General features: G+C 67.8%; 55 protein-coding genes and 1 riboswitch (1 of these 56 cut by a window edge). Of the genes, 29 read left to right on the top strand and 26 right to left on the bottom strand.

Going from position 1 to position 55,954, the window contains the following annotated elements; genetic code table 11:
• Nucleotides 1-74: the 5' portion of a transcriptional activator NhaR gene (gene nhaR, locus DES47_RS27735; RefSeq protein WP_133704033.1), read on the bottom strand. It extends 826 nt beyond the left edge of the window; only the first 74 of its 900 coding nucleotides appear in the window; the start codon lies at nt 72-74; its stop codon lies off the left edge, out of view.
• 77 nt (nt 75-151) lie between these two features.
• On the opposite strand from nhaR, the gene DES47_RS27730 reads away from it, so the two are divergent.
• The 3 genes from DES47_RS27730 (at nt 152) to DES47_RS27720 (ending at nt 2,312) form a co-directional block, all read left to right on the top strand.
• Nucleotides 152-904, top strand: a complete 753-nt coding sequence (locus tag DES47_RS27730; protein ID WP_133704032.1) for a TerC family protein — start codon at nt 152-154, stop codon at nt 902-904.
• Between the two features lie 38 nt (nt 905-942).
• The gene (locus DES47_RS27725; protein WP_133704031.1) at nt 943-1,641 is read left to right on the top strand and encodes a Bax inhibitor-1/YccA family protein; all 699 of its coding nucleotides are present in this window, start codon (nt 943-945) and stop codon (nt 1,639-1,641) included.
• Nucleotides 1,642-1,709: 68 nt separating this feature from the next.
• The gene (locus DES47_RS27720; RefSeq protein WP_133704030.1) at nt 1,710-2,312 is read left to right on the top strand and encodes a DUF1003 domain-containing protein; all 603 of its coding nucleotides are present in this window, start codon (nt 1,710-1,712) and stop codon (nt 2,310-2,312) included.
• On the opposite strand, the gene DES47_RS27715 is transcribed toward DES47_RS27720, so the two are convergent.
• The 3 genes from DES47_RS27715 to DES47_RS27705 form a co-directional block, all read right to left on the bottom strand.
• Entirely contained in the window at nt 2,260-3,051 is a 792-nt protein-coding gene (locus tag DES47_RS27715; protein ID WP_425057492.1) for an EAL domain-containing protein, read from the bottom strand. The two genes, DES47_RS27720 and DES47_RS27715, sit on opposite strands and share 53 nt — an antisense overlap.
• Nucleotides 3,052-3,098: 47 nt before the next feature.
• Nucleotides 3,099-4,721 carry a tetratricopeptide repeat-containing diguanylate cyclase gene (locus DES47_RS27710; RefSeq protein WP_133704028.1) on the bottom strand — a complete coding sequence of 541 codons (1,623 nt, stop codon included), beginning with the start codon at nt 4,719-4,721 and terminating at the stop codon, nt 3,099-3,101.
• Between the two features lie 86 nt (nt 4,722-4,807).
• Nucleotides 4,808-5,473, bottom strand: a complete 666-nt coding sequence (locus tag DES47_RS27705) for a TetR/AcrR family transcriptional regulator (RefSeq protein ID WP_243748489.1) — start codon at nt 5,471-5,473, stop codon at nt 4,808-4,810.
• Between the two features lie 128 nt (nt 5,474-5,601).
• Here DES47_RS27705 and DES47_RS27700 point away from each other — a divergent pair, with 128 nt between their 5' ends.
• From DES47_RS27700 to DES47_RS27685, 4 genes are read left to right on the top strand one after another with little or no spacing between them, the layout of a single operon-like run.
• A complete protein-coding gene (locus tag DES47_RS27700) occupies nt 5,602-8,007 on the top strand; it encodes a TonB-dependent receptor (protein ID WP_166652222.1) in 2,406 nt (801 codons plus the stop codon).
• Between the two features lie 15 nt (nt 8,008-8,022).
• Nucleotides 8,023-8,361 carry a c-type cytochrome gene (locus tag DES47_RS27695; protein WP_133704025.1) on the top strand — a complete coding sequence of 113 codons (339 nt, stop codon included), beginning with the start codon at nt 8,023-8,025 and terminating at the stop codon, nt 8,359-8,361.
• On the top strand, nt 8,358-9,743 hold the full coding sequence (locus DES47_RS27690; protein ID WP_133704024.1) for a D-arabinono-1,4-lactone oxidase: 1,386 nt from the start codon (nt 8,358-8,360) through the stop codon (nt 9,741-9,743). The genes DES47_RS27695 and DES47_RS27690 overlap by 4 nt, the downstream gene beginning before the upstream one ends.
• Nucleotides 9,736-10,998 carry an alanine racemase gene (locus tag DES47_RS27685; RefSeq protein ID WP_133704023.1) on the top strand — a complete coding sequence of 421 codons (1,263 nt, stop codon included), beginning with the start codon at nt 9,736-9,738 and terminating at the stop codon, nt 10,996-10,998. Before DES47_RS27690 ends, DES47_RS27685 begins: the two co-directional genes overlap by 8 nt.
• A 1-nt stretch (nt 10,999) precedes the next feature.
• On the opposite strand, the gene DES47_RS27680 is transcribed toward DES47_RS27685, so the two are convergent.
• Entirely contained in the window at nt 11,000-11,440 is a 441-nt protein-coding gene (locus DES47_RS27680) for a universal stress protein (protein ID WP_133704022.1), read from the bottom strand.
• Between the two features lie 169 nt (nt 11,441-11,609).
• Here DES47_RS27680 and lepB point away from each other — a divergent pair, with 169 nt between their 5' ends.
• A complete protein-coding gene (gene lepB, locus DES47_RS27675; protein ID WP_133704021.1) occupies nt 11,610-12,278 on the top strand; it encodes a signal peptidase I in 669 nt (222 codons plus the stop codon).
• Here the strand turns inward: lepB and DES47_RS27670 are convergent.
• The 7 genes from DES47_RS27670 to kdpF form a co-directional block, all read right to left on the bottom strand.
• Nucleotides 12,275-13,375, bottom strand: a complete 1,101-nt coding sequence (locus DES47_RS27670; protein WP_133704020.1) for a GGDEF domain-containing protein — start codon at nt 13,373-13,375, stop codon at nt 12,275-12,277. The two genes, lepB and DES47_RS27670, sit on opposite strands and share 4 nt — an antisense overlap.
• Before the next feature lie 42 nt (nt 13,376-13,417).
• On the bottom strand, nt 13,418-14,119 hold the full coding sequence (kdpE, locus tag DES47_RS27665) for a two-component system response regulator KdpE (RefSeq protein WP_133704019.1): 702 nt from the start codon (nt 14,117-14,119) through the stop codon (nt 13,418-13,420).
• 120 nt (nt 14,120-14,239) lie between these two features.
• On the bottom strand, nt 14,240-16,951 hold the full coding sequence (locus tag DES47_RS27660; RefSeq protein ID WP_133704018.1) for a DUF4118 domain-containing protein: 2,712 nt from the start codon (nt 16,949-16,951) through the stop codon (nt 14,240-14,242).
• 3 nt (nt 16,952-16,954) lie between these two features.
• The gene (gene kdpC / locus DES47_RS27655) at nt 16,955-17,527 is read right to left on the bottom strand and encodes a potassium-transporting ATPase subunit KdpC (RefSeq protein ID WP_133704017.1); all 573 of its coding nucleotides are present in this window, start codon (nt 17,525-17,527) and stop codon (nt 16,955-16,957) included.
• 11 nt (nt 17,528-17,538) lie between these two features.
• Nucleotides 17,539-19,629, bottom strand: a complete 2,091-nt coding sequence (gene kdpB / locus DES47_RS27650) for a potassium-transporting ATPase subunit KdpB (protein ID WP_133704016.1) — start codon at nt 19,627-19,629, stop codon at nt 17,539-17,541.
• A gap of 3 nt (nt 19,630-19,632) precedes the next feature.
• On the bottom strand, nt 19,633-21,339 hold the full coding sequence (gene kdpA / locus DES47_RS27645) for a potassium-transporting ATPase subunit KdpA (protein ID WP_133704015.1): 1,707 nt from the start codon (nt 21,337-21,339) through the stop codon (nt 19,633-19,635).
• Entirely contained in the window at nt 21,340-21,429 is a 90-nt protein-coding gene (gene kdpF, locus DES47_RS27640) for a K(+)-transporting ATPase subunit F (protein WP_133704014.1), read from the bottom strand. It abuts the gene before it with no gap.
• Nucleotides 21,430-21,626: 197 nt separating this feature from the next.
• Here kdpF and DES47_RS27635 point away from each other — a divergent pair, with 197 nt between their 5' ends.
• The 4 genes from DES47_RS27635 to DES47_RS27620 all read left to right on the top strand — a co-directional run bounded on the left by DES47_RS27635 (nt 21,627) and on the right by DES47_RS27620 (nt 24,198).
• A complete protein-coding gene (locus DES47_RS27635; protein ID WP_133704013.1) occupies nt 21,627-21,932 on the top strand; it encodes a DUF1330 domain-containing protein in 306 nt (101 codons plus the stop codon).
• Nucleotides 21,933-21,942: 10 nt separating this feature from the next.
• The gene (locus DES47_RS27630) at nt 21,943-22,362 is read left to right on the top strand and encodes a GNAT family N-acetyltransferase (protein ID WP_133704012.1); all 420 of its coding nucleotides are present in this window, start codon (nt 21,943-21,945) and stop codon (nt 22,360-22,362) included.
• Nucleotides 22,363-22,389: 27 nt separating this feature from the next.
• Nucleotides 22,390-23,409: a YiiD C-terminal domain-containing protein gene (locus tag DES47_RS27625; protein WP_133704011.1), complete on the top strand. Its 1,020-nt coding sequence runs from the start codon at nt 22,390-22,392 to the stop codon at nt 23,407-23,409.
• A 28-nt stretch (nt 23,410-23,437) separates the two neighbouring features.
• Nucleotides 23,438-23,603: riboswitch (FMN riboswitch) on the top strand.
• A gap of 103 nt (nt 23,604-23,706) precedes the next feature.
• A complete protein-coding gene (locus DES47_RS27620; protein ID WP_133704010.1) occupies nt 23,707-24,198 on the top strand; it encodes a 6,7-dimethyl-8-ribityllumazine synthase in 492 nt (163 codons plus the stop codon).
• A gap of 5 nt (nt 24,199-24,203) precedes the next feature.
• On the opposite strand, the gene DES47_RS27615 is transcribed toward DES47_RS27620, so the two are convergent.
• Entirely contained in the window at nt 24,204-25,082 is an 879-nt protein-coding gene (locus DES47_RS27615) for a mechanosensitive ion channel family protein (RefSeq protein ID WP_166652221.1), read from the bottom strand.
• A gap of 832 nt (nt 25,083-25,914) precedes the next feature.
• On the opposite strand from DES47_RS27615, the gene DES47_RS27610 reads away from it, so the two are divergent.
• Nucleotides 25,915-26,904, top strand: coding sequence for a DNAJC11 domain-containing protein (locus DES47_RS27610; protein WP_133704008.1), 990 nt, complete (start codon nt 25,915-25,917; stop codon nt 26,902-26,904).
• 27 nt (nt 26,905-26,931) lie between these two features.
• Here DES47_RS27610 and DES47_RS27600 read toward each other — a convergent pair whose 3' ends face one another.
• Nucleotides 26,932-27,498, bottom strand: a complete 567-nt coding sequence (locus tag DES47_RS27600; RefSeq protein ID WP_133704007.1) for an Lcl C-terminal domain-containing protein — start codon at nt 27,496-27,498, stop codon at nt 26,932-26,934.
• 43 nt (nt 27,499-27,541) lie between these two features.
• On the bottom strand, nt 27,542-28,336 hold the full coding sequence (locus DES47_RS27595; protein ID WP_133704006.1) for an IclR family transcriptional regulator: 795 nt from the start codon (nt 28,334-28,336) through the stop codon (nt 27,542-27,544).
• A 67-nt stretch (nt 28,337-28,403) separates the two neighbouring features.
• Between DES47_RS27595 and DES47_RS27590 the strand changes: the two genes are divergently transcribed.
• Genes DES47_RS27590 through DES47_RS27560 form a run of 7 tightly spaced genes read left to right on the top strand, consistent with a single transcriptional unit; the run spans nt 28,404 to nt 34,223 of the window.
• Nucleotides 28,404-28,853, top strand: coding sequence for a type II 3-dehydroquinate dehydratase (locus tag DES47_RS27590; protein WP_133704005.1), 450 nt, complete (start codon nt 28,404-28,406; stop codon nt 28,851-28,853).
• Between the two features lie 43 nt (nt 28,854-28,896).
• Complete coding sequence (dctP, locus tag DES47_RS27585; protein WP_133704004.1) at nt 28,897-29,886, top strand: TRAP transporter substrate-binding protein DctP; 990 nt, start codon at nt 28,897-28,899, stop codon at nt 29,884-29,886.
• A 7-nt stretch (nt 29,887-29,893) separates the two neighbouring features.
• On the top strand, nt 29,894-30,394 hold the full coding sequence (locus DES47_RS27580) for a TRAP transporter small permease (protein ID WP_133704003.1): 501 nt from the start codon (nt 29,894-29,896) through the stop codon (nt 30,392-30,394).
• Entirely contained in the window at nt 30,391-31,692 is a 1,302-nt protein-coding gene (locus tag DES47_RS27575; protein WP_133704002.1) for a TRAP transporter large permease, read from the top strand. Before DES47_RS27580 ends, DES47_RS27575 begins: the two co-directional genes overlap by 4 nt.
• On the top strand, nt 31,689-32,558 hold the full coding sequence (locus DES47_RS27570) for a shikimate dehydrogenase (protein ID WP_208115139.1): 870 nt from the start codon (nt 31,689-31,691) through the stop codon (nt 32,556-32,558). The genes DES47_RS27575 and DES47_RS27570 overlap by 4 nt, the downstream gene beginning before the upstream one ends.
• Complete coding sequence (locus DES47_RS27565) at nt 32,558-33,265, top strand: DUF4286 family protein (protein WP_133704001.1); 708 nt, start codon at nt 32,558-32,560, stop codon at nt 33,263-33,265. The genes DES47_RS27570 and DES47_RS27565 overlap by 1 nt, the downstream gene beginning before the upstream one ends.
• A gap of 19 nt (nt 33,266-33,284) precedes the next feature.
• On the top strand, nt 33,285-34,223 hold the full coding sequence (locus tag DES47_RS27560; protein ID WP_243748488.1) for a M14 family metallopeptidase: 939 nt from the start codon (nt 33,285-33,287) through the stop codon (nt 34,221-34,223).
• 48 nt (nt 34,224-34,271) lie between these two features.
• Here DES47_RS27560 and DES47_RS27555 read toward each other — a convergent pair whose 3' ends face one another.
• On the bottom strand, nt 34,272-37,184 hold the full coding sequence (locus DES47_RS27555; RefSeq protein ID WP_133703999.1) for an adenosylcobalamin-dependent ribonucleoside-diphosphate reductase: 2,913 nt from the start codon (nt 37,182-37,184) through the stop codon (nt 34,272-34,274).
• Nucleotides 37,185-37,384: 200 nt separating this feature from the next.
• Between DES47_RS27555 and DES47_RS27550 the strand changes: the two genes are divergently transcribed.
• The 7 genes from DES47_RS27550 to DES47_RS27520 all read left to right on the top strand — a co-directional run bounded on the left by DES47_RS27550 (nt 37,385) and on the right by DES47_RS27520 (nt 48,003).
• On the top strand, nt 37,385-37,609 hold the full coding sequence (locus tag DES47_RS27550) for a hypothetical protein (RefSeq protein ID WP_133703998.1): 225 nt from the start codon (nt 37,385-37,387) through the stop codon (nt 37,607-37,609).
• 180 nt (nt 37,610-37,789) lie between these two features.
• Nucleotides 37,790-37,981: a hypothetical protein gene (locus DES47_RS27545; protein ID WP_133703997.1), complete on the top strand. Its 192-nt coding sequence runs from the start codon at nt 37,790-37,792 to the stop codon at nt 37,979-37,981.
• Nucleotides 37,982-38,085: 104 nt separating this feature from the next.
• Nucleotides 38,086-38,844, top strand: coding sequence for a response regulator (locus DES47_RS27540; protein WP_133703996.1), 759 nt, complete (start codon nt 38,086-38,088; stop codon nt 38,842-38,844).
• 13 nt (nt 38,845-38,857) lie between these two features.
• Nucleotides 38,858-41,707, top strand: a complete 2,850-nt coding sequence (locus tag DES47_RS27535) for a hybrid sensor histidine kinase/response regulator (RefSeq protein ID WP_133703995.1) — start codon at nt 38,858-38,860, stop codon at nt 41,705-41,707.
• Nucleotides 41,704-44,583, top strand: a complete 2,880-nt coding sequence (locus DES47_RS27530; protein ID WP_133703994.1) for an ATP-binding protein — start codon at nt 41,704-41,706, stop codon at nt 44,581-44,583. Before DES47_RS27535 ends, DES47_RS27530 begins: the two co-directional genes overlap by 4 nt.
• Nucleotides 44,580-47,057: a response regulator gene (locus tag DES47_RS27525; RefSeq protein ID WP_133703993.1), complete on the top strand. Its 2,478-nt coding sequence runs from the start codon at nt 44,580-44,582 to the stop codon at nt 47,055-47,057. The genes DES47_RS27530 and DES47_RS27525 overlap by 4 nt, the downstream gene beginning before the upstream one ends.
• 148 nt (nt 47,058-47,205) lie before the next feature.
• Entirely contained in the window at nt 47,206-48,003 is a 798-nt protein-coding gene (locus tag DES47_RS27520; protein WP_166652219.1) for a substrate-binding periplasmic protein, read from the top strand.
• Between the two features lie 12 nt (nt 48,004-48,015).
• Here the strand turns inward: DES47_RS27520 and DES47_RS27515 are convergent, their stop codons facing one another.
• A complete protein-coding gene (locus tag DES47_RS27515; RefSeq protein WP_133703991.1) occupies nt 48,016-48,444 on the bottom strand; it encodes a globin family protein in 429 nt (142 codons plus the stop codon).
• Nucleotides 48,445-48,667: 223 nt separating this feature from the next.
• Here DES47_RS27515 and DES47_RS27510 point away from each other — a divergent pair, with 223 nt between their 5' ends.
• Together DES47_RS27510 and DES47_RS27505 are read left to right on the top strand one after the other, a co-directional pair.
• Nucleotides 48,668-49,267: a PEP-CTERM sorting domain-containing protein gene (locus DES47_RS27510; RefSeq protein WP_133703990.1), complete on the top strand. Its 600-nt coding sequence runs from the start codon at nt 48,668-48,670 to the stop codon at nt 49,265-49,267.
• A gap of 51 nt (nt 49,268-49,318) precedes the next feature.
• Entirely contained in the window at nt 49,319-49,954 is a 636-nt protein-coding gene (locus DES47_RS27505; RefSeq protein ID WP_133703989.1) for a glutathione S-transferase family protein, read from the top strand.
• Between the two features lie 26 nt (nt 49,955-49,980).
• On the opposite strand, the gene DES47_RS27500 is transcribed toward DES47_RS27505, so the two are convergent.
• The 9 genes from DES47_RS27500 to DES47_RS27465 form a co-directional block, all read right to left on the bottom strand.
• Nucleotides 49,981-50,286 (bottom strand): YqjK family protein, encoded by a 306-nt coding sequence (locus tag DES47_RS27500; RefSeq protein WP_133703988.1) that lies wholly within the window; start codon nt 50,284-50,286, stop codon nt 49,981-49,983.
• Between the two features lie 6 nt (nt 50,287-50,292).
• Nucleotides 50,293-50,682, bottom strand: coding sequence for a phage holin family protein (locus DES47_RS27495; protein ID WP_133703987.1), 390 nt, complete (start codon nt 50,680-50,682; stop codon nt 50,293-50,295).
• Entirely contained in the window at nt 50,682-50,993 is a 312-nt protein-coding gene (locus tag DES47_RS27490; RefSeq protein ID WP_133703986.1) for an ElaB/YgaM/YqjD family protein, read from the bottom strand. Before DES47_RS27490 ends, DES47_RS27495 begins: the two co-directional genes overlap by 1 nt.
• A 159-nt stretch (nt 50,994-51,152) precedes the next feature.
• Nucleotides 51,153-51,317, bottom strand: a complete 165-nt coding sequence (locus tag DES47_RS28890) for a hypothetical protein (protein ID WP_166652218.1) — start codon at nt 51,315-51,317, stop codon at nt 51,153-51,155.
• 214 nt (nt 51,318-51,531) lie between these two features.
• Complete coding sequence (locus DES47_RS27485; RefSeq protein WP_133703985.1) at nt 51,532-53,217, bottom strand: MFS transporter; 1,686 nt, start codon at nt 53,215-53,217, stop codon at nt 51,532-51,534.
• Between the two features lie 238 nt (nt 53,218-53,455).
• Complete coding sequence (locus DES47_RS27480) at nt 53,456-54,088, bottom strand: 2-hydroxychromene-2-carboxylate isomerase (protein ID WP_133703984.1); 633 nt, start codon at nt 54,086-54,088, stop codon at nt 53,456-53,458.
• 11 nt (nt 54,089-54,099) lie between these two features.
• Nucleotides 54,100-54,348, bottom strand: coding sequence for a DUF1289 domain-containing protein (locus DES47_RS27475; RefSeq protein ID WP_133703983.1), 249 nt, complete (start codon nt 54,346-54,348; stop codon nt 54,100-54,102).
• A complete protein-coding gene (locus tag DES47_RS27470; protein WP_133703982.1) occupies nt 54,348-54,860 on the bottom strand; it encodes a YbaK/EbsC family protein in 513 nt (170 codons plus the stop codon). Before DES47_RS27470 ends, DES47_RS27475 begins: the two co-directional genes overlap by 1 nt.
• Nucleotides 54,861-54,898: 38 nt before the next feature.
• Nucleotides 54,899-55,705 (bottom strand): MipA/OmpV family protein, encoded by an 807-nt coding sequence (locus DES47_RS27465; protein ID WP_133703981.1) that lies wholly within the window; start codon nt 55,703-55,705, stop codon nt 54,899-54,901.
• Between the last annotated feature and the right edge of the window lie 249 nt (nt 55,706-55,954).

Here is a 55,954-nt window from a genome sequence, read left to right as displayed (position 1 = left end):
AGCTGCTCACCGGCGCGCATGATGCCTCCGGCCTTGGCCGTGGCCCAGAAGTAATAGAGGTGCTTGAAGTTCATTGCTTCTGCTTTCTCGAAGTCACGCTTCCGAAACTACGACTTTACGCTTAGTGTTGCGCGGCCTAGAGTGCGAGGCTATGGAATTCCTTCTTGACCCGAACCTCTGGATCGCATTTGCGATGCTCACCGCCCTCGAAATCGTCCTGGGCGTGGACAACATCATCTTCATCTCCATCCTGGTCGGTCGGTTGCCGCCGGAGCAGCGCGACTTTGCCCGCCGCCTGGGCCTGGGCTTTGCGATGGTCTCGCGCCTGCTGCTGCTGTTCTCGCTGAGCTGGGTGATGGGCTTGACCGAAGACCTGTTCACCGTCGCCGGCAATGGCTTCAGCGGCCGTGACCTGGTGCTGCTGTTCGGTGGCCTGTTCCTGCTCTACAAGGCCTCGCACGAAATCTTTGTCGAAGTCGAGGCCAAGGAACAGGACGGCCCCGGCGAGAGCGACCCGGTCGCCCTGAAGGCTGCCGGCCGCAAGGCGATGTGGGCCATCGTCGGCCAGATCGCCGTGATCGACATCGTGTTTTCGCTGGACTCGGTCATCACCGCCGTCGGCATGGTCGATCAGATCGGCGTGATGGTGGCCGCCGTCGTCACCTCGGTCGCGGTGATGCTGTTTGCCGCCAAGCCGATCGGCGACTTTGTCGATGCACACCCGTCGGTCAAGGTGCTGGCCCTGGCCTTCCTGGTGATGGTGGGCATGGCGCTGACCGGCGAGGCCTTCGACATGCACATCCCCAAGGGCTATATCTACGGCGCGATGGCCTTCTCGCTGGCCGTGGAAGCACTGAACCTGCGGGCCCGAGCCAAGCGCCACACCCTGATCCAGACCGCCTGAAGTTCCCTGTTCCTCACCGTCCCACGAAAGGATTTGCCATGAACAACCCTGTTCAGACCTACCAGACCGGCTTTGCCTACGGCGCCGAAACGGCGGCGCAGCGCAACCGCACCCTGCGCAACACCTACTGGCTGCTGGCCCTGTCGATGGTGCCCACGGTGCTCGGCGCCTGGGTGGGTATTGCCACCGGCATTGCCAGCATGATGTCCGGCGGCATGGGCCTTGTCGTCTTCATGGTGGGCGCCTTCGGCTTCATGTTCGCGATCGAGAAAACCAAGAACTCGGCCGCTGGCGTGCCGATGCTGTTGGCCTTCACCTTCTTCATGGGGCTGATGCTGGCACGACTGGTCGGCACCGTGCTGGGGCTGTCCAACGGCGCCAGCCTGGTGATGACGGCCTTTGCTGGCACCGGCGCGATCTTCCTGGGCATGGCCTCGCTGTCCTCGGTGATCAAGCGCGACCTGAGCTCCATGGGCAAGTGGCTGTTCATCGGCGCCATCATGTTGATGGTGGCCGGCATTGCCAACATCTTCCTGAAGTCCAGCGCGCTGATGATCACGCTGTCGGTGCTGGCCATCGGCATCTTCTCGGCCTTCATCCTGCATGACCTGAAGCGTGTCCAAGACGGCCATGAGACCAACTACATCACCGCCACCCTGGGCGTGTACCTGAGCATCTACAACGTGTTCCAGTCGCTGCTGATGCTGCTGGGCATCTTTGGTGGCCGCGACGAATAATCGCTGAGCGATGGGCGCATGATGGAACTCACCCGGCACGAGCCGGGTGAACCCATTGAGGACGCCCCATGTCAACAACTGACGCCAAGGCGCAGCCCGCCGGCCACACCCATGTGGACCATCTGCGCTTTCACCGCCCCCATGCCCACCTGGCCCCCACCTTTGGCAATGATGCCTTTGCGCTGAGGGCCGAGGCCTTCGCGCGCTTCTTCGGCACGCCGCTGTTCCTGGGGGCCCAGACGCTGATCGTGGTGGTCTGGATCGCACTCAATGTGTCGGGCCTGACCCACTTCGACATCTACCCCTTCATCCTCTTGAACCTGGCCTTCAGCCTGCAGGCGGCCTATGCCGCGCCGCTGATACTGCTGGCCCAGACCCGCCAGGCGGCGCGTGACAAGGTGCACTCAGAGGCCGACGCCCAGCATCGTGAGGCCCTGGCCGTAGCCAACGAGCAGCGCCTGCTGATTGCCTCCCAGCAGGCCGATCAGATGCTGGAGCTGCTGCGCCAGAACACCCAGCTGACCGAGCTGACCAGGCAACTTACCGAGCGCATCGAAGGCCTGACCGTGGAGATGCACCAGCACCTGTTGCAGCATCGCACCGCCGCAGGCGATGCGTCTACCAGGCCTGCGGCGCCACCTGCCCCGTCGACTGGAACGCCGGGCGGCTGAAGAAAAAGCCCTGCATCAGGTGCACGCCTGCATCGACAAAGAAGTCGCGCTCGGCCGCCGTTTCTATGCCCTCGGCAATCACCTCGATGCCCAGGTCCTGGCAGATATGCATCATGCCGCGCACGATGGCCTGGCGCGAACGGTTGCTGTCCACGCCGCGCACCAGCGCCATGTCGAGCTTGATCAGGTCGGGCGTGAAATCGGCCAGCAGGGTCAGGCCGGCGAAGCCGGCACCGAAGTCGTCGATGGCGGTCAGGAAGCCACAGCGCTTGTATTCCCTGAGGATGGAGGCCAGCCAGGGGCCGTCTTCGACGCGCTCGCCTTCCGTCACCTCGAAGATGATGCGCTCCAGCGGGAAGCCGTGGACTCTTGCTGCCTCCAGGGTCGTGCGTATGCAGACCTCGGGCTTGTAGACCGCGTTGGGCAGGAAGTTGATCGAGATCTTCTCCTGGATGCCCAGCTGGGCGGCGCCCTTGATCGCCTTGACCCGGCAGGCCTGGTCGAAGCGGTAGCGGTTGCTGTCGTTCACCTGGGACAGCACCGACATTGCCCCCTGCCCCTCGGGGCCGCGCACCAGCGCCTCATGGGCGTAGATTGTTCGCGACCGCAGATCGACGATGGGCTGATAGGCATAGTCGAAGCGGAACCCGACGCGCTCTGCCGAGCCGCAGTCCTCGCAATCCGGGACATCGCCCGCCTCGAGGGCGGCAAATTCGGACGGGACGGGTTGAATCTTGATCACGTTGGTTTCCTTCACTTCCTGCCGGGCCGTCTGGGCAGCCGGCCTCAGGCGGACGCCCGCTTGTCGGCATACATTTTCTCATCGCTGCGCAGCATCAACGCCTCCACCGTGTCACCGATGCTCGCCACGGCCAGACCAACGCTGATGCTGACCTGCAAGCCGGCCGCCAGGGCGGACCAGTCGTGCAGGCGCACCGCCTGCTGCAGGCGGGCGCAGACCTGGCGGCAGGCCAATTCATCGGCGCCGCGCAGCACGATCACGAACTCGTCACCGGCCAGGCGCGCAGGCAGATCCGGCTCGCGGGTGTGCTTGCGCAGCAGGCCGGCGATGCGGCGCAGCACCTCGTCACCGACATGGTGCGAGAAGCTGTCATTGATCTGCTTGAAGCGGTTCACATCAATCATCGCCAGGCACAGGCTGGCACCTGGCGTGGGCAGCATGTTCAGCCACTCGGCCAGACTGGACTCGAACTGCCGGCGGTTGGCCAGGCCGGTCAGACCGTCCTCCATGGCCAGGCGCTGGTAGAGACGCGTGTCGCTCTCCAGGCGCTGCAGCTGCTGCGTCTGGCGCCGCAGCTCCACCTGGCGGTCGATCAGGTCCACCCGGCCCTTCAGGCTGTGTGCCCGGGCCAGCTGTTCGCGCAGAGCCAGCTGGCGCAGCGCCGACAGCGCGCCCAGCGTATCGCCGGCCAGCTCGCAGGCATAGCTGAGCAGCTGATAGCCCACGGCCAGCAGGCCCTCATGCTCATGCTCGGCGGCCACCGCCACCGTCTGCCGCGCCCAGTGCTGGGCCTCGCCGAGCTGGCCCTTGACCATCGCCAGCTCGGCCTGGGCCCAGTGCACGGCCGCCTTCATCCAGGGCCGTTGCAGGCTCTCCTGCATCCGCTTGAAGTGCTGCAAGGCCTCGGCCGCCTCGCGAAAGCGCAGCCGCCAGGTCAGCAAATGGGTGTGGGCCAGGGCCAGTATCAGCAGATTGTTGGTGTGACTGGCGGTGGCGATCGGGTTGCCGCTGGACGCTGCTGCCAGCAGCTGGTGGCAGCGGTTGATCTGCACCTCAAGCATGTCCAGCGACAGCCGCGCCCCACCGCCATTGCGTTCCACCATATAGCGCACCGATTCGGTCGAGGCCAGATCGGTGTGCAGCTCGAAGGCATTCAGCGGCGGCTCGCAGCGCTCGGCCAGGTAGATGGCCTGCTGGTAGGCATTGCTGGCCTCGACAAAGCACTTGCCGGAGTACATCGCAATGCCCAGCGCGTGATAGGCCATCACCTGGTCGCGGCTGGGCTGCTCGGCGGCGGAAACCTTGACCGCCAGCAGCGCGCTGTCCACCGCAACCTCGTAATAGCCCAGGCGTGAGGCCGCGATCGCCTGCGTGGCCAGCGCACGGCCCTCGCCATTGACATGCTGGGCGCGCTGGAACAGCAGGGCCGCGCGTTGGGCCAGATCCACCGCCTTGGCGAACTTGCCCAGCAGGCGCAGCTCGCAGCAGGCCAGACACAGCATGGCCTCGGCACACATCGCCAGATCCTGAGCCTGCTCGGCGCGCGCCAGCAGCTCGCGAGCGCAACTCATCGCGGCCTGGGCATGGCCGGCGTCGGCGTGCTCGTTGGCCTGCTGCAACAGGACCTGATTTGCTTCCTTGTCGCTACTGTCCACTGCCGTGTTCACTGCATCTGCTTTCAAGGCTGAACCGCTATTCTGAGCCGCCGCCGGGCCGGACGTATCAGCAATTTCCAGCCCTCGCACAAGGATGATCATGCCGGCCCGCGCAAGCGCATCAGCTGCGCAGTGACCATCTCGGCCATCGTGCGGGCCACCGCCTGCGGGTCCAGGCTCGGATCGTCGAACAGCAGCTCCTGCGCGGCATAGAGCGCATCGATGGCCAGGCGAAAGCTCAGGCGCGCCTGGGCCCGGTCAGCCTGCGGATGCGCCTCCATGAAGGGCGCGAGCAGCATGTCGGTGACGAAGTCATGCGAGCCATTGCGCACATGCTGCAGCGAGGGCACGGCGCGCAGCGCCCGCGTCACCCAGACACCGGCGGGCATCTGCTCGGTCAGCGCCAGTGTGCCCAGGAACAGCTCGGCCACGCTGCGCGCGAACTCGGCCTCAGGGAGTCGCATCGTCGCGGGCACGGCCCAGGGCGCCAGCAGCTCGTTCTGCACCTGCATCAACCGCGTGCCCAACTCGTGAAGGATGGCGTACTTGTTCGGGAAGTACTGATACAGGGCCGGGGGTGAGATGCCCGCACGCTGGCAGATCAGATTGGTGGACAGGCGCTCGATGCCCACCTCGCCCAGCAGCTCGGCGCAAGCGCCGAGGATGCGCTCGTAGGTCTCGACCGCACGCGGCTGCGTCGGCGCCTTCTTCAGCTCCAGGTCGGGTGGAAGCGCGCCGCTGTCGGCTGCGGGTATGGATTTCACGCGTGTCATTACGGTCGAGTCTAGGGCAAGGCCCGATGCGGGTTTGTCCGGGTCGCGGCCTGCGGTCAGATGAATATAGTCATCGCTATATTTACACGAATGGCCTCCAAGGCCAACAGGAGACCCGCATGGACCCACGTCACTACCCCGGTGTTCGCAGCGCGAGTTGCTGTGCGGTGCTGGCCCTGATCGGCGCCAGCGCGGCGCTGGCCCAGCCCAGCCAGCTGGAGGCGGTGGTGGTGACCGGCCAGGGCCGGGTGCAGCAGCTGCAGTCGGTGCCGATCGCCATCCAGGTGATGGGGGCGGACCAGGTGCGCAAGCTGGGCGCGTCGAATATGGGCGATCTGTCCAGCCATGTGCCGGGCCTGACGATAGACGCGACGCAGGCCACGCAGCCGACGATCTCGCTGCGCGGCATAGGCACCAGCGACTTCGGGATCGGCACCGATTCGCCGGTGGGCATTTACGTCGACGGCGTCTACACCGGCAAGACCGGCGGCGCGCTGCTGAACTTCAATGACGTCAAGCGCATCGAGGTACTGAAGGGCCCGCAGGGCACGCTGTTCGGCCGCAACAGCGCCGGCGGTGCGATCTCGGTCGTCACCAACGACCCCGAGTTCGCCAGCCGCGCCAGCGGCCTGCTGCGCCTGGGCAACCGCGGCCAGCGCCATGTAGAGCTGCTCGCCAATCAGCCGCTGGGTGAGAACCTGGCCTTGCGCGCCAGCCTGGTGTCGCAGCGCAGCGATGGCTTTCTGGCAGATGCCGCCACCGGTGAGAAGGCCGGCGGGGAGAACGCATGGGGCCTGCGCGCGGCGCTGCTGTGGCGGGCCAGCGAGGACACGAAAGCCATCCTGAGCCTGGAGCACGAGAAGCTGGATCAGCGCGCCCGCCCGGCCATCGGCGTGGTGCCCATCGCTCCCGGCATGGCGCCGGTCTTCCCGTCGGACCCTGCCACCTACCTCGATCCGCGCAAGGCGCCGCTGCGCAATGACGTGGCCGGCAATATCGAGGCGCGGGACTTCAACGGCGTCACCCTGCGCCTCACCCATGCGCTGGCCTGGGCCGACTTCAGCTCCACCACCGCCTACCGCCACTTCACCTCGAAGAATCGTCAGGACAACGACGGCAGCAACAGCCCGCTGATCTATCTGTCCACCACCAATGACGAGGCCAATAGCAGCTGGCAGCAGGAGTTCCGTCTCAGCGGCAAGCGCGGCACGACCGACTGGCTGGCCGGTCTGAGCTTCTACCGCGAGACCGCGCGCCAGACCGCCTTCGTCGACACCACGACCACGGCGCTGGACACCATGGCCGGCAATCTGACCGGCCTGCCGCTGTTCCAGACCGTCAATGTGCTGGCCGAGGCCGCCGGCGTGCCCGGCATCAATCTGCTGGGCCACACCTGGGGCGAGGCGATGACGAACCAGGGCCGCTTCAGCGCCGTGGCCGCCTATGGCGACGTGATCTGGGAGCTGCAGCCCAGCACCCATCTGACCACCGGCCTGCGCCTGACCCGCGACAGCAAGCGCTTCAGCTGGTTCAACCCGAACCGCGCGGCACCTAGCCTCGACGAGCAGTTGGCGGTGCTGGACGCCGTCGATCTGTTCAACGGCATGGTGGCGGCAGGCGCGCTGACGCAGGAGCAGGCGCTGATGATCCAAGGCGCGCTACGCAGCAATGTCTTGATTGCCAGCAGCGGCGCCACGACCGCGCCGCTGCAGCTGTCGCGTTCGTGGAACGATGTCAGCCCGCGCCTGGTGCTGGATCACCGCATCGATCGCGACTTGATGGTCTATGGCTCCATCACCCGCGGCTACCAGGCCGGTGGCTTCAATACGCTGCAGGTCAACTCGGCCTATGCGCCGGAGCGCGTCACCAGCCTGGAAGTGGGCGCGAAGGGCCAGCTCGCCGGCCTGGGCCTGAGCTACAGCGCCTCGCTGTTCCACTACGCCTTCAACAATCTGCAGACCCTGCAGCTGGTGCCGTCCAGCGCCGGCGGCATACCGGCGTATCAGGTCAGCATCAGCGACCAGAAGGCCACCGGTGTGGATCTCGATGCGCGCTGGCGCGTCAGCCGCCAGCTGAACCTGTTCGGCAACGTTGAGCTGCTGGACCAGACCTACAAGCGCGGCAGCAGCAGCCTGGGCAGCAACCTGGCCGGCCAGCCGGTGGGCGCGCCGCGCCTGCATGCCAGCGTCGGCTTCGAGGTGCTGTGGCAGGCGCTGGGCGGCCAGGCCCAGGCCAGCCTGCAGGCCAGCTACAGCGGCGCGACGCGCTGCAACGAGGAGTCCTATGTGCAGGGCCTGTGCCTGAACACGCCCACGTTCCAGGTCGGCGGCGCGCGGCAGAAGCTCGATGGCCGCATCGGTTGGGAGTCCGACAGCAAGCGCTGGGGCCTCTCACTCTTGGTCAACAACCTGCTGGACAAGCGCTACATCAACCGCCTCTGGTACGAGTCCGCGCCGCTGGGCTCGGCCTATGCGACGCTGGCCAAGCCGCGCACCGTGGCGGTGGAGTTGCGGGCGAGCTTTTGAGCGAGTGTCTTAGCGATGCGCCACTTGCTGCTGATCGCCCTGCTGCTGCTCGCCGCCTGCAGCAGGGACGACAAACCGACGCCGACCCAGGCCGAAGCCCTGCGCCCCGCAGATGCCCGTCTGGCCGCCGTGTATGAGCGCTCCTGCCTGAACTGCCATGGCCGCAGCGATGGCGCCGCACCGTTGACCGGCCATGCCAGCGCCTGGGCGCCGCGGCTGGACAAGGGCATGCCGGCCCTGCTACACAGCGTGCGCCAGGGCCTGAACAGCATGCCGCCCATGGGCCTGTGCCCGGACTGCAGCGACAGCGACCTTGCACACCTGATCACCTTCATGAGCCGAGCCCCAACATGACCGAACGCAGAGACTGGTTGAAGCAGACGGCGGCCCTCGGGGCAGGCCTGGCCCTGGGCGGCGAGGCGCTGGCCCAGGTGGCCGCGCCCAAACCCGCCGGTCCCAAGCCCTGGCAGAACTGGTCCGACATCCAGCAATGCCAGGCCAGGCAATGGCTGATGCCGGCGGACGAGGCCCAGCTGGCCGGGCAAATAGCCAGTGCGCCGGGCCCGCTGCGCTGCGTCGGCGCCGGCCACTCGTTCAGCCCGCTGGTGCCCACCGACGGCACCCTGATCTCGCTGGACAGGTTGACCGGCATCATCGCCACCGACAAGGCGACGAATACCGTGCGCGTGCGCGCCGGCACCCGCCTGGCCCAGCTGGCCCGCGAGCTGCACGGCCAAGGCCTGGCCCTGCACAACCAGCCCGACATCGATGTGCAGACCCTGGCCGGCGCGCTGGCCACCGGCACCCATGGCACGGGTCAGACCCTGCCGGCCCTGCACGACGAGGTGCAGGCACTGCGCCTGGTCACCCCGGCCGGCGAGATCAAGGAATGCTCGCGGCTGCTCAACACCGAGCTGTTCGACGCCGCCCGGGTGTCGCTCGGGTCGCTGGGTGTGATCACCGAATACACGCTGCGTGTGCGGCCCCGCTATATGCTGGCGCGCCGCGTCTGGCTGGAGCGCACCGAGGGCCTGCTGGAGAAGGCCCCCGAACTGGCCCGCCAGCACCGCCACTTCGAGATGTATGTGCTGCCCTTCACCGGCTACAGCGCCGGCATCACCCACAGCGAGGTGGCCGAGGGCCCGGCCCAGCACCCGGCCTCGGCCGACGAGAACGTGCTGCGCGATCTGCAGCGCCTGCGCGACTGGCTGGGCCGCTGGCCCGATCTGCGCCGCTGGACCGCCGCCAAGCTGATCGACCCGGCCCAGACCGAGTTCGCGCAGGACTGGTCCTGGCGCCTGCTCAGCACCGTGCGGCCGACCCGCTTCAACGAGAGCGAGTACCACCTGCCGCGCGAGGCCGGCATCGCCTGCCTGAAGGACATCCTGGCCACGCTGGAAAGGCGTAACGACATCTTCTTTCCGATCGAGTTCCGCTTCATCCGCGGCGACTCGGCCTGGCTGAGCCCCTTCCACGGCCGCGACAGCTGCTCGATTGCCACCCATGCGCTGCAGGGCGAGGCCTACCAGTACCTGATCGCCGAGCTGGGGCCAGTGTTCAAGCGTCATGGCGGCCGACCGCACTGGGGCAAGCTGCATGACCTTCAACTGAAGGACCTGCGGGCCATGTACCCGCGCTTTGCCGACTTCCAGCGGGTGCGCGAGAGCGTCGATCCGCAGGGCCGCATGCTCAACGCGCATCTGCGCCAACTGTTTGTGGGAGCCGCCAATGCATAAGCGTCGTGTATTGCTGGGCGCCGCCGTTGCGTTGCCCGTGGCCGCCTGGCTGGCCCGCCCGGCCGAGGTCGGCGGCCCGCACGCGCCGTACTTCGCCACGCTGAGCCAGGCACTGAAGGCCGCCGGCGTGGCCCAGGCCAGTATGGTCATCGACCTGCCGCGGCTGCGCGCCAACCTGGCCGCCATCGGCACACACGCCAAGACCGGCATGGGCCTGCGTGCGGTGCTCAAGTCCCTGCCCTGCCTGGAGCTGATGGACGAGGTGGCCAAGGCCTGGGCCAGCCCGCGGGTGATGGCCTTCAATGCGGCACAGACCGGGCAGCTGCTGCAGGCCCGGCCAGACCGCCAGGTGCTGTTGGGCAAGCCCTTCCCGGTGACCGCCGCCGCCGCGTTGCTGCGTGACTTGCCACCCGAGATCGGCGGCGGCATCGAATGGCTGATCGACACGCCCGAGCGCCTGGCTCAGTACCGCCAGCTGGCCGAGCAGCGCAGCCAGGTTCTGCGCGTCAATCTGGAGATCGACGTCGGCCTGCACCGCGGCGGTTTCGAAGATCCCATCGAGCTGGGCGAGGCGCTGCAAAGCCTGAAGACCGGCCCCCTGAAGTGGCAGGGATTCATGGGCTATGACGCCCATGTGGCCGCGTTGCCCGACGCCCTGGGCATGCGTGCCCAGGCATGGGACGAGTCGCAGAAGCGCGTTCAGACCGCCTGGCGCCTGGCCAACGAGCTGCTGGGCCCGCAGCGCCGCGAGAGCCTGACGCTGAACACCGCCGGTTCGCCGACCTTCCGCCTGCACGACGGCAAGGGCGTAGCCAATGAGGTCTCGGTCGGCTCCGCGGCCCTGCTGCCGCTGGACTTCGAGAAGCCGCTCTTGGCCGATCTGCAGCCGGCCGCCTTCATCGCCACGCCGGTGCTCAAGACCTGGCCCCGATTCCGCCTGCCCGAGGGCGCCACCTGGCTGAGCCGACTGGCCCAGACCTGGGACCGCAACCAGACCCGCGGCCTGGCCATTCACGGCGGCCACTGGCTGGCCGAGGTGGCCTCGCCCGAAGGCGTGACACCGAGCGGCCTCTACGGCCCGTCATCGAACCAGCAGGTGATGGTGGCCTCAGGCCGAGTCGATCTGCAGCCCGACGACCACGTCTTCCTGCGCCCGCGCCAGAGCGAGGCGGTGCTCTTGCAGTTTGGCGATCTGCTGGTGTTCGATGGCCAACGCATCAGCGCCCGCTGGCCGGTGCTGCCGGCCTCGGCCTGAGTTACTTCACAACAAGGACTGGCACCGGCGAAAGGGTCAGCACCTTGTGCGCCACGCTGCCCAGCAGCAAGGAGTCCAGGCCACGCCGGCCGTGTGAGCCCATCACGATCAGATCGATACCCTCTTGCTTGGCGAAGCCGATGATGGACGGCGCCGGGCCATGCTCGCGCAACACCTGGCTGTCGAAGCTGACGCCGGCCGCCGTGGCCCGCGCTGAGGCCTGCTCTATGCCCTGTTTGGCACCGTCCTCGGCCGCCTCCAGATAGTAGGCCAGCGCCTCGCCGCCGCCCTCGGGGAAGCTGATGAAGGGCACCGGATCGATCACGCTGACGATGCTCAGCCGCGCGCCGTAGCGCCGGGCCAGATCGACGGCCGTTTCGGCGGCCTTGTCGGCGCTGGTCGAGCCATCGGTGGGCAGCAGGATATGCTTGTAGTCGGCCATGGCGAAAAGCTCCGGTTCACAAAGTGGCTGCATGCTGTCACCAATGGTCAAGACCGGCAAGGCCATGCATCGCTGGCGCTTGCGCTGCGTCAAATTGCGTCCGAGGTGGGAACCGAAACCGGTGCCCGCGCTCCAATCCGCCGCTCATCTCCACTTTCCAGAGGCGCTCATGAAGCACTGGCTCAAAGAGAATCGCGGATTCATCGTGTTCCTGGTCTGCTTCGGCTTCTTCCGAACCGCCATCGCCGACTGGAACCCCATACCCTCCGGCTCGATGCGCCCCACGCTACTGGAGGGCGATGTGGTGCTGGTGAATCGCCTGGCCTATGACTTCAAGCTGCCGCTGACCGACATCTCCTTGGCCCCGCTTGGTGAGCCACAGCGCGGCGACGTCGTCACCTTCAGCTCGCCGGCCAACGGCACAAGGCTGATCAAGCGCATCGTCGGCCTGCCCGGCGATGTGGTCGAGATGCGCAACGAGGTGCTCTACCTCAACGGCCAGGCGGCCGAATACGCCGAACAGTCGCTGCACGCCGAACCGGTGGCCCCCGGCGTCGAGCTGAGCGCCGTCCGCGCCACCGAACGCCTGGCCGGCACCGACCGCCGCGTCCAGTTCATCCCCGACAAACCGGCCCTGCGCAGCTTCGCCCCGCTCACCGTGCCCGCCGGCCACTACTTCATGCTCGGCGACAGCCGCGACAACAGCGAGGACTCCCGCTTCATCGGCGCCGTGCCGCGGCACCTGCTGATCGGCCGCGCGCACCGGGTGCTGGTGTCGGCCGACATCCTCGGCAGCTGGGTGCCGCGGTTTGAGCGGACCGTCGAAGCAATTCGCTAGGCGGCCTCAAACTCCACCCGATTGCGCCCGCCGGCCTTCGCCCGGTACAGCGCGCGGTCAGCGGCCGCCATCAGCTCGGCCGCCACCAGGGCCGGTTCCTGCCCGGCGGGAACGGCGCCCAGCATCGCCAGGCCGATCGAGATCGTCACCTCCAGCGGCTGGCCGCTGTCGGCGGTGCAGGGCATGGCGGCAATGCGGGCGCGGATGCGTTCGGCAATCTCGCGGGCATGCTGGGCGGCGGTCTGCGGCAGCAGCACGACGAACTCCTCGCCGCCATAGCGGGCGATGGTGTCACCGGCACGCAGCTGCGACTGGATGCTGTGGCCCACCGCGCGCAGCACGGCGTCGCCGGCCGGGTGGCCGTGGGCGTCATTGATCTGCTTGAACTTGTCGATGTCCAGGAACAGGCAGGCCAGCGCATGCTTGTAGCGCCGCGCCTGGGCAATCTCTACGCCGCAGCGGTGCTCCAGATAGCGGCGGTTGTGCACGCCGGTGAGCAGATCGGTCAGGCCCGCGAGCTTGACGCGCTCCTGGTTCAGCACGCTCTCCAGGCAGACGGCGACGATGCTGGCCAGGCGCTCCAGCAGATTCGTGCCGGCGGCCGGGTCATAGCGCTCGGCGTCGCAGCTGCCGAAATGCAGGCTGCCGATCAGCTCGCCATGGCGACTCAAGGGCAGCAGGGCCACCGAGCGGGGCGGCCTAGGCGGGGCGTTGAAGAAGCGGGCATGGGAGGGCGCCTCGAAGCGGCCCAGCCAGGGTTTGCGCGCTGTGCCATAGAGGGCTTCCAGCGGCGCGGCCGAGGGCAGGAGCACCAGGTCGTTCAGCACCGCGCCGTCGCGCAGCTCGCTGTCCAGGATCCGGCCGGTCTCGCCATCGGCGTCCACCAGGGCCAGCGTCACACTCTCGATGCCGAAGGCATGGCCATAGTCGCTGAGCAGCAGGCGCAGCAGCTCCAGCACCGAGCGGGCACCGATCAGCCGGTGCTCCAGCTCGTCGAAGCGGCGCATCTTCTCCTCATTGGCCCGCGCCTCGCGCAGCAGCGCTTCGAGCTGCCGGCGCAGGTGCAGGTTTTCGGCTTCTAGTTGGCTGTCTTGCATCCCGGGGCCGCTGACTGATCTCAAACCGCTACTGTAGCGGGCTCAGATGACCAGGCGATACCCGACGCCGGTTTCCGTCAGCAGATGCCGGGGCTGGGCCGGCTGAGCCTCCAGCTTCTGGCGCAGATTGCCCATATAGACGCGCAGATAGTGGTTGTCGTCGCCATGGCTGGGGCCCCAGACCGCCTTCAGCAGCTGCTTGTGCGTCAATACCTTGCCGGCATTGGCGACCAGATGGGTCAGGAGCCGGTACTCGATCGGGGTCAGGTGCACTTCTGCGCCGGCGCGCTTGACCAGGCGTGAGGCCAGGTCGAGCTCCACATCGCCGAAGCGGAACAGGCTGGAGGCGGCCTCACCCGAGGCGCTCTGCGACTGGCTGCGGCGCTGCGCCGCGCGCACCCGCGCCATCAGCTCGCCAACGCCAAAAGGCTTGGTCAGATAGTCATCGGCGCCGGCGTCCAGCGCGGCAATCTTGTCGGCCTCGTCGGTGCGGGCCGACAGCACGATCACCGTCACCCCCGACCAGCTGCGCAGGTCACGCAGATAGTTCAGGCCGTCGTCGTCGGGCAGGCCCAGGTCCAGTATCACCAGCTCGGGGCGGCGCGTGCCGGCATCGACCAGGCCCTGGCGCACCGTGCCGGCCTCGAACACCTGCCAGCCCTCGGCTTCCAGCGCCAGCCGCACGAAGCGGCGGATGCTGGGTTCGTCTTCGACGATCAGGGCGGTGGGGCGGGGGTCACTCATGTCGAGGCCATCGCTTCCCGGATTGCATCCTGGCTACGGGATGGAATTGCCCCCCGGATTGCATCCTGGCTACGGGGCCGGGTAGCCCGGATGCAATCCGGGGCCAGCGGACGATGAAGCTCATGCATTGGCGTCTTCCAGATCAGGCAGGCTGGGCGGGGTACCCAAGGGCAGGCTCAGCACAAACCGGGCACCGCCACCGGCCGCAGTCTCCGCCCAGATGCGCCCCTGGTGGGCCTGCATGATGGCACGGCAGATCGCCAGGCCCAGGCCGACGCCGGGCGTTGATGACTCTTTTTCACCGCGGGTGAACTTGTCGAACAGCTGCTCTTCGCGGCCGGCCGGCAGCCCGGGGCCGTGGTCGGCCACGCTGAGCAGCAGTTCGCCATCGCGCGCCTCGGCGCTGATGTCGATCGCCGTGCCGGCCGGGGTGTACTTGGCGGCGTTCTCCAGCAGATTGCACAGCACGCGTTCAATCAGCACCGCATCGAGCTGCACCAGCGGCAGCTCGGGCGCCAGCGCGATAGATACATTGCGTCCGGTGAGTACCGGCTGCATCGCCTGCAAGGCGCTGCCCACCACTTCCTCGATCGGCTGCCACTCCAGGCGCAGCTGTACGGCGCCGCTTTGCAGGCGCGCCATGTCCAGCAGCTTGTTGACCATCGCGTTGATGCGCTGGGCCTCCTGGCGCAACGCCTGGGCCATGTCCAACCCGGCGGCCGGCAGCTCGGGCAGTGCGGCCAGCGTATCGGCCAGGCCATAGACCACCGCCAACGGCGTGCGCAAGTCATGTGACAGCGCCGACAGCAGCGAGTTGCGCAGCCGCTCCGACTCGATATGCACCAGCGCGTCCTGCGCCACCTCGACGTAGTGCACCCGCTCCAGCGCCTGGCCGATGATGCTGGCATAGGTGTCGAGCTGGGCGCGGCGCTCGGGCTGCATCACGCTGGCCAGATCACGCGGGCGCACGGCCAGCACGCCGCGCGCCCGCATCGGCGCTTGCAGGGGCAGGTAGAACCAGGGGCTGCCCGGCAAGGTATCGGTGGCCAGGCCGGCGGCCTGACCATGGTCCAGCGCCCAGCGGGCGGTGCCCAGGTCGGGCGGGTCCGGTTGTTCATCAACGCCCGGCGGCAGCTGCAGACGGTCCTGCAGATCAAGCACCAGCACCAACGCCCGACCATGCAGCTCGCGTGAAAGGCTCTCCTGCGCGCTGAGCACCACCTGCTCGGTCTGCAGCGCACCGGACAGCTCGCGCGTCAGCTCGAACAGCGCCCGCGAGCGCGCCTCACGCTCGGCGGCCACCTGGGCCTGGTAGCGCAAATGGGCGGTCAGCTGGCCGGTCACCAGGCCCACGGCCAGCATGACGATGAAGGTCAAGAGGTACTGCACATCAGACACCGCAAAGCTCAGGTGCGGCGCGACGAAGAAAAAGTCGAACAGGCCGACGCTGACGAAGCTGGCCAGCACCGAGGGTCCGCGCCCCCAGCGCAGCGACACACCGACCACCGTCAGCAGGAACAGCATGACGATATTGGCCTCGTCGAAATACGGCTGAAGCGGCCTGGCCAGTGCCGTGGTGGCCACGCAGGCCAGCAGGGTCAGGCCATAGCGTTGCCACTGACCGACCCAGGCGGCCCAGCTGGCCGCCGCCGCATCGGCGGGCGCCTTGGGCGCTGGAGCGGCCAGCGGGCGGCCGACCTCGATCAGGTCCACATCGGGTGCGCTCTCGGCCAGGCGCTGGTGCAGACCTGGCCCCGAGAACCATCGCCTCCAGGCCGGCTGCGCCGGCGCGCGGCCCAGCATCAGCTGGGACAGGTTGTGTTCGCGCGCATGGGCAATCAAGGCCGAGGCCATGTCTTGCGCCTGCAGCACGGCGGTGGCCGCGCCCAGATCATGGGCCAGCCGCACCACGCGCAGGATCCGTTCGCGCTGCGCATCGGGCAGGCGCTGCAGCTGCGGCGTCTCCACATAGACCGCGTGCCAGCTGACATTCAGTTGCTGGGCCAGCCGCGCGGCGCTGCGCACCACATGCTCGGCACCCACCGAGGGGCCGATCGCGCAGAGGATGGCCGCCTCGGTCTTCCAGACCTGGCTGATGGCCTTGTTGCTGCGCCAGGCCTGCACGTCGTCTTCGACCCGATCGGCCGTGCGGCGCAGTGCCAGCTCGCGCAGGGCCATTAGATTGCCCTTGCGGAAGAAGTTGCGCGCGGCGCGCTCGGCCTGGCCGGGCATATAGACTTTTCCCGCCTTCAAACGGGCAAGCAGTTCATCGGCCGGCGTGTCCACCATCACCACCTCGTCGGCGCGGTCGAAGAAGGTGTCGGGCAGAGTCTCCTGCACGCGGATGCCGGTGATGCCACCGACCACGTCATTGAGGCTTTCCAGGTGCTGGACGTTCAGCGTGGTGTAGACATTGATGCCATTGGCCAGCAGTTCCTCGACGTCCTGCCAGCGCTTCGGGTGGCGGGAGCCGGCAACGTTGGAGTGGGCCAGCTCGTCGACCAGAATCAGCGAGGGTCGCCTGGCCAGGGCCGCGTCCAGGTCGAACTCGGGCAGGCTGCGGCCGCGGTAGTCGATCTGGCGCGGCGGCAGGACCTCCAGGCCCTCGGTCAGCGCCAGCGTCTCGCTGCGGCCATGGGTCTCGACCACACCGACCAGCACCTCGCGGCCCTCGCTCAAGAGCTTGCGCGCGGCCTGCAGCATCGCGTAGGTCTTGCCCACGCCGGCGGAGGAGCCGAAGTAGATGCGCAGCTTGCCGCGCGCAGCGCTCTGCTCCTGCTGGCGCAGCTGCTCCAGCAAGGCGTCGGGGTCTGGTCTTGAGGGGTCTGACATGACTCAGCGATTGTGATCGAGCGCCAGGTTCAGCTGCAGCACATTGACGCGAGGCTCACCCAGCAGGCCCAGGTCCGGGCCCTCGGTGTGGACTGCGATCAGCCGCTGTACAGCCTCGGGCGAGAGCTGACGCTCGCGGGCGACGCGGCCGGCCTGGTAGCGGGCGGCGGCTACTGTGATGTGCGGGTCCAGGCCGCTGGCAGAGGCCGTCACCAGGTCGGCGGGCACCGGCAGCTGGTTGTCCGGATCGCCCGCACGCAGCGCCTCGACCCGCCCCTTGACGGCATCGACCAGGGCCGGGTTCAGCGGGCCCTGGTTCGAGCCGCTGGAGCCTGCCGCGTTATTGGCCATGGGCCCGGTGGCCGAGGGGCGGCCCCAGAAGTATTTGGGCGCCGTGAAGCTCTGGCCTATCAGCTCGGAGCCGACGGTCTTGACCCCTTCGGTGATCAGGCTGCCCGCCGCCTGTTGCGGGAACAGCAGCTGGGCAGCGCCGGTGACGGCCACGGGATACAGCAGGCCGGTGATGGCACTGAGCAGCACCAACGACACCAGGGCGGGACGCAGGATATTCGACATGAAGTGACTCCTTAAACGAGGTGGCCGGCGACCAAAATCAGGTCTATGACCTTGATGCCGATGAAGGGCACGATCAGGCCGCCCAGGCCATAGATCAACAGATTTCGGCGCAGCAGCGCGGCCGCACCGATGGCGCGGTACTGCACGCCCTTGAGGGCCAGCGGAATCAGCGCAACGATGATCAGCGCATTGAAGATCACCGCTGACAGGATGGCCGAGCTGGGGCTGTGCAGGCCCATCACATTCAGCGCCGTCAGCTGCGGATAGACGCCGACGAACATCGCCGGGATGATGGCGAAGTACTTGGCCACGTCGTTGGCGATCGAGAAGGTCGTCAGGGACCCGCGCGTCATCAAGAGCTGCTTGCCGGTCTCGACGATCTCCAGCAGCTTGGTCGGGTTGGAGTCCAGGTCCACCATATTGCCGGCCTCCTTGGCCGCCTGGGTGCCGGTGTTCATGGCCACGGCCACATCGGCCTGGGCCAGGGCCGGGGCGTCGTTGGTGCCGTCACCGGTCATCGCCACCAGCCGCCCCTCGCCCTGGTACTCGCGTATCAGCTTCAGCTTGGCCTCGGGCGTGGCCTCGGCCAGGAAGTCATCGACGCCGGCCTCGGCGGCAATCGCGGCGGCCGTCAGGCGGTTGTCGCCGGTGATCATCACCGTCTTGATGCCCATGCGGCGCAGCTCGGCAAAGCGCTCCTTGATGCCGCCCTTGACGATGTCCTTCAGCTCGACCACGCCCAGCGCGCGGGCGCCGTCTGACACGACCAGGGGCGTGCTGCCGCGGCGTGCCACGTCATCAATCAGCTGGCTCAGCTCGGTGGGGAAGGTGCCACCCAGCGCCTGCACATGCTGGCGCACGGCCTCGCCTGCGCCCTTGCGAATGACGCGCCCGCCGGCCAGATCGACGCCACTCATCCGCGTCTGTGCGGTGAAGGGCACGAACTGGGCCTGCAGCGAAGTCATGTCACGCTCGCGGAGGTTGAAACGGGTCTTGGCCAGCACAACGATGCTGCGGCCCTCGGGCGTTTCATCGGCCAAGGACGACAGCTGCGCCGCATCGGCCAGCTGCTGCTCGGTCACACCCGGCACCGGCATGAAGGCGCTGGCCTGGCGGTTGCCCAGCGTGATGGTGCCGGTCTTGTCCAGCATCAGCACGTCCACGTCACCGGCGGCCTCGACGGCACGGCCCGAAGTGGCGATGACATTGGCCTGCATCATGCGACTCATGCCGGCCACACCGATGGCGGACAGCAGGCCGCCGATGGTGGTCGGGATCAGGCAGACCAGCAGGGCAATCAGCGCGGTGATGGACACCACGGTGCCCGCGCCTGCCGCTTCGACGCTGAACATCGAAAACGGCAGCAGGGTCACGGTGACGACCAGGAACACCAGCGTCAGCGCCACCAACAGAATCGTCAGCGCGATCTCGTTGGGCGTCTTCTGGCGCTTGGCGCCCTCGACCATGGCAATCATGCGGTCCAGGAACGACTCACCAGGGTTGACGGTGATGCGCACCACCAGCCAGTCGGACAGCACGCGCGTGCCGCCGGTGACCGAGCCGAAGTCGCCGCCCGACTCGCGGATGACCGGAGCCGACTCGCCGGTGATGGCGCTCTCGTCCACCGAGGCCACGCCTTCGATGACTTCGCCGTCCAGCGGGATCATGTCACCGGCCTCGACCAGCACGACATGGCCCTTGCGCAACTCGTCCGATTGCACCGGATGCCATTGGGAACCATGCTTGGGCTCGTGCAGCTTCTTGGCCCAGGTGCGGGTCTTGAGGCCGCGCAGCGAGGCCGCCTGGGCCTTGCTGCGGCCCTCGGCCATGGCCTCGGCTAAGTTGGCGAACAGCACGGTGAACCACAACCACAGCGCGATCGCCAGCATGAAGGTCGAGCCCTCGGTGCCTGCAACGGCCGGCACACGCAGGCTGAGAAGCCACAGCAGGCTGGTCAGCAGCGAGCCGATGTAGACGACGAACATCACCGGGTTGCGCCACTGCAGGCGCGGGTCCAGCTTGATGAAGGACTCGCGCAAGGCGGGGCCTACCAGCTTGGGATCAAAAAGCGAGAAAGCGGTTTGGGTATTCAGAGTGGTCATGATTCAGACCTTCATCAGAAGCAGGTGCTCGACGACAGGCCCCAGGGCCAGCGCGGGCACGTAATTGAGCAGGCCCACCAGCAGCACCGTGCCCACCAGCAGGGCGACAAACAGCGGCCCATGGGTGCCCAGCGTGCCGGCGCCGACCGGAATGCGCTTCTTGGCCGCCATGCTGCCGGCCAGGGCCAGCACCGGCACGATCACGCCGAAGCGGCCCAGCCACATCACGACGCCCAGCAGGATGTTGTAGAACGGTGTGTTGGCCGACAGGCCGGCGAAGGCGCTGCCGTTGTTGTTGCCGGCCGAGGTCAAGGCGTAAAGGATCTCCGAGAAGCCGTGCGCCCCGGGGTTGGCGATCCCTGCCTTGCCGCCGGCGGCCAGCACGGCAATCGCGGTGCCGATCAGCACCACCATCGGCGTGACGAGGATGGCGACGGACACCATCTTCATGTCATGGCTCTCGATCTTCTTGCCCAGGTACTCGGGCGTGCGGCCTATCATCAGGCCGGCGATGAAGACCGCCATCACGGCAAAGATCAGCATGCCGTACAGGCCGGTGCCGACGCCGCCGAACACCACCTCGCCCAGCTGCATCATTACCAGGGTGACCATGCCGCCGATGGGCGTCAGCGAGTCATGCATCGCGTTGACCGCGCCGCAGGAGGCGGCCGTGGTGATGACGGCGAACAGGCTGCTGGCGGTGATGCCGAAGCGGGCCTCCTTGCCCTCCATATTGCCGCCGGCCTGGGTGGCGCTCAAGCTCTGGTCGACACCGAGTGCGGCCAACAGCGGATTGCCCGCCTGCTCAGCGGCCGTGGCCGTGATCACGCCGGCAATGAACAACACGCTCATCGCCGCCAGAATGGCCACGCCTTGGCGCTTGTCACCGACCAACTGGCCGAACGTGAAGCACAGCGCGGCCGGGATCAGGAAGATGGACAGCATCTGCGCGAAGTTGCTCAGCGGCGTCGGGTTCTCGTAGGGATGTGCCGAGTTGGCATTGAAGAAGCCGCCACCATTGGTGCCCAGCATCTTGATCGCCTCCTGCGAGGCCACCGGGCCCATGGCAATCTGCTGACTCTGCTCCAGCCCGGACACATCGACATAGGCGCTGAAGTTCTGGATCACGCCCTGCCCCACCAGGAACAGCGCGAACACAAAGGACAGGGGCAACAGCACCCACAGCGTGACACGGGTCAGGTCAACCCAGAAGTTGCCAATCGTGCCGGAGAGCTTGGAGGCAAAGCCGCGTATCAGCGCAAACACCACCGCAATGCCGGTGGCGGCCGAGACGAAGTTCTGCACCGTCAGCGCCAGCATCTGCGTCAGATAGCTCATCGTGGACTCGCCGCCATAGCCCTGCCAGTTGGTGTTGGTGACAAAGCTGATGGCGGTGTTGAAGGCCGAGTCGGGCGAGACCGCGGCCATGCCCTGCGGGTTCAGCGGCAGCAGACCCTGCAGGCGTTGCAGCGCATAGGCCGCCAGCACGCCCAGGAAGTTGAACAGCAGCAAGGCGAAGGCGTACTGCTTCCAGCCCATGCCCTCGTCGGGCGTGACGCCGGCCAGGCGGTAGAAGCCGCCTTCAACGGCCCCCATCCAGCGCGGCAGGGTGCCCTCGGCCACCCGCGAGAGCCACTTCGACAGCGGCCAGGCCAGAAGCAGCAGAATGCTCATGAAGAGGGCAAGATTGAGCCAGGCAGAGGTGCCCATTCAGAACTCCTCGGCGCGCAGCAACGCATACAGCAGGTAGATGAAGAGGGCCGCGGCGGTGAAGCCGCTCAGCCAGTAGAGAGCGCTCATGACGCGGCTCCGGTGGATTGCGATGCACAGAGCTTAAAAATCGGCGCGTCAAGTTGGCGTAGAAGCTGGGGCGGCCGGTATCAAGAATCTGTAAAGATGCGGGTCGCGGTTCTTGGCTCGGCTGCCCCGGATTGCATCCGGGCTACGTCACCGGGGTGCCGCCTGGCCTTTCAATCGTTTGCCCCCGGGAGAGACACATGACCAAGGGATACTGGATCGCACGCGTCGATATCACCGACTTCGAAGCCTACAAGGCCTATATCGCCGCCAATGCCGAGCCGTTCAGGCAGTTCGGCGCGCACTTTCTGGTGCGCAGCGGTCGCATGGAGAATCCCGAGGGCGGCAGCCGCAGCCGCAATGTCGTGATCGAGTTCCCGTCCTACCAGGCGGCGCTGGACTGCTGGCATTCACCCGCCTACCAGGCCGCGGTGCAATTGCGCCTGCCGGTCTCGACCATAGACCTGATCATCATCGAGGGCTATGACGGCCCGCAACCGACCTGACCCCATTGCCATGACCGAGCGCCATACCATCCTGCTGGCCACGCCATCCGTTGACGACTACCGCCGCCTGCGCGCCGAATCGGGCCTGAGCCCCAAGACCGAGGCAGCCGCGCTGCGCGGCCTGCCCAACAGCCTGTTCGCGGTCCAGATATTGCACGAGGGTCATGCCGTCGGCATGGGCCGCGTCATCGGCGACGGCGGCTGTGTCTTCCAGGTGGTTGACATTGCCGTGCTGCCCGCCCACCAGGGCCAGGGCCTGGGCAAGCGCATCATGGCCGAGGTCATGCGCTATCTCGAGGCCGAGGCGCCGGAAAGTGCCTACGTCAGCCTGATCGCCGACGGCCCGGCCAAGGACCTCTACGCGCAATTCGGCTTTGTGCCCACCGCGCCGCTGTCCATAGGCATGGCCTGGAAGCGGCAGGGCTCCTGACTGATTCACGACAAGGCAGATCCAAACGTGTCCCCATACGAACTTGAGCATTACCTGAGCGCCCACATCCCCCTGTCCAAGGCGATGGAGGTGGAGGTGCTGCAGGTCGGCACCGACCATGTGCTGCTCGGTGCCCCACTGGCGCCCAATATCAACCATCGCGAGACGGTGTTCGGTGGCAGCGCCTCGGCGGTGGCCATTCTGGCCGCCTGGTCGCTGCTGCACACCCGGCTGCTGAGCGAGGGCATCAGCACACGGCTGGTGATACAGCGCAACACGATGGACTATGAACTGGCCATCACCGGCGACTTCCGCGCCGAGTCGGCCCTGGTCGATCCGGCCGGCTGGGGTCACTTCTTGCGCATGCTCAGGCGCAAGGGCAAGGCCCGCATCGCCGTCGTGTCGGTGCTGAGCTGCAAGGGCGAGATCGTCGGCCGGTTGCAGGGCGAGTTCGTGGCGTTGGGGGCCGAACCACTGCCCGTGGCCGCACCCGAGGTCGAGCAGCCCGATCTCACGCCGACTGAACCGCTGCTGTTCGAGACCGAGCGCCTGCGCGCACGCCTGCTGACGCCGGCAGATGCCGATGCGCTGCATGCCGTCTATGGCGATGCCGAGGCGATGCGCTGGGTCGGTGACGGCCAGCCGCTGGACCATGCCACCTGCCTGCGCTGGATAGGCGTGACGCAGCGCAACTATGCCAGGCGCGGCTATGGCATGTCGGCGCTGGAGTTGCGGGCCACCGGCGCGGTGATCGGCTTCTGCGGCATCGTCCACCCCGGCGACCAGCCCCATGCCGAGCTGAAGTACGCCTTGCTGCGCACCTGCTGGGGCCAGGGCCTGGCCACCGAGGTGGCGCAGGCGATGTTGGCCTATGGCGCCAGGCAGCATCAGCTGTACGAGATCATCGCCACCGCCGCCCCGGATAACGCCGCCTCTCGCCGGGTGCTGAGCAAGGCCGGCATGCAGCATGTGGACAGCCATCAGTACGACGATGGAAGCACCACCGAGCTTTATCTCTGGCGCGATGGTGTGACGCCTGCGCCTTAGAATGCTCCCGCCAGCCCTCACCGGCTGGCAGCGTTCTCAGGGCGGGGTGAAATTCCCCACCGGCGGTAGCCGCAGGATTCGTCCCGCGGAAGCCCGCGAGCGCCCGGCAGCCGCGTCAAAGCGGCTATCGGGGTCAGCAGATCTGGTGCGATGCCAGGGCCGACGGTCACAGTCCGGATGAAAGAGAAACGCGAGTACCTCGGCCGCTGCATGCCCGACTCAAACGCGAGTCATGACGTGCGGTGGCTGCGTTGTCGCGCGCCCTGATTCTGACAATCCTGACCTTCAAGGAATCTCATGAATCAGATCCTCAGCAAGACCTCCTCCCCCACCCCGGCGGCTCGCGTCGCCATCATCTGTGCCAGCTGGCATGGCGTCATCGTCGGCCAGGCCCGCGCCTCCATGCTGGCCGAGTTCGAGCGAAGTCGGTGGCCGCTCAGCCAGATCGACCAGTTCGAGGTGCCCGGCGCCTTCGAGATACCGCTGCTGGCCAAGAAGCTAGCGCAGACCGGCCGCTATGAGGCCATCATCGCCTGTGCCTTTGTCGTCAACGGCGGCATCTACCGGCATGAGTTCGTGTCCAGCGCGGTGATCGACGGGCTGATGCGCGTGCAGCTCGACACCGAGGTGCCGGTGATGTCGGCGGTGCTGACACCGCGCGACTTCCACGACCACGCAGACCATCAGCAGTTCTTCGCCGAGCACTTCGTCAAGAAGGGTATTGAGGTGGCCAGGGCTTGCCTGGCGACGATGGCGGGCCTGAAGGCTTTGCGGCCGATCTCCGCTTAAGCTCCTCAGCGTGGCGTCTGACCATCGGACGCCACGCCTCTGCCCGTAGCGGGAACCCAGGACCCAGGTGCCACCACCTGCGGCTCGGCCGGATCGGCCATATAGTGCGGCGACATGATCTGCACGCCGTTCTCATTGAACACATCGAGCACATTCCCGTGCAGCTGGTTCATCGCGTCGACCCGCCGCCGCGGCGCCTGCTTGTTGCTTTGCGCGCAGAGCCGGTACTCGATGTAGAAGTCAGACAAGGCCGTCTGCACGACATAGGGGGCCGGGTCTTGCGCCACGCCGGCCGTGCGCCGGGCGGCCTCCAGCAGCATGGCATGCACCTGGCGCCAGGGCGTGGCATAGCCAATCGTCACCGAGGTATGCAGCACGAAGTGGCCATCCTCGACCAGGCGCGAGAAATTGCGCACCGGTTGGTTGGAGACCAGCGTGTTGGGCAGGCTCACCTCCTCGCCCATGCGGGTGTGGATGCGGGTGGCGAACATGCCCAGGCTCACCACCGAGCCCTCGGTGTCATCGATCTTGACGTATTCGCCAACGCGCAGCACACGGGTGTACATCAGGCTGAAGCCCGACAGGACCTGACCCACAATGCTCGACGCCTCCAGCGACAGCATCACCCCGGCCAGCACCGACACGCCCTTGAACGCGTCGCTGTTGGCGCTTGGCAGATAGGGGTAGGCCATGGCCAGCGCGAACAGCCAGATCACCACGGTGCCCAGGCTGCGCGTCGGGCCGGCGGTGTCGGCATCGAGCCAGCCGATATGCAGATCGTCGCGCTCGACCCGCTGCAGAAACAGGCCGACGGCCCTGCTCACCAGCCGGGCCAGCACAAAGATCAGGGCCGCCGTGACCAGCCCCGGCGATGGCCAGCGCAAAGCGCTCCAGCACCTCCAGCAGCCAGGCCGTCGAGCGCTCGCCCCAGGGCCGGGTGTAGGCGAACTGGCGCAGCACATAGGTGATCCAGAAGTCCAGCAGCAGCAAGAACAGGCCCCAGCTCACCAGCCCGGCCATGAAGCGGGCCGCCGGCCGCGCATGCTCGGCATAGGTGGCGACGAGGGCGCGGGTCTGGCTCGCACCATGCCAGCCCTGGAACTGCGCGTCCAAGCGGGCCAGCAGCTTGCCGCGCAGCATCAACACCAGGCGCATCAGCAGATAGGCCACCACCGTCGCCACGACGGAGTAGGCGGCGCCCTCGGCCAGGTGGCGCGGGTCGGCGAACTCGCGGCTCTCCCGGACCGCGAGCTGCAGCCGGTGCATCACGTCGAGCGAGGCCGCGTCGAGCATGGCGCCGGGCCGCGAGCCGCTCAGGTCGCCGGCGACGAAGCAGGCTGGCCCGGAAGTCGACGATGCGGCGGTTGTGGAACAGCAGGGGCGTCGCGGCCGGAGCCGAGGCCGCAGCCGGCGGCGCCGAGGGTTCCGGAGTCTGGGCAAGGGCCGAGGGCGCAAGCACCAAGATCCAGACCAGGCCCAGCAGCATCGTGACGACTCGGCACCGTTTTGACCATTGGGCGGCGGGATGTTGCAAGCAGCGGCTCCGGCTGCAAGTTGGACGCCGACAGCTTGCCACACCGCATCGCCGCCGTCATCCGATCGGCGTGCAGCGCGTTGTTGCTAAAGCCAAGGAAGCTTGGTAAAAGCCCCTCGTGGGCCAGAACATGCCGAGCGCGCAGGCGCACCCACGGTCGAGAAACCCTGCTGGAATCTTCTATGCAAATCCAACCCCTCATGCGCCAAACCTGGGCCGCCTTCATGTTGTTGCTGGTCCTGGTGGCCTCGGCCACCGCCCAGCGCGGCGGCGATGACGGCGAGTACCAGATCCTGCAGGCCCGCTACGGCACGGCCAACCGCAACATCGACGTCACCCAGCGGCTGAAGGAACTGGCCAGCCAGGACCAGACCTTTCGCATCGACAACAACACCTTCGGCACCGACCCGGACTACGGCCACGTGAAGACGCTGCGCATCTTCGCCCGCGGCAAGAACGGCCAGACGCGCACCTTTGAATACGGCGAGGGCAGCTATGTCGATGGCAACCAGTTCACCGGCTGGCGGGGTGGCAACTGGGGCCAAGGAGGCTGGTCCGGCGGCTGGGGCGACGGGCCCGGGAGGCCCGGTGGTGGCCACCAGGGCAATGCGGGGGACGATGGCGACTACCAGATCCTGCATGCCCGTTACGGCACCGCCAACCGCAATATCGATGTGACGCAGCGCTTGAAGGAGCTGGCCAGCCAGGACCGGCGCTTCCGCATGGGCAATGACTCGTTCGGTACCGATCCCGACCCAGGCCAGGTCAAGACGCTGCGCATCTTCGCCCGCGGCAAGAACGGCCAGACCCGCACCTTCGAATACACCGAGGGCAGCTATGTCGATGGCAACCAGTTCACCGGCTGGGGTGGCGGCAACTGGGGCCATGGCGGCTGGAGCGGTGGCTGGGGTAGTGGCGGCAGCGGTGGCCATGGCTACGGCGGACTGGAGATTCTCAGTGCCAGCTATGGCACCGGCGGCCGCAGCATCGACGTCACCGCGCGGCTGCGCTCGCTGATTCGCAATGACCGGCTGGACGTCAAGGTCGACAACCGCATGGCCGGCTCAGACCCCGCCCCCGGTCGCCCCAAGTCGCTGAGTGTCAGTTACAGCACCGGTGGGCGCACGTACCAGGCGCGGGTGGACGAGAACGACCACCTGCGCATCCCTTGAGCGCAGTGGCGGCAGCCCCGCCAGCGTTCACTCCTGCGGCCGCACCAGCCGCACCACCAGCCGGGTGGATCTGAGCACGTCGGCGCGGGTCTCGCCGGCCCCCAGATAGACGGCCCAGCCCAGCAGAAAGGCCGTGTTGCCGGCGTTCTCGGTGCTGCGGCCGCGCATCACATTGCCGTAGTTGTAAGGGTTGACCGACTCCTGATTGACGTTGAGCGTGCTCGACCAATGCCAGTCGCGCGGCGCGGCCGGGAACAGCAGGGCGTCGGGGCCGGCCGGCTTGGCCCCCTTGTCCACAAGCCGCCGCAACTCGTTGACCCGCGGCAGCCGCCAACGCAGCCCCTCGGCCTTGCTGCGGCTGGCGGCCAGGGCGCTGGCCTGGGCATGTGACATCAGCCGCGGCGTGCCGGTGCAGGTCTTGCCATCCCACTGCATGCCCTCGACACAACGCGCCCAGACCAGCTTGGCCCGCTCGTCGAGCACATGTGCGCCGTCCTCCGACGGCTGCATCGCATTGGGGGCCGCCGTCGCTGCCGTGCCGGCAAGCGTCAGCAGCACGCAGCAACAGACCGCCTTGCTTGAAAAGGTATTCATCGGACCATGCTACGTGAAAGCGTCCGAACCTGGCCAGGGCGGTTCAACCCTTGCCCAGCGCGGGCCGGCCGAACAGGCTTGAAGCATTGCTGATCGGCCCGAGTTCGGCCGCTGCGGCGAGCAGCGCGGGCGCCAGCTCACGTGCGCGCGCAGCGCTGAAGCGCGTGCTGGGGCCGGCGATGCTGATCACGCCGATCGCCTCCTGGCGACGAAACACCGGCGCCGCGATGGCCGCCATGCCGGGCGCGAAGACCTCGTCGATCACCGCGTAGCCGCGCACCCGCGCCGCGTGCAGAAAGCCCACCAGCGCCTTGATGGTGGTCGGCGCCTTGGGTCCGTACTCCGCCGGCTTGCCGAAACCCTGGCGCGACACCAGTTCGAACGCGCGTTCATCGCTCAAGGTCATCAACCAGGCGTGGCCGGAGGCCGTGCAGGACAGCCGCGCGTCCATGCCCATATCGGGGTCGTAGCGCAGCCCGGTCTGCCGCATGCCCTGCGACTTGGCAACCCAGGTGAGGCGGTCCTCATCGACGATGGACAAACGCACCAGTTCGCCCGAGGTCTGCGCCAGCCGCTCCAACAGGGGCTCGGCGATATCGACGATGCCGGCGCTGCTCAGGAAGCCCAGTCCCATGGACACCACCTTGGTCGTCAGCACATAGTCGCCCTGCTTGCGGGCCTGGCGCACATAGCCGTAGCGCTGCAGATCCGCCAACAGGCGGTGGCAGGCACTGAGCGGAATGTCCAGCTCCGCGGCGATGAGGCTCAAGGGCAGACCCTGAGGGTGCTGGATCAGATGCTCCAGGACCGCGAGTCCCCGTTCAAGTGCTATTCCCATTTCTCGTATTGTGAAACAAGTTTCCAGAACGGAAAGACTTTCTGGGTGCGGGCCAACAATCGATGGCATGAGCGCAATCATCTACGTCCTCAACGGTCCCAACCTGAACCTGCTGGGCGTGCGCGAGCCGCATCTGTACGGCAGCACGGCGCTGCCCCAGGTCGAGCAGCTGTGCCACCGTGTCGCCGCCGAGCTGGGGCTGGTCTGCGAGTTCCGGCAGACCAATCACGAGGGCGTGCTGGTGGACTGGATCCAGGAGGCCCGTGAGCGGGCGGCGGCGCTGGCCATCAATCCGGCCGGCCTGTCGTTCAGGTCCATCCCGCTGCTGGATGCGCTGAAGACCCTGGATCAGCCGATCGCCGAGGTCCACCTGACCAATATCCACCGGCGCGATCCGCTCTACCAGCACTCGCTGGTGTCGCTCGCCGCCACCGGCGTGATCTGCGGCTTCGGCGTCTTCGGCTACGAGCTCGCGATCCGGGCGCTGGCCCATCGCCTCGCGGCTGCGCCGGCCTGAAGCATCCACGCACGCCCTCATCACAATTCCAAAGGAGACAACCATGAACCGTTCGATCGATCGCCGCACACTGCTGGGCGCGGGCGCCACGCTCGCGGCCGGCGTCATGCTGCCGGCCTGGGCGCAGACCCCGCCCACCTTGCGCTTCGCCGCCGTGTTCTCCGACAAGGACATCCGCGCCGAGATGATGAAGATGTTCGCCAAGGACATCGAGTCCGACTTCAAGCTCGAGATGCACCTGAACTCGACCTTGTTCCGCCAGGGCACCGAGCTGGTGGCCCTGCAGCGCGACAACCTGGAGATGGGCAATATCTCGCCCCAGGACATCTCCAAGCAGGTGCCCGCCTGGTCGCTGCTGACCTCGGCCTATCTGTTCCGTGACGCCAACCATCTCAACAGCTTCTTCGCCAGCGAGGCGGGCGTGCAGATGAAGAAGCTGGTCGAGGACCAGGTCAAGGTGAAGATCCTGGGGCCGACCTTCTTCGGCACGCGCCATCTGGGACTGAAGGCGAAGAAGCGCATCAACGTGCCCGCCGATCTGGCCGGCGTGAAGCTGCGCATGCCGCCCGGCGACACCTGGCAGATGCTGGGCCGCTCGGTCGGCGCCAACCCGACGCCGATGGCCTATGCCGAGACCTACACCGGCCTGCAGACCGGCGCCATCGACGGCCAGGACAATCCGCTGCCCAATGTGCAGAACATGAAGTTCTACGAGGTGATGTCGCAGATCGTGCTGACCTCGCACCTGGTGGCCTTCGACCTGCTGACCGTGAGCATGAAGACCTGGCAGGGCATGACGCCGGCCCGGCAGCGCGCCTTCCAGGCCGCCGCCGACAAGGCCATTGCCTGGAGCACGGCCGAACACCAGAAGCGCGAGGCCGAGCTGGCCGAGACCTTCCGCAAGCAGGGGCTGGAGGTCTATGTGCCCAATATCGCGGCCTTCCGCGAGCACGCCCAGAAGGTCTATCTGGGCTCGGACGAGGCAAAGACCTGGCCGGCCGGCATGCTCGACAAGATCAATGCGATGAAGTGAGGTGGGCATGCTGCGTCGGCTCATGAGCTCGCTGCACCGCTTCGCGGAAGCGGTCGCGGTGGCCCTGCTCGCGGTGATCTTCATCGCCTTCATCGTGCAGATCGCGCTGCGCTATCTGTTCAACTGGCCGGTGGGCTGGACCACCGAGCTGTCGCTGGCGGCCTGGCTGTGGCTGGTGCTGTGGGGCGCGGCCTTTGTCTTGAAGGATGCGGACGAGATCCGCATCGACCTCCTTGCCGAGCGGGCGAGCCGGCGCACGCGCCGTGTGATCGGCTCCATCGGCGCGCTGAGCCTGATCGTGCTGTTCGGCATGTCGCTGCCGGCGTCCTGGGCCTACGTGACCTTCATGAAGGTCGAGAAAAGCTCCTACCTGGGTATCCGCATGGACGTGATGTACTCGATCTACCTGGTGTTTGCCGTCGCCGTCATGGCCCGCAGCCTGCTCCAGCTGGTCCGCGGCCCCGCCGCGCAGGGCGGTGACGCGCCCACCCCGCCGTCCGCGCTGTGAACCTCACCAGCCCTTTCTCGCTGGCGCTGGCCGTCATCGTGGCGCTCAGCCTGCTGGGCGTGCCCGTCGGCCACGCAATGATTGGCGGCTCGGTCCTGTACCTCTACCTCAAGGGCATGGACATGGGCACGGCCGCGGAGCAATTGCTCAACGGCACCTACTCCAGCTTCCTGCTGCTGGCGATACCGCTGTTCATCCTCGCCGCCAGCATCATGAGCACCGGCAGCATCCTGGACCGCCTGCTGCGCTTCTGCAATGCCATCGTGGGCCGCTTTCCCGGCGGGCTGGCGCAGGTCAATGTGCTGCAGAGCATCGTGTTCGCCACCATGTCGGGCTCCGCCCTGGCGGACGCCGCCGGCTCGGGCAAGCTGATGCAGGCGATGATGACCAAGGACGGCAAGTACACACCGGGCTTCGCCGCGGCGTTGAGCGCCGTGTCCTCGGTGATCGGGCCCATCCTCCCGCCCTCGATACCGCTGGTGCTGTATGCCCTGGTGTCTGGCACCTCGATCGGCTATCTGTTCATCGCCGGCGTGCTGCCGGGCCTGCTGCTGGGCGCCGTGCAGATGGGGCTGATCTATGTGCTGGCACGGCGGCGTGGCTTCCCGGTGGAGCCCAAGACGCCGCTGCGCGAGATGCCCCGCATCACGCGCGAGGCCTTCCCGGCGCTGATGCTGCCGGTCATCCTGCTGGGTTGCATGTACAGCGGCGTGACCACACCCACCGAGGCTGCCGGCATCGCCGCCGCCTACGCGCTGCTGATCTCGGCGGGGCTGTACCGCAGCATGGGATGGCGTGACCTCTACGACGCGCTGCTGTCCAGCGCGCGCATGAGCATCTCCATCGGCATGCTGATCGCCGGCGCACTGGTGTTCAACTACGTCATCACCTCGGAGAACATCCCCGCCACCCTCAGCAAGTCTATGCAGGGACTGGATCTTTCGCCCTTGGGCTTTCTGCTGCTGGTCAACCTGATCCTGCTGGTGCTGGGCATGTTCCTGGAAGGGTCCACCATCATCCTGGTCATGCTGCCCGTGCTGCTGCCTACCGCGACCGCTCTGGGCATAGACCCGGTGCACTTCGGCGTGATGGCGGTGCTGAACATCATGATAGGTCTGGTGACGCCGCCCTATGGCCTGCTGCTGTTCATGATGATGCGCATCGCCGATGTATCCCTGACGGTGCTGATGCGCGATGTGTTCCCCTTTCTGCTGGTCATGCTGGGCGCCCTCGCACTGGTGACAGTGTGGCCGGATATGGTGCTGTGGCTGCCGCGGCTGATGGGGTACCGGGGGTGAGCAAGGCGGGTGGCGACAAGCTGCTCGTCGGCCTGATCGGCGCCGGCATCCAGCGCTCGCTCAGCCCGGCCCTGCACGAGGAGGAGGCGCGCCATCACGGGCTGCGCCTGCACTACCAGCTGATCGACCTGGAACTCAGCGGAGCGACTCCGGAACACTTGCCGACCCTGCTCGCCGCCGCCCGCGCGATGGGCTTTGCCGGCCTCAACATCACCTATCCGTGCAAGCAGGCGGTGATCCCGCTGCTCGACGAACTGTCGCCACAGGCGCAGGCGATGGGAGCCGTGAACACCGTGGTGCTGCACGGCGGGCGGCTGGTCGGCCACAACACCGACGGCTCGGGTTGGGCCTGGGGCTTTCGGCGGGTACTCCCCGAGGCCGACCTGGGCTGCGTGGTGCTGCTCGGTGCCGGTGGCGCCGGCTCGGCCATTGCCGATGCCGTGCTGAGCCTGGGCGCGGCGCGGCTGCGCCTGGTGGACACCGACCCGGCGCGGGCCCAGTCGCTGGCCGACGCGCTGAACCTGCGCTATCCGTTTCGCGCCAGTGCGCACGGCGATGCGGCTCAAGCCCTGCAACGCGCGACCGGGCTGATACACGCCACCCCCACCGGCATGGCCAAGCTGCCCGGCCTGCCACTCGCGGCCGAGCTGCTGCGGCCCTCGCTGTGGGTGTCGGAAGTCGTCTACGTTCCGATCGAGACCGAGCTGCTGAGGACAGCCCGCGCCCTGGGCTGCCCGACGATGGATGGCGGCACGATGGCCGTGGGCCAGGCGGTGGGCGCATTCGAGCTGTTTACCGGACTCAAGGCCGACGCGGCGCGCATGGAACAACACTTTCGGCAGCTGCTGGAACACCGGAGAAACTGATGCTCGGACAGGCTGCATTGGCCATGTGGTGGGACATCGATGCCGAGGTGCGCGACGAGTTCGAGCACTGGCACTCTCACGAGCACTTCCCGGAGCGGCTGGCGCTGCCCGGCTTCCAGCGGGCCTCGCGCTGGGCCGATGCCGATGGCGGCCCGGGCTTTTTCGTCATCTACGAACTGGCGGGCTATGAGGCGCTGGTTTCGCCGGAGTACCAGGCACGCCTGAATGCGCCCAGCGACTGGTCGCGCAAGATGATGCCGCACCACCGCAGCATGGTGCGCAGCCCATGCCGTGTGCTGGACAGCCGGGGTGGCGCCGTGGCGGGCCAGGCCATCACGGTGCGCTTGTCACCTGCGGCCGGCGGGCAGGAGCGCCTGCGCAGCCACCTGCGCTCACTGGTGCAGCGACTTCCGACGCAGCCGGGTCTGGTCGGGACTCAGCTGCTGCAGACCGACACCCCGGCCATCGCGCCGACCACCGAGCAGCGCATACGCGGCCTTGCCGATCGAGCGGCAGACTGGGTCTTCATCGTGACCGGCTACGACGCCCTGGCGCTGCGGCGGCTTGCCGAGGCCACGCTGTCGGCGCCGGCGCTGCAAGATGCCGGTGCGGCGGCCGGGGCCATCACGGCAACTTACACGCTCAGGCTCTCATTGGCTGCCGCGGAATCGCTGCCGCCGGACGGTGTATCGTCCGCGGCATCGTGAGCAGAAACGGAAGACATGTGTGAGCCCTCAGCAGCCGCCCCACCCCTATCCGATCGGCACCCCGGGCACGCCCTGGGGCGCGGCTGAAAAGGCCCTCTGGCTGAGCCGCCAGCGGCTGCAGCGCAGCTATGCCGAGGAGGTGGTCGCGCCTCTCAAGGCCGGCCTGCCCGCGCCGGCCGAGTTGATCCAGTACGGGACGCTCGACTATGCACGCCTGGGGCTGGGAAGCTATCCGCTGTACGCCGTGCGCAGCCGTCGCTGGAACCCGGATCTGCCCGTGGTGCTGGTCACCGGCGGCGTGCACGGCTATGAGACCAGCGGTGTGCAAGGCGCACTGCAGTGGCTCAGGCAGGAGTTCGGCCGCCATGCCGCGGCCGTCAATCTGCTGGTCCTGCCCTGCATCAGCCCCTGGGGCTACGAGACCGTCAACCGCTGGAACCCCGACGCGCTGGACCCGAACCGCCAGTTCAGGCCAGACAGCCCGGCCGCCGAGTCGGCGCTGGCCATGGCCTGCGTGGCGGCCCAGGGTGCACGGATCGACCTGCACGTGGACCTGCACGAGACCACCGACACCGACAACAGCGAGTTCGGCCCCGCCAAGGCGGCGCGGGACGGCAAGGCCTTCGACTGGCACGCCATTCCCGATGGCTTCTATCTGGTGGGCGACACCGAACGGCCGGTGCCCGATTTCCAGCGTGCGCTGATCGCCGCGGTGCGAAGCGTGACCCGCATCGCCGAGGCCGACGGGCAGGGCCGCCTCATCGGCGAGCCGCTGCAGCAGCCGGGCGTGATCAACTACCCCCAGCGCTCGCTGGGCCTGTGCGGAGCGATGACCGCCGCGCGCTTTGTGACCACCACCGAGGTCTATCCGGACAGCCCGACGGCGAGCCCGGCCCAGTGCAACGAGGCTCAGGGGGCGACGGTGACGGCCGCGATAGAGTTTCTGCTGCGGGGTTGAGGGAGCGGACTCGACAGGGCGCTAAGCCCACGCAAGGGTCTCAGTCACTCAACCACATTGCCCCACATACCCGCAGGCGGTGCAGAACTCGCAGCCGTCCTTGTGGATGACGGTGTGGTTGCCGCATTCCGGGCAGGGCGAGCCGGCCATCAGTGCGGGTTGGGCCCCGGGCTTGGCGCTGCGGTGGGACGGGTTCTCCAGCACGCCCATTTCGCGCAGCGGGAAGCCCTGCTCGTCGAGCACACCCAGCATCGCGTAGCGGTGGATGATCAGCCGCGCGACATAGGCCACCGTGGAGGGCCAGACCTGCTGGCGGCGCTCGCCGGGCACCGGGGCCATGAAGTGGCCCAGCGGTTCGCCGACATTGAGCATCTTGCGCAGCTTCATGCCTATCCAGCCCGGGTCGACGACACGCATGTCCAGTGACAGCAAGCGCGCCAGCCCGTCGTAGGCGCGCGGGTAGTTGCCCGAGAAACCCAGGGCGCAGGGCCGGGTGTTGCCCCCCACCTCCTGGCCCGGCAGGCTGACCTCCTTCAGGGTCAGGGTGAAGGCCTCGTTGGTGGCCGGGTTCTCGATATCGACCGCCCAGGCCAGGGTGCCCGACGGCCCGGTGCGCGGCTCGTCGCGACTGAACATCGCATCCAGTACCGGCGTCGGGCCGGTCTGCGCCCAGACCCCGAGCTGCTCGCAACGCCAGCGGATCACGGCAGCCGTGGCGGCGACGACGCCGGGGAACAGGCGGCGTTCGCCGTGCGGCGGGAAGGGCATGTCGAACGAGCGCTCCTCGGCCACCGTGGTCAGGGCGTCGAGCTTGAGCTTGAGCCATTGCGCGTCATTGGCGCGCATGTCCATCGACAGAGTCTTGGCCAGGGCCGCCAGGCCGCGCGGCTGCTCGGCGCCATTGACCCAGACCTCGAACGGCAGGGTCGCGCCGAACAGGCCCATGCCCGGGCCCTCGGCCGGCAGCTCGCCAACGAACAAGGCGAACTCGCCGTGCGGGTGCTGGATCATGAAGCTCCAGGCCGGATTGCCACCCGACAGATCGGGCCGGCTGGGCCAGCGCAGCGAGGCCAGCACCGGCGCGGCGGGCAGGCGCTCCAGGCGCAGGCGCTGGTTGGTGCCATCGGTGGGCAGCAGCGGTTGCGGCGTCACCTTGGGCGCGCTGTCCACGCTCAGCACCGAACCGAGAATGCTGTTGGGCCGATAGGTGGCCAGGCCCTTCAGGCCGGAGCGCCAGGCGTGCAGGTACAGATCCTGGAAGTCCTCGTAGGGATAGTCGGCCGGCACGTTGACCGTCTTCGAGATCGAGGTATCGACGCAGGGCGCAACCGCCGCGACCATCGCCTCGTGCGCATGGGCGCTGAGCTCCAGCGCGGTGACGAAGGCCGGCGTCAGCGGCGTGTCCTTGCCCTTCAGATGGCGGTACAGACGCCAGGCATGGTCCTCGACCGCATACTCCTTGTAGCTGCCATCGGCCATGCGCTTCTTGCGCGTATAGCTCCAGCTGAACGGCGGCTCGATGCCATTGCTGGCATTGTCGGCAAAGGCCAGGCTGATGGTGCCGGTGGGTGCGATCGACAGCAGGTGCGAGTTGCGCAGGCCGCTGGCGCGAATGCGCTCCTTCAGCGGGCCGGGCAGGCGCGAGGCGAAGTTGCCGCGGCTCATATACATATCGGCATTGAACAGCGGGAAGGGGCCGCGCTCCTTGGCCAGATCGACCGAGGCGCCATAGGCGGCGTCGCGCATGACCTCGCTGATGTGGCGCGCCATCGAGCGCGCCGCGTCGCTGTCGTAGTGCAGATTGAGCATGATCAGCGCATCACCGAGGCCGGTGAAGCCCAGGCCCACGCGGCGCTTGTTGGCCGCCTCCTGCTGCTGCTGCGGCAGCGGCCAGACGGTGACGTCGAGCACGTTGTCCAGCATGCGCGTGGCCACGGCGCAGACCTCGGCGAAGGCGGCGTCATTGAAGCGCGCTTCGGCCTCGAACGCATGCTCGACGAAGAAGGTCAGATCGACGCTGCCCAGGCAGCAGCAGCCATACGGAGGCAGGGGCTGCTCGGCGCAGGGGTTGGTGGCCGTGATCGTCTCGCAGTAGCTGAGGTTGTTGTCCTTGTTGATGCGGTCCAGGAACAGCACGCCGGGTTCGGCATGGTCGTAGGTGGAGCGCATGATCTGGTCCCACAGCTCGCGGGCCTGCAGCTTGCGGTAGACCCATTGGCCGTCGCCGCGCTGGTAGGCGCCATCGGCCTTGGCCTTGACGCCGGGCTCGGCACGGTGCACCAGCTCGATCGGCGCGTCGGCCTGCACGGCCTCCATGAACTCGTCGGTCACGCCGACCGAGATATTGAAGTTCTTCAGGTCGCCCTGGTCCTTGGCGTGGATGAATTCCTCGATGTCCGGGTGGTCGCAGCGCAACACGCCCATCTGGGCGCCGCGGCGCGAGCCGGCCGACTCGACCGTCTCGCAGGAGCGGTCGAACACCCGCATATAGCTGACCGGCCCCGAGGCGCTGCTCTGCGTGCTGCCCACCCAGGCGCCGCGCGGGCGGATGCGCGAGAAGTCGTAGCCGACTCCGCCGCCGCGGCGCATCGTCTCGGCCGCCTCGGTCAGGGCGGTGTAGATGCCGGGGTGGCCGTCCTCGAACTGGGCGATCGAGTCGCCCACCGGCTGCACAAAGCAGTTGATCAGGGTGGCGCTCAGATCGGTGCCGGCGGCGGAATTGATGCGCCCGGCAGGGATGAAGCCGCGGCGCTGGGCGTCCAGGAACCTGGCCTCCCACAGCGCGCGCTGCTCGGGCGCCTCGGCCACGGCCAGGGCGCGGGCCACGCGCAGGCGCACGGCGTCCAGATGCTGCTCGTCACCCTTGGCGTATTTCTCCAGCAGCACCTCGCCGCTGATGGTCTGCGGCGGCAGGTTGCCGGCATCGACCGGGGGGCTGGGACGGGTGGCGGATTCGCTCATGAACACTCCTCTATTGTTTGCACACTGGGCATCGGCGCACTGTGAACCAGAGCCGGGCGGCGTGCAAGGATGCAGATCAAGTCCACGGTGGATACAGGTGGAAACATTTGACACACAAGGGTCGCAGACTTGACACGGGATTGATACGTGAAGCGGGCACAGTCACTGCATTGATCGCTGTCAACGCACGGAGCCACCCCATGACGTCCCGCCAAACCCTGAGCACCACCCTGAAGCGCTTGCTGGGCCGCCCTGCGGGCGCCAATGCCGTGCGCGGCACCTGGCGCGAGGTGCGGCCGGCGCCCACCTGCTACCGCCCGCACACCGGTCCGCTGAGCGCCTTCCACAGCGACAATCTGCCCGGCTTCTACCGCAGCGAGGCCTTTGCTGAAGACCTGTACGAGAGCTACACCTCGCCCCGCTGAGGCCTGCGGCCCCGCCGCCTATCGATCGACAGCCCGCCCCGCGCGGGCTTTTTCTTGCGCGCCACCCGTTGCGCTGAAACAATTGAAACATGGGCCGGTCGGCGGGAAATGACGGTGATACATGGCGGCGCGACAGTGGCAGGCAAGGCCAAGAGCCGCAACCCGCACCGGAACCCTCCCATGTCCAATCCCGATCTCGTGTCATCCGCGCTGCGGCGCTTCTTCGCGCCGCAGCAGGGCCTGCACCTGCCCTGGTTGGCCCTGCAGCCGCGCTCGGCCGCCCACGGCCCGAGCTGGGCCGACTTCGCCGACACCCAGCCGGGCGTGTTCCACGCCGAGGCCCACCTCGAACAACAGCGGAGCCAGGCATGATGGTTCATGTCAGTGCTTGCTCCGCTGCTCCGGCCTGGCCGGCGACCATGCCGCCCGCCTCGGCCCGATATGATGCCCCCCAGAACAAGATTGGAGCCACGGCCATGACGGAGCCCCACAACCCCGCGACGGTGCTGGTCGTGGACGACGAGCCCGAGCTGCGCGAGCTGCTCAGCGAATACTTCACCCGCCACGGCTTCGTTGTGCAGACCGCCGCTGACGCCGCCCAGGCCCGCGGCCTGGTGGCGGCGGGCCGCCCCGATCTGGCCCTGCTCGACGTCAATATGCCGGGCGAGAACGGCCTGTCGCTGGCCCGCTGGCTGCGCGAGGCCCACCCCGGCACCGGCCTGGTGATGCTGACCACGGCCGGTGAGTCGGTGGACCGCATCGTCGGCCTGGAGCTCGGCGCCGACGACTACATGCCCAAGCCCTTCGAGATGCGCGAGTTGCTGGCGCGCGTGCGGGCGGTGCTGCGCCGCCTGCAGACGGCGCCTCCGGTGGCCGCTGCGCCGGCCGCCGAGCCCCTGGCCCAGGGCGGCAACGGCAAGCGCGTGCAGTTCGGCGCCTGCTGGCTGGACCTGGACGAGCGCCGCCTGACCGGCGCCGACGGCGCGGCCATAGACATCACCGCCGCCGAGTTCGACCTGCTGGCCCTGTTTGCCCGCCACCCCAACCGCCCGCTCAACCGCGACCAGATCATGGAGCAGGCGCACAACCGCGGCTGGGACGTGTTCGACCGCTCGATCGATCTGCGCATCATGCGTTTGCGCCGCAAGATCGAGCGCAATCCCGACAAGCCCGAGCTGATCAAGACCGTGCGCAATGTGGGCTACGTCTTCGTGCCCGGCGGCGGCGCGATCTGAGCAAGGCCATCTATTGAGCGCAGACACCGTCTCCGTCCTCGACGTCACCCGGCTGCGTCGGCGCTACACCTGGCTGGTGCTGGCGCTGGCGCTGCCGGCCTTGCTGTCGATGCTGTGGCTGGCCCAGCGCCAGTACGAGACCTACCGCCACACCGCCCTGCGCGAGCTGGCGATCAGTGCCGACCAGCGCAGCGCCGCGCTGGACCGGCTGCTGCGCCCGGTGCGCGACGATGTGTTGCGGCTGCGCGCCCTGGTCCAGGACCTGCTGGGGCGAGACCTGCCCCCGAGTGGGCTGAGCACGGACTTTCTGCTGCCCGCCGACGCGGCCGAGGCCGGCCGCAGCGAGTACAGCCTGGACGCCCTGCCCGCGCTGCTGAAGGACAGCGGCGCGCAGCTGCTGTTGAGCAACGTCCAGCCGCCCGGCCCTGTCCAGCAGCGAGAGGCCCTGGCACGTGCCGCCCAGTTCGGAGAACAGGCCCAGCTGGCCGGCCAGGCCAATGCCGCGATGGGTCGTGTCTACTTCATCGGCGCCGCCGGTGATCAGGCGTGGCTGCACCCGTGGCAGCCCAGCGCCAGCCTGCTCAATGACGCTGGCGCCCGCACGCTGACCGCCTACTTGAAAGGCCTGGCCCTGCGTACCGCCGTCGCCAGCCGCAATGTGGCCAGCGGCGAAGCCTTCGAGCCCGACTGGTCGGCCCCCTGGACCGATGCCCTGGGCACCCGCTACATCACCCTGCGCGCGCCGCTGTGGCGCGATGTGACGCTGCTGGGCGTGGTGGCCATGGACGTGCCGCTGGCGCGCCTGCAGCAAGCGCTGGCCGGCCCGGCGGCAGGGCAGCGTGACGGTCGCTTCTGGTTGCTGGACGGGCGGGATGACAGCCTGGTCGATCACGCCGCCGGCGCCGGCCTGCCCCAGCTGGCGCAGGAACGCCGCGCCGAGGCGCTGGCCAGCGATGCCGCCATCGATCTGGGTGAGCAGGCACTGACGCAGCGCCGGTTGCAGACAGCGCCCTGGCAAGTCCTGGCCCTGCTGCCCGAGGCCCGCGTGCAGCGCATGGTGCTGGAGCTGTTCTGGCCGCAGCTGCTGGTGGCAGCCGAGTTTGTGCTGATACTCACCCTGGTGCTCTACCTGTTGTGGCGCAGCTTCACCGCGCCGGCCCTGCAACTGGTGGACTATCTGCGCCGCGCAGCGGCCGAGCCGGGCGCCGCGCCACCGCCGGCCTCCCGCCTGTGGACGCCCTGGTTCAAGCTGGTCGGGGACACCTTCGACCAGTGGCGCGCCTCCGCCCGTCAGGCCGAGCAGACCGAGGCACTGAAGAGCGCCATCGTCGACCATGCGCTGGCCGCGGTCATCACCACCGACGACGACGGCCGGGTGGTCGAGTTCAACCCCGCGGCCGAGGCCATGTTCCAGTACTCGCGCAACAGCGCACTGGGCCGGCCGGTGGCCGAGCTGATCACACCCGAGCGCTTCCGTCAGGCCCACAACGAGGGCATGCGGCGCATGCGCGAAGGCAGCCCGCCGCGCCTGCTGGGCCAACGCATCGCCATGCGCGCGGTGCGCGCCGACGGCAGCGAATTCCCGATCGATATCGTGCTGTGGCGCACCCATGTCGGCGAGCGTTCATTCTTCACCGCCTCCATCGTCGATGCCACCCAGGCCCATGCCGCCGAGGAGCAGATCGTGCGCCAGCGCGAGGCGCTGCGCCAGAGCGAGAAGCTCAGCGCCATGGGCAGCCTGCTGGCGGGCGTGGCCCATGAGCTGAACAATCCGCTGGCCATCCTGATGGGCCGGGCCACCCTGCTCGAAACCCGCACCGAGGGCCTGGCCCATCTGCCCGAGGGCCTGGGCCTGCAGAACGACGCGCTGCGCATCCGCGAGGCGGCCGAGCGCTGCGCGCGCATCGTGCGCACCTTCCTGAGCATGGCGCGGCAGAAGAAGGGCCAGCAGCGGCCGGTGCAACTCAACGAGCTGGTGCATGGCGCCGTCGATCTGCTGCAGTACAGCCTGCGCACCAGCGGCATTGCCGTGGAGCTGCGCCTGGCCGAGGAGCTGCCCTCGGTGCTGGCCGATGGCGACCAGCTGGGCCAGGTCTTGCTGAATCTGCTGGTCAATGCACAGCAGGCGCTGACCGGCCGCCCGCAGCCGCTGAAGCTGCGCATCGAGACCGGCCTGGAGGAAGAGCGCGGCCGGGCCGGCGGCCGCATCCGCCAGGCCTGGCTGCGCGTCGCCGACAACGGGCCTGGCGTCGCGCCGGGCTTGCGCGAGCGCATCTTCGACCCCTTCTTCACCACCAAGGGCGAGGGCGCCGGCACCGGCCTGGGCCTGGCCTTCTCGCGCTCGGTGGCGCTGGAGCACGGCGGCAGCCTGCGCCTGGAGGAGGTCTCGCCGACCGGCAGCGGAGCGAGCTTCCGCCTCAGCCTGCCGCTGGCGCCGCCCGAGGACCGCCAGGTGCCTGCGGATACGCGCCCGGCCGCGCTGGAGGTCGAGCAGCAGGCCCGCATCCTGGTCGTCGATGACGAGGCCGAGCTGGCCCAGGTGATACGCGAGATGCTGGAGAGTGCCGGCTACGAGCTGGCCACCGCCGAGTCCGGCGAGGTCGCGCTGGAGCTGCTGGCCGAGGCCCGCTTCGACGCCATCGTCTCCGACCTGCGCATGCCCGGCATGGATGGCCCGGCGCTGTGGCGTGAGGTGCGCCGCCTGCATCCGGCGCTGGCCCGGCGCATGGTCTTCGTCACCGGAGACACCCTGTCGCCCGCGGCCGGCCGCTTCCTGGCCGACACCCGCTGCCCCTGTGTGGACAAGCCCTTCAGCAAGGCCGATCTGCTGGACAAGGTGCGCCTGGTGCTGGATCAGGCATGAGGACAGATCCGGCGCTGCAGACCCTCAACACCACGCGCCGGCTGATCTGGCTGCTGCTGGTGCCGGTGCTGCTCCTGCTGCTCGTGCTGACGGCGCTGCAGTACCGCGAGCGCGTCGCCGATGCCGAGCAGGCCATCGCCCGCCGGCTCGACGAGCATGCACAGGAACTGGCCGCCCTGGCCCAGCCGGCCCGCGCCCATGTGCATGACATGCGGGTGCTGATGGAGTCAGTGTGGAACGAGCCGCCAGATGCCGGGCCCGGCCTCGCGCGGGCGCTGCAGCCGCACCAGGTCGCCGGTGTGGCCGATGGCTTCAGCCTCGATGGCGCCCGCCGGGAGCAGCAGGCCCTCTACGGTCAGATCTGGTGGGCCGAGCCGGGCAGCGACAAGTTCCCCGAGGCCTGGCAGCGCCGCGCCCAGGCCTTCACCGCCCATGTGCGCCGGGTTCATGCGCGCGAGCCGGGCTTCGTCGCCTCCTGGTTCGCCGGCATGGACGTCAACACCTCGTTCGGCTATCCCTTTGTGTCCACCGCATCGATTCTGCAGTCGCTGGAGCTGCCCTCGCTGCAGTCGATTGCCGCGTTGCGCGCGCAGGCGGCGCAGCGCACACGCGCCCGGCTGGCCAGCGGCCCCGCCGATGCCGCCCGCCAGGGCCGCTGGGGCCCGCCCTATATCAGCCAGCTGGACGGCGAGCTGGTGGTCTCGCACATGGCCGAGGTGGTGGTCGATGGCCAGATGCTGGGCGAGGTCAGCCTGGACCTGCGCATTGCCGAGCTGCAGCGCCGCATGGACGGCTGGCGGCCGGCGGCCGGCCGCGGCTGGATCGTCAACGATCAGCGCCATGTGCTGGCCGACTCCAGCCTGCCGCTGCGGCCCTCGTTGCGGGACGGTGGCCGCGCAGTCGCCGACACCCATGTCAAGAGCGCACTGGCCGACCGTCTGCCGGAGGGCCTGGCAATGCCCGATCTGGCCCAGGCGCTCGAACGGCCGGGCCGGCCCCTCCATGCCGGCGGTTGGGTGCTGGCGGCGGCGCAGCGCCCCGGCTCGCCCTGGACCTATGTGCATGCGCAGACCGAGGCCTCGCTGCGCCAGGCCGTGCTGCCCAGCCTGCTGCCCAATGCGCTGATCGCGCTGATGCTGCTGGCGATGTTCGTCGCCGGGCAATGGCTGCTGAGCCGCAATTTCGTCAACCCGGCGATGCAGGTGCTGGCCTATCTGCGCGCGCTCACCGAACAGCGCGATGCGCCCGCGCCGCAGCTGGGAAGGCGCTGGCAGCTGTGGGTCGATGCGGTGACGCAGACCTTCCGCACCCAGCACGAGCTGCAGCGCCGCGAGCGCCAGCGCGAGGCCTTCAAGTCGGCCATCGTCGACAAGGCGCTGGCGGCCATCGTCGCCACCGACGAGCAGGGTTTCATCCGCGAATTCAACCCGGCTGCCGAGGCCATGTTCGGCTGCAGCCACGAGGCGGCGCTGGGCCGCTCGGTGGCCGAGGTCATCATTCCGCCGCGCTTTCGCGGCCCGCACGAGGCCGGCATGCGGCGCATGCGCGAGGGCGGGCCGGCCCGGGTGCTGGGCAAGCGCATGGAGCTGCAGGCACTGCGCGCCGATGGCAGCGAGTTCCCGGTCGAGATGGTGCTGTGGCGCACCGAGGTCGATGGCGAGTCGCATTACACCGCCTCGATCACCGACCTGTCCGAGCGCCGCGCCGCCGCGCAGGAGATCGAGCGCCAGCGCGAGGCCCTGCGCCAGAGCGAGAAGCTCAGCGCCATGGGTAGCCTGCTGGCCGGCGTGGCCCATGAGCTGAACAACCCGCTGGCCATCGTCATGGGCCGTGCCAATCTGCTCGAAGAGAAGTGCGAGGACCAGCCGGCGCTGCGCGGTGACGCGACGCGCATCCGCGAGGCCGCCGAGCGCTGCGGCCGCATCGTGCGCACCTTTCTGAACATGGCGCGCAGCCGACCGGCCCAGCGCGGCGCGATGTGCCTGAACACCGCCGCCCACGCCGCTGCCGACCTGCTGGCCTACAGCTACCGCAGCCACGGCATCGAGCTGCAGCTGCGGCTGCAGGAACCGCTGCCCGAGGTGCTGGCCGACGCCGACCAGGTCGGCCAGGTGGTGCTGAACCTGCTGGTCAATGCCCAGCAGGCGCTGGCCGCTGGCAGCGGCGAGTCGCGCCGCGTCAGTGTCAGCACCGGCGTCGATGACAGCGGCGGCACCGTGTGGCTGCGCGTCAGCGACAACGGGCCCGGCATCGCCGCGGCGGTGCGTGCCCGGCTGTTCCAGCCCTTCTTCACGACCAAGCCCGAGGGCCTGGGCACCGGCCTGGGCCTGGTGGTGTCACGCTCGCTGGCCCGCGAGCATGGCGGCGAGCTGAGCCTGGAGCCTGCCAGCCCCGAGGGCGGCACAGCCTTCTTGCTCCGCCTTCCCCTGGGTGGCAATCTGCGACCGGCACCGCCACCGACCCAGCCCGGCGAGCTGGAGTTCCACAGCCGGGGCCAGGTGCTGGTCGTCGATGACGAGGCCGAGATCGCCGAGCTGATGCGCGCCATGCTGGAGAGCGCCGGCTACGAGGTGGCCAGCGCCGAGTCGGGCGCGGTGGCGCTGGAGCTGCTGGACGCGGCACGCTTCGACGCCATCGTCTGCGATCTGCGCATGCCCGATATGGATGGTGCGGCGCTGTGGCGTGCCGTGCGCTCGCGCCAGCCGGCGCTGGCCCGGCGCATGCTGTTCGTCACCGGCGACACCCTGTCGGCCGGCGCCAGCCAGTTCCTGCAGAGCTCGGGCTGCGCCAGCCTGGACAAGCCCTTCACCAAGGCCGATCTGCTGGGTCAAATGGCGACACTGATGCCGGCCGCCGACGAGGGGCCGACCCGATGAGCCCCACGACCCAGGGCGGGCACGAGGCCGCCCGCATGCTGGCCTCGACGCGCCGTTTCATGTGGTTGCTGGCCGCGCCGCTGCTGGCCCTGCTGGCCCTGCTGATGGTCACGCAATACCGGCAGCAGCATGACGCCGTGGTACAGAGCCTGGAGCGCCGCGGCGAGGCCCATGCGCGCGAGCTGTCCGAGCTGGTGCAGCCGGCCGTCAACCATGTGCGCGATCTGCGCCGGCTGATGGAGCAGCTGTGGGCCCGGCCGCCCGATCATGGCCCCGGCCTGCGCCAGGCCCTGCAGGCCCGCCAGCACGAGGGCCGGCCCGATGGCTGGACCCTGGACGGAGCCGATGCCGCCACCCGCGAACGCCTGGGCCAGCTGCTGTGGTACCAGCCCGATGGCAGCGCGCCCGATGCGCAGCTCCTGAGGCTGGCGCAGAGCTTTGTCGCGCAGGCCCGCGTCGTCCATGCCCGCTCGCCGGGTTTCGTCGCCTCCTGGCTGCTGCCGGCCGATGCGGCCATGTCGGTCGCCTACCCCTGGTTCCCGTCGGCCACCGCCATCAGCTCGATGGGCGAGACCGCCCTCTACGGCCTGGCGCCCTACCGGCGCAGCGGCTCGCAGGAGCGGCGCGAATGGGCGCTCAAGCATCCGGACATTGCCTCGTTCTGGACCCCGCCCTATGTCGATGACGCCAGTGCGCTGTTGACCGTGTCCCATCTGGCACCGGTGATGGTGGATGGCGAGTTCCGCGGCGAGATCCTGCTGGACTTCCGGCTCAGTGCACTGCAGGCGCTGGTCGAGCGCTGGAGCGGCGAGCAGGCCCAGGCCCGCTTCTGGATCGTCGACGGCCAGGGCCGCATCCTCGCCGACTCGGCCCAGGCGCTGAGCAAGAACGAACGCAAGCCCGGCGGCAGCGGCATCCGGGTGATGCTGGTCAGCCGTCTGCCCGGCGGCCTGGATCAGGCCGCGCTGGACCGCGCCGCCGCCCGCCCCGGCCGACTCGGTGGGGCGCTGGATGCCGATGGCCACTGGGCGCTGCTGCTGAGCCCGGCGCCAGGCACGCCCTGGCAGCTGGTGCAGGCCGTGCCGCTGGCCGCGCTGCAGGAGGCCGTCTATCCGGCGCTGCTGCCCTATCTGGCCCTGGCCCTGGCCCTGCTGCTGATGTTCGTGGCCGCGCAGTGGCTGCTGGCGCGGCGCTTCGTCTCGCCGGCACGCGAGGTACTGCTCTATCTGCGCCGCATCGCAGGCGACGTCAACACCGACGCGCCGCAGCTGTCGCCCACCTGGATGCCTTGGGTGCAAAGCATTCGCGCCACCTTCGAGGCACGTCTGCGGGCCGAACAGCAGCTGGCCCAGCAGCGCGAGGCGCTGCGCCAGAGCGAGAAGCTCGGCACCATGGGCAGCCTGCTGGCCAGCGTGGCCCATGAGCTGAACAATCCGCTGGCCATCGTGCTGGGCCGCGCCAGCCTGCTGGAAGAAAAACTGCAGGGTCAAGCGACCCATGCCGACGCCCAGCGCATACGCGAGGCGGCCGAGCGCTGCGGCCGCATCGTGCGCACCTTTCTGAACATGGCGCGCAGCCGGCCCGAGACCCGCCAGGCCGTACCCCTGAACGACCTGGTGCGCGCCGCCGTCGAGCTGCTGGCCTACAGCCTGCGCGCCGATGGCGTGACCGTGGCGCTGCGCCTGGACCCCGATTTGCCCGACGTGCCGGCCGACCCCGACCGGCTGGGCCAGCTGGTCATGAATCTGATCGTCAACGCGCAGCAGGCGCTGGGCATGCGGCCCGGAGACCGACGGCTGCAGATCAGCAGCGGCATCGACGGCGGGGGCAAGGGCCTGTGGCTGCGCGTTGCTGACAACGGCCCGGGCGTCGCCGAGGCCCTGCGCGAGTCGATCTTCACCCCCTTCTTCACCACCAAGCGCGAGGACGTGGGCACCGGGCTGGGCCTGGCCGTGTCGCGCGGCGTGGCGCGCGAACACGGCGGCGATCTGGTGCTGGAAACCGAGCGTCCGCTGGGCGGCGCCTCCTTCCTGCTGACCCTGCCCTTGAGCGGCGGTGGCAGCACCGCAGCGGCCCAGGCACCGGTGCCGATTCCCGACGCCGGCCGCCAACGCCGCGTGCTGGTCGTCGACGACGAGCCGGACCTGGCCGAGCTGATGCGCGATGCGCTCGAGCTGGCCGGCTTCGAGGTGGCGATCGCCGAGTCCGGCGCGGTGGCATTGCGGATGCTGGAGGAGCTGAGGGTGGACGCCATCGTCAGCGATCTGCGCATGCCCGATGTCGATGGCGCGGCACTGTGGCGGCGGGTTCGCGCGCAATGGCCGGAGCTGGCCACGCGCATGCTCTTCGTCACCGGTGACACTCTGGGCCCGGGCGCCGCCGAGTTCTTGCGCGAGGCGGGCTGCGCGGCCCTGGAAAAGCCCTTTGCCCCGGCCGACCTGGTGACCCGGGTGCTGGACCTCACAGGCGCCTGAGGTGGCTAGAGATTTGCAGTTTTTGTCAATTATCGCACTCTTGCCTCAGCCATTGACGCCTGGGCAGCCTACGATTCATGGTCTGGCGACCTAGGATTGATGACGCCGTGCCCCTATTGCAGGCATGGCCGCAACCGAGGCTACCGCCATGCGCACCCTGAAAATATTGTTGAGCCTGGCCGCGCTGAGCGGCACTTGCTGCGTCAATGTTCTGGCCCAGGCCCCCGCCAATCCGGACAAGGTCAGCATCTGCCACGAGAACGAAGATGCCTTCCCCTGGCTGCTCAAGGCCAAGCCCGGCTACAGCCAGATCATGATCCAGCACCTGGAAAAGCAGCTGGGCGTGCCGGTCAAGCTGGTGGCCATGCCCTGGAAGCAGTGCCTGGCCGAGCTGAAGAGCGGCGCGGTCGACGCCGCCATGAACGCCAGCTTCAGCAAGGACCGCGCCGAATTTGCGCACTACCCGATGAAGATGGACGGCGATGCCGATGCCACCAAGCGCATGTACCGTACCAGCTACGCCCTGTACAAGGCCAAGGGGGCTGCCGTCAGCTGGGATGGCCAGAAGCTGAGCACAGCAGGCACCGTCGGCGCGCAGACCGGCTTCTCCATCGTCAACCAGCTCAAGGAGCTGGGTGTCAAGGTGGAGGACAGCTCACCGACCGCCGACGAGCTGCTGGGCCGCGTGGCCTCGGGCCGTTACGTCGCCGCCGCCCTGCAGACCACCGAGGCCGAGAACACCCTGGCCGGCAATGCGGCGCTGGGCCCGAAGCTGGAACGCCTGAACCCGGCCCTGGTCGAGAAGGCCTACTACACGATCTTCTCCAAGCCCTTCTTCGCCAAGCACGGACAGACCGCCCGTGACGTCTGGCGCCTGGAAGCCAAGATCCGCGAGTCCGCCGAGTTCAAGGCCAGCGTCTCACATCTGATGAAGAGTGTGGATTGAGGGTCGAGGGTTTCAAGCCGCCAGCCGCAGCTGGGCATCGCGGGCAGCAGCCATCATCGTGCTGCTGACCACGCCGTACATGGCCACCCAGGCAGCACGCAGCTCGTCGGTGAACCGTTCGCCCAGGCCGTCGGCCAGCGTCTGAATCAGTGCCGCGCCGACGGTGGCGTAATGCGCGTCCTGCACGCCGTAGTGAGCGTGCCGCTCGCCCAGCGAGCGCAGCACCGGCAGCAGGTTGTCGGGCCGGTCCAGGATGCGCACGGCGGCGCCGAGCATCGTCATCAGCAGCGCGCCCTGCTGCTGCATATCACCCTTGAACAGCGGGCGCAGGCTCGGATCGGCCGTGAACAGATGGCGGTAGAACAGCGCGGCCACCTCGTCGGCCATGGGTTGCACCAAGGCAAAGCTGTCGCGGATCTGGGTGATTTGTTGCGGGGTCATGACGGGCTCCTGAGTTGAAGCCTGCAGCTTGCGCGGCCCAGGATTCAAGCCCGTTGCATGCCGGAGCCGACCCTGTTTCATTGGTTGCAGCAGGGTGCTGGGCCCCCCCTAGCTTGAGGGTTGCAGCGCAAGCAGCAACTTCTAATGTTTCAAAGCGCACCTTATTCGTGCGAAATGCGAACAAAAGCTATCGAGGGAGGGCAACCACCAACGGAGAAGCAACATGCATGCAATATCTCATTCCTTCGGTCGAATCGCGCTTGTTGTCGGGGCGGGTCTGGTGTTCAGCTTGGGCGTCAGCACGGCGGCGGCCCAGACGCAATCGGTCACCTTCGAGGAGTTCACCCAATCGCTTGAACCGATCTACACGCGGCCCGTCGCGGGCATGACCGGTGACTGGTCGGTCACGAAATACATACTCAACGGCAGCGTCTACCACTGGACCGATTTCCATGTGAAGCTGCAGACGATGAACCCCGCCGGCGCCTGGGTCGACTCTCCCGAGGGGGACGGCATCTCTTTCGGCCAGCCGACGCCGTTCGACGAATGGCTGAAGTCGGTCAAGGTGGATATCAACGGCGTCTTTGTTGGCGGCTGGCATGTTGACCGTACCAATCAACCGGTCGACAAGCTCGACTTTTTCTTCGACACCTTTGTCATCCAACCCGGCCAGACCCTGTCCTTGCACTTCGACATGAAGGACTTCGGCAGCAACACCTGGCGTCTGGTGCAGGTGCCGACGATTCCCGAGCCGCAGACCTATGCCCTGCTGCTGCTGGGCCTGGCTGGGGTGGGCCTGGTGGTGCGCCGCAGCAAGACCTGACGCTGCTCCGCTGTGGCATGCTGATGTGTCCTGGAACGGGAGGCATCAGCCATGTACACCTTGTTCGGATCCGCGGGCTCCGGCTCCGCGATGATAGAGGCCGCACTGGCTCTGGCCGGGGCGCCCTGCCGGCTTGAGCGTGCCTCCAGCTGGGAGCCCGATTCGGCGCTGGACCGTTTGCGGGCCGTCAACCCGCTGCTGCAGATCCCCACCCTGGTCCTGCCCGATGGCTCGGTGCTGACCGAGAGCGCCGCCATCATGATCCACCTGGGCCTGCAGTTCCCCGACTCACAGCTGCTGCCGCAAGACCCGGCACGGAGGGCGCAGGCCCTGCGCGGCATGGTCTTCATTGCCGCCAACTGCTATGCAGCGATCGGCGTGATCGACTATCCGGAGCGCTGGTGCGCCGACATTGACGCGTCGGCTCGCGAGCGCATGCTGCGCGGCGCAAGGGCCCGGCTGCACGGCTATTGGGATCTGTTCGCCGACACCTTTCCCGCCGCGCCGTACCTGAGCGGCGAAGCGCCGGGGGGTCTCGATCTGATGGCCGCCGTGGTCTCCAGATGGTCGGGCACGCGCAAGCATCTGGCGCGGGCGCGGCCGCAGTTCCTGGCCACGCTTGAGCGCGTCGAGCGCCACCCACAGATCGCGCCAATCTGGGCCCGGCATTGGCCCCATGCAGGCTGAATCAGCCTGAATCAGCCGAGTCGCCCTCAGCCGGCTCGCATGAAACCGCGCAGCCGGACCACCCAGCGCCAGACCTTGAGCCCCCGGCCCGTCCAGCGCAGGAGGCGCCGGGGCCTGAGCCCGGTCACCAAGGCCAGCAGCCCCGCCGCGCCACCCAGCGTCCAGGCTGGCCGGGCGCGCAGCCATTGCAGCCACTGGCGCCCCTGATCGGCCAGGGCCAGCGGTGCCCGCAAGGCCTGAGCTTCCTGGCTCAACTGAATGCGTAACTCGGCGCTGCGCAGGCGCAGGGCCATCTGGCGCAATTGGAGCAACCGCTCTTGTTCGGAGGCCATGGCGCTTCAGCCCGGCGGCTGCAGGGTATCTCGGTCGCGGGCCAGCTCGGCCAAGCTGGCCGCGAACGGACCGCCAGTCTGCTTCAGGCGCTCGCAGGAGCGGTGCCACAGCCACCCACCGGCGCCCAGATAGATCAGGGTCAGGGCAGCCAAGGCCCAGAGCCGGTAGGCCTCGCCGGCAAGCATCACGATCAGCAGACTCAGCGTCACCACGCCGGCGCCGAGCAACATCAGCGCCAGCAAGGCGCCCATCGCCGACTGCAGCAGACGCAGCTTCTCCTGCTCCAGCTCATTGCCTATCAGCGCCAGCCGCAGCTGCACGATCTCGATCAAGGTCGCGCTGATGCGGCGCAGCGCCGCCAGCAGGCCGGGCTCGGGGCCCGCGGACTGTGGCATCAGCGACGGCCTATCAGCAAGCCGACGATCAGCCCCACACCCGCCGCCGCGCCGATGGCGCGCCAGGGGTTGTCATGCACATATTCATCGGCGGCGTGGCCGGCGGCCTTGGCGCGCTCGATCGCGGCCTCCTGGACATGGCTCAGGCTGTCTCGGGCATTGCTCAACTTGGCCTGCAGCTTGGCGCGCATATCGGCCACGCCCTCACCGGTCTGACCGGCGGTGACTCGCAGCAGTTCTTCGGCCTGGGCCACCACCATATGGAGGTCGGCCATCAGGCGTTCTTTCTGGGCCTTGCTTGCTTCGGACATGGTTCACTCCTTGTACAACGGGGAAAAGGATTGGTCGCGGCGCCTTGCCACTCACCATGGTGATTGAAACCCCGACCGCGTCGGCACGGAGTGACAAAACTCAAGCCCTTCGCCAATTGTGCGCCATCGCAACCCCTCCGCGTCAAGACCCGGCACGGATCATTGAGAAGCGGCCGACGCCACCGCTGCCGGGGCCGAGGCTGCCGCCTCATGGCTGACCTCGATGCCGTGCTTCTCGCCGCCCATGTCCACATCACCGCCCTTGGACAGGATGAACAAGGCCAGTGCAGCAAAAACGGCAAAGGCCAAAGCAATTTTCCACATGATCCGATCTCCTGAATAGATGGCAAAGCCGAGTCGGCCCGCTCACCGCTGATTGTCGGGATTGGGCTTGCGCGTGGCTTGCAAGAGAGCTTCGGAAACGAAAAAAGGCTGCCGAGGCAGCCTTTCATACTTCCAGCCTCAGCCGGCGGGCTTGCAAGCCCACCGGCCTGATTGGGCCGAGAAACAGTCCGCAGGGACTGTTTCCTGCGCCCAATCAGTCCTTGGCGTAGATGTCCACGTCCTTGGTTTCGCGCACGAACAGCATGCCGATGACAAAGCTCATCGCAGCGATCGTGATCGGGTACCACAGGCCATGATAGATGTTGCCGTTCTGCGCCACCATCGCGAAGGTGATCGAGGGCAGCATGCCACCGAACCAGCCGTTGCCGATGTGGTACGGCAGGCTCATCGAGGTGTAGCGGATGCGAGTCGGGAACAGTTCCACCAGCATGGCGGCGATCGGGCCGTAGACCATGGTGACGTAGATCACCAGAATCGTCAGGATCGCGATCACCAGCGGCTTGTTGATCTTCTCCGGGTCAGCCTTGGGCGGGTAGCCGGCGGCCTTCAGCGAGTCGACCAAGTCCTTCTTGAAGGCGGCGACCTTCTTGCCGCTCTCTTCGTCGAACTTGTGGCCGCCAGCCGCCACGGTGGCGTTCAGCGAGTTGATGACCTTCTCGCCGATCTTGATCGACGTGATGGTGCCTGCCGGGCCGGCCACTGTCTCATAGCTGGCCGAGTTCTGCGCCAGCGCGCGCTTGGCGATGTCGCAGGAGCTGGTGAAGTCCACTTCGCGTGCAATCGGGCTGCCCTGGAAGGAGCAGGTGCTCTGATCGACGGTCACCACGATCTGAGCACTGGCTTGCGCCTTGGCCAGATCCGGGTTGGCCGCAGCGGTCAGCGCCTTGAACAGCGGGAAGTAGGTCAGGCAGGCGAGCAGCAGGCCGGCCATGATGATGGGCTTGCGGCCGATCTTGTCAGACAGGGTGCCGAAGATCACGAAGAATGGCGTGCCGATGATCAGCGACGCAGCCACCAGGATGTTGGCCGTGGCCGAGTCCACCTTCAACACGCTGGTCATGAAGAACAGCGCATAGAACTGGCCCGAATACCAGACCACGCCCTGACCGGCGACCAGGCCGAACAGAGCCAGCAGCACGATCTTCAGGTTCTTCCACTGGCCGAAGGACTCGGACAACGGTGCCTTGGAGGTCTTGCCCTCGGACTTCATCTTCTGGAAGGCCGGCGACTCGTTCATGCTCAAACGAATCCAGACGCTGATGCCCAGCAGCAGGATGGAGACCAGGAACGGCACGCGCCAGCCCCAGTCGGCGAACGCAGCCTCGCCCATCGCGGTGCGGGTACCCAGGATGACCATCAGCGACAGGAACAGACCCAGCGTTGCCGTGGTCTGGATCCAGGAGGTGTAGGCCCCCCGCTTGCCCTGCGGCGAATGCTCGGCCACGTAGGTCGCTGCGCCCCCGTACTCACCGCCCAGTGCCAGGCCCTGCAGCATGCGCAGGCCTATCAGTATCACCGGCGCCGCGGCACCGATCGCCGCGTAGCTGGGCAGCACACCGACAATGAAGGTCGACAGGCCCATGATCAGGATCGTCACCAGGAAGGTGTACTTGCGGCCGATCATGTCGCCCAGACGGCCGAACACCAGCGCACCGAAGGGGCGCACGATGAAGCCTGCGGCAAAAGCCAGCAGCGAGGCAATGAAGGCCGCCTGCGGGTCGAGCCCTGAGAAAAACTGCTTGGCGATGATGGGCGCCAGCGAACCGTAGAGATAAAAGTCGTACCACTCGAACACGGTGCCGAGCGAGGAAGCGAAGATGACCTTCTTTTCCGTCGCCGTCATGCCCGTGCTGGTGGAGACTGCGCTTGCAGTGGCCATGGTGGGTGTCTCCTATTGCTTGAGGAGCCACCGCCCGGTGGCCCTTGGACCGGACTATGGGAGCCGGCTCTGACCCCTGTCTGACGTGGAACTGATGCGAAACTGACAAACCCCGGGGCAACCCTTGGCTTTTGTTTCTCATCGTGAGAGTGCGCCCGGTGCGCGGGTAAGCACTGAGCGAATCTGTCCCGAGACTGACAAGCAAGACCTGGCCCTGGTGGACAGGCCCCAGAGCAGCTCACCTCTCGCGCCGCACCACCCCGGCGCGTGGCCGTCCGGCTTCATCCCAGGCATCACCCCGGAACCATGAGTCGCCACGCAGATAGGCCGCCGCCATGTCCAGCGAGTCAAGGCCCCAGAACAGGCGACCATCGACCTCCAAGGTGGGCACGCCGAACACCCCCCGGGCGATCGCATCCTCGGTGGCCTGGCGCAGCGTCTGCTTGACCTCATCATCGGCAGGGTCGCAGGCGGGGGCCAGTTCTTGCTGCAGACGCTCCAGGCGGCCGGGGTGATTCGCATCCAGGCCGCCGTGCCAGACGTGGTGGAACAGCTTTTCCACCACCCTGCGATTGGGCCCGCAGGCCCAGGCCAGACGTTGCAGGGCCAGCGGATTGAACGGATGCTCGGCAGGCGTCTGCAACTCGATACCCAGCCGGTGGGCCGACCAGGCGACCTGGCGAAAGGTCCACTGGCGTTTGGGTTCCATCTCGGCCGGGCCCTTCTGGCCCCAGGCCTTGAGCAGGCCGGCAAACAGGATAGGCCGGTAGTCCACCACCACGTTCAGGCCTTCGAGCGCCTCAGGCAGGCGCTCGAAGGCCAGTGCCGCATACGGCGAGATCACGTCGAAGTAGAAGGTGATGGACTTCATGCGTGGCCGCCTCAGGGCGCGTTGCTCGCCGGCTCGGCGGCACTGAAAACGCCATGCTGCTCGACCAACAGCTCACGCCGCGGCGGCAGCAGGGCCAGCACGGCCCGCTTGGCCTGATCGTCGAGCTTGGACCAGGCCGCTATTTCGGGGATCGTGCGTGCACAGCCCTCGCACCAGCCGGTGGGCGCGTGCATGCGGCAGACATTGGTGCAGGGCGAGGGCACGGCGCTGACCGGCTTAGGCGTAGACAAGGCACTCATCAGAGCTGCACCACGTCGATGACCGGCGCGCCGGTCAGGCGCTCCAGCTCCTGCGGGCTGAGCTTGAACACGCCATTCGGATGGCCGGCCGCGGCCCAGACCTGGTCGAAGCGGAACAGCTCCTGGTCGATATAGAGCAGCGGCTTGCTGCCATCGGCACTGGCATGTCCGATCGGCGACACGCCGCCGATCGAGAAGCCGGTGCGCGACTTCACATAGTCGGCATCGGCCCGGCCCAGCGGACCGGTATGCGGCACCAGCTTCTTCTCATCGACGCGCTTGTCACCCGAGGTGATGACCAGCACGGCGGCCTCGTCGCTCTTGCGCCGGAACACCACGCTCTTGGCGATCTGGCCCAGGCTGACGCCCAGAGCGTCGGCGGCTTCCTGAGCGGTGCGCGCCGAGACCTCCAGCCACAGCGGGGCGTGCGGATGTTGCTGGCCGGCCAGCACATCAGCGACGCGGCGAAAGCCCTCCGGGCGCAGGGCGTTGTTGTCTGCTGCTTCACTCATGCGCCTATTGTCGGGCAAAGCCCGGCCGCCCCGTTTCGTCAGAACGCTCGGCTCACCATCAACGCCAGGCCGGGCTGCAGCTTCTTCTTCACGACCGGGCTGCTGGCCGCGGCACCGCGCAGGCTGGCCAGCTCCAGCTTGGCCTGCAGGCTCCAGTCGCTGTCAATCCGATAGTGGGCCTTGGCAAACAGACCCAAGCTCGTCAGGCCCGCATCGGCCCGATGAACCGCCAGACCGGAGGCCGCGGCCTGGGCCGGTGTCACGCCGAACAGGGCGCTCGCCAGCTTGCCGTCCATCAGCTGGGCCGAGGCGCCCACAATCAGGCCCACGCCGGGCATAGGCCGCAGCGCATAGCCGGCATCGAACTCCACACGGGTGCCACGCCCGCCCAGTTCCTTGCTTTTGCCCAGACGGGTGCTGGTGCCGGCGCTCAGCAGCAGCGGCCCGGCATTCAGCTCGGCACCCAGGCGCAGCGCCGGGGCCCACTTGACATCGCCCAGGCCGGTCAAGCGCTTGTCGTCCTTGGCGCGGCGACGCTCCATGTCGGGCGCCAGCGCGGCGCTGACGCTCAGCTGCTCATTGAGCTTGGCCTCGTAACCAATGCCACGCAGGGTGCTGATGATGAATTGCTCGCGGTAGCGCGCCTCGAACACCGGCAGCAGGCCCAGCTGGCCTCTGTTGCTGCCCGGGAACTTCGGCGCCACTGCAGCGCCGACGCCGCCGCGCAGCGTCCAGGCCGAGCTCTTGTCCGGGGTGCCGGGCGTCGTCGGCGCCTGCTGGGCAGCAGCTGTGCAGAGGAGGCCCAGCAACAACGGTGGGGCGCAAAGGGTGTGAAGCGAAAACATCGGGAATCCGGGTCGGGTTGAAGATGGGGTGCAGTGTCAGGCGTCCCGCATGAAGCACCGATGAAGCAGCCTGCCGCCAAAGATGAAGGGCTGATTAAGGCCTCCGCGCCGGCACTCACCGCTGCCGCCATCACTTCTAGAATCCGCAGCCTAAGGAGGGTCTGCACAACCCCCGGGCAAATCAGCTACCGCGAAGCTTGAATGGCTGCGACGATTCAGGTCATGAAGCAAGCAAGTCTTGGACTGGGG

The organism is Roseateles toxinivorans, from assembly GCF_004362525.1.
Classification (GTDB): domain Bacteria; phylum Pseudomonadota; class Gammaproteobacteria; order Burkholderiales; family Burkholderiaceae_C; genus Paucibacter; species Paucibacter toxinivorans.
The sequence above is the reverse complement of the archived record's forward strand: the minus strand, read 5'-3'. Positions and strand labels throughout refer to the sequence as shown.

Bases quoted from the DNA above. Each gene is read 5' to 3' on its own strand.
- DES47_RS27730 (WP_133704032.1), top strand. From the start codon at position 152: ATGGAATTCCTTCTTGACCCGAACCTCTGGATCGCATTTGCGATGCTC.
- DES47_RS27725 (WP_133704031.1), top strand. From the start codon at position 943: ATGAACAACCCTGTTCAGACCTACCAGACCGGCTTTGCCTACGGCGCC.
- DES47_RS27720 (WP_133704030.1), top strand. From the start codon at position 1,710: ATGTCAACAACTGACGCCAAGGCGCAGCCCGCCGGCCACACCCATGTG.
- DES47_RS27700 (WP_166652222.1), top strand. From the start codon at position 5,602: ATGGACCCACGTCACTACCCCGGTGTTCGCAGCGCGAGTTGCTGTGCG.
- DES47_RS27695 (WP_133704025.1), top strand. From the start codon at position 8,023: ATGCGCCACTTGCTGCTGATCGCCCTGCTGCTGCTCGCCGCCTGCAGC.
- DES47_RS27690 (WP_133704024.1), top strand. From the start codon at position 8,358: ATGACCGAACGCAGAGACTGGTTGAAGCAGACGGCGGCCCTCGGGGCA.
- DES47_RS27685 (WP_133704023.1), top strand. From the start codon at position 9,736: ATGCATAAGCGTCGTGTATTGCTGGGCGCCGCCGTTGCGTTGCCCGTG.
- DES47_RS27680 (WP_133704022.1), bottom strand. From the start codon at position 11,440: ATGGCCGACTACAAGCATATCCTGCTGCCCACCGATGGCTCGACCAGC.
- lepB (WP_133704021.1), top strand. From the start codon at position 11,610: ATGAAGCACTGGCTCAAAGAGAATCGCGGATTCATCGTGTTCCTGGTC.
- DES47_RS27670 (WP_133704020.1), bottom strand. From the start codon at position 13,375: ATGCAAGACAGCCAACTAGAAGCCGAAAACCTGCACCTGCGCCGGCAG.
- kdpE (WP_133704019.1), bottom strand. From the start codon at position 14,119: ATGAGTGACCCCCGCCCCACCGCCCTGATCGTCGAAGACGAACCCAGC.
- DES47_RS27660 (WP_133704018.1), bottom strand. From the start codon at position 16,951: ATGTCAGACCCCTCAAGACCAGACCCCGACGCCTTGCTGGAGCAGCTG.
- kdpC (WP_133704017.1), bottom strand. From the start codon at position 17,527: ATGTCGAATATCCTGCGTCCCGCCCTGGTGTCGTTGGTGCTGCTCAGT.
- kdpB (WP_133704016.1), bottom strand. From the start codon at position 19,629: ATGACCACTCTGAATACCCAAACCGCTTTCTCGCTTTTTGATCCCAAG.
- kdpA (WP_133704015.1), bottom strand. From the start codon at position 21,339: ATGGGCACCTCTGCCTGGCTCAATCTTGCCCTCTTCATGAGCATTCTG.
- kdpF (WP_133704014.1), bottom strand. From the start codon at position 21,429: ATGAGCGCTCTCTACTGGCTGAGCGGCTTCACCGCCGCGGCCCTCTTC.
- DES47_RS27635 (WP_133704013.1), top strand. From the start codon at position 21,627: ATGACCAAGGGATACTGGATCGCACGCGTCGATATCACCGACTTCGAA.
- DES47_RS27630 (WP_133704012.1), top strand. From the start codon at position 21,943: ATGACCGAGCGCCATACCATCCTGCTGGCCACGCCATCCGTTGACGAC.
- DES47_RS27620 (WP_133704010.1), top strand. From the start codon at position 23,707: ATGAATCAGATCCTCAGCAAGACCTCCTCCCCCACCCCGGCGGCTCGC.
- DES47_RS27610 (WP_133704008.1), top strand. From the start codon at position 25,915: ATGCAAATCCAACCCCTCATGCGCCAAACCTGGGCCGCCTTCATGTTG.
- DES47_RS27600 (WP_133704007.1), bottom strand. From the start codon at position 27,498: ATGAATACCTTTTCAAGCAAGGCGGTCTGTTGCTGCGTGCTGCTGACG.
- DES47_RS27595 (WP_133704006.1), bottom strand. From the start codon at position 28,336: ATGGGAATAGCACTTGAACGGGGACTCGCGGTCCTGGAGCATCTGATC.
- DES47_RS27590 (WP_133704005.1), top strand. From the start codon at position 28,404: ATGAGCGCAATCATCTACGTCCTCAACGGTCCCAACCTGAACCTGCTG.
- dctP (WP_133704004.1), top strand. From the start codon at position 28,897: ATGAACCGTTCGATCGATCGCCGCACACTGCTGGGCGCGGGCGCCACG.
- DES47_RS27580 (WP_133704003.1), top strand. From the start codon at position 29,894: ATGCTGCGTCGGCTCATGAGCTCGCTGCACCGCTTCGCGGAAGCGGTC.
- DES47_RS27565 (WP_133704001.1), top strand. From the start codon at position 32,558: ATGCTCGGACAGGCTGCATTGGCCATGTGGTGGGACATCGATGCCGAG.
- DES47_RS27555 (WP_133703999.1), bottom strand. From the start codon at position 37,184: ATGAGCGAATCCGCCACCCGTCCCAGCCCCCCGGTCGATGCCGGCAAC.
- DES47_RS27550 (WP_133703998.1), top strand. From the start codon at position 37,385: ATGACGTCCCGCCAAACCCTGAGCACCACCCTGAAGCGCTTGCTGGGC.
- DES47_RS27545 (WP_133703997.1), top strand. From the start codon at position 37,790: ATGTCCAATCCCGATCTCGTGTCATCCGCGCTGCGGCGCTTCTTCGCG.
- DES47_RS27540 (WP_133703996.1), top strand. From the start codon at position 38,086: ATGACGGAGCCCCACAACCCCGCGACGGTGCTGGTCGTGGACGACGAG.
- DES47_RS27530 (WP_133703994.1), top strand. From the start codon at position 41,704: ATGAGGACAGATCCGGCGCTGCAGACCCTCAACACCACGCGCCGGCTG.
- DES47_RS27525 (WP_133703993.1), top strand. From the start codon at position 44,580: ATGAGCCCCACGACCCAGGGCGGGCACGAGGCCGCCCGCATGCTGGCC.
- DES47_RS27520 (WP_166652219.1), top strand. From the start codon at position 47,206: ATGCGCACCCTGAAAATATTGTTGAGCCTGGCCGCGCTGAGCGGCACT.
- DES47_RS27515 (WP_133703991.1), bottom strand. From the start codon at position 48,444: ATGACCCCGCAACAAATCACCCAGATCCGCGACAGCTTTGCCTTGGTG.
- DES47_RS27510 (WP_133703990.1), top strand. From the start codon at position 48,668: ATGCATGCAATATCTCATTCCTTCGGTCGAATCGCGCTTGTTGTCGGG.
- DES47_RS27505 (WP_133703989.1), top strand. From the start codon at position 49,319: ATGTACACCTTGTTCGGATCCGCGGGCTCCGGCTCCGCGATGATAGAG.
- DES47_RS27500 (WP_133703988.1), bottom strand. From the start codon at position 50,286: ATGGCCTCCGAACAAGAGCGGTTGCTCCAATTGCGCCAGATGGCCCTG.
- DES47_RS27495 (WP_133703987.1), bottom strand. From the start codon at position 50,682: ATGCCACAGTCCGCGGGCCCCGAGCCCGGCCTGCTGGCGGCGCTGCGC.
- DES47_RS27490 (WP_133703986.1), bottom strand. From the start codon at position 50,993: ATGTCCGAAGCAAGCAAGGCCCAGAAAGAACGCCTGATGGCCGACCTC.
- DES47_RS28890 (WP_166652218.1), bottom strand. From the start codon at position 51,317: ATGTGGAAAATTGCTTTGGCCTTTGCCGTTTTTGCTGCACTGGCCTTG.
- DES47_RS27485 (WP_133703985.1), bottom strand. From the start codon at position 53,217: ATGGCCACTGCAAGCGCAGTCTCCACCAGCACGGGCATGACGGCGACG.
- DES47_RS27480 (WP_133703984.1), bottom strand. From the start codon at position 54,088: ATGAAGTCCATCACCTTCTACTTCGACGTGATCTCGCCGTATGCGGCA.
- DES47_RS27475 (WP_133703983.1), bottom strand. From the start codon at position 54,348: ATGAGTGCCTTGTCTACGCCTAAGCCGGTCAGCGCCGTGCCCTCGCCC.
- DES47_RS27470 (WP_133703982.1), bottom strand. From the start codon at position 54,860: ATGAGTGAAGCAGCAGACAACAACGCCCTGCGCCCGGAGGGCTTTCGC.
- DES47_RS27465 (WP_133703981.1), bottom strand. From the start codon at position 55,705: ATGTTTTCGCTTCACACCCTTTGCGCCCCACCGTTGTTGCTGGGCCTC.